This window comes from Ruegeria sp. C12 (genome assembly GCF_056537745.1).
The window spans coordinates 112,795-170,465 of the sequence record NZ_JBQFSA010000008.1 but is presented as its reverse complement, the minus strand read 5'-3'; the positions used below and the strand labels follow the sequence as shown (position 1 = coordinate 170,465).

Annotated in this window: 55 protein-coding genes (2 of these 55 only partly in view); 22 read left to right on the top strand and 33 right to left on the bottom strand. The window is 60.0% G+C overall.

Features of this window, described 5'->3' with window-relative positions; translation table 11 throughout:
- Positions 1-171 carry the 5' end (the start) of a lytic transglycosylase domain-containing protein gene (locus ACR0C9_RS16340; protein WP_480781470.1) on the bottom strand. 696 nt of this gene lie to the left of the window's left edge, so the window shows 171 of its 867 coding nt (coding positions 1-171); it begins with the start codon at positions 169-171; its stop codon lies off the left edge, out of view.
- 353 nt (positions 172-524) lie between these two features.
- On the opposite strand from ACR0C9_RS16340, the gene ACR0C9_RS16335 reads away from it, so the two are divergent.
- The 15 genes from ACR0C9_RS16335 to pdeM all read left to right on the top strand — a co-directional run bounded on the left by ACR0C9_RS16335 (position 525) and on the right by pdeM (position 16,200).
- On the top strand, positions 525-755 hold the full coding sequence (locus ACR0C9_RS16335; protein ID WP_170632898.1) for a hypothetical protein: 231 nt from the start codon (positions 525-527) through the stop codon (positions 753-755).
- A gap of 273 nt (positions 756-1,028) precedes the next feature.
- Positions 1,029-1,370, top strand: coding sequence for a hypothetical protein (locus ACR0C9_RS16330; RefSeq protein WP_170632696.1), 342 nt, complete (start codon positions 1,029-1,031; stop codon positions 1,368-1,370).
- 270 nt (positions 1,371-1,640) lie between these two features.
- Positions 1,641-2,519 (top strand): Flp pilus assembly protein CpaB, encoded by an 879-nt coding sequence (gene cpaB / locus ACR0C9_RS16325; RefSeq protein WP_170454253.1) that lies wholly within the window; start codon positions 1,641-1,643, stop codon positions 2,517-2,519.
- A 193-nt stretch (positions 2,520-2,712) separates the two neighbouring features.
- Positions 2,713-4,086: a type II and III secretion system protein family protein gene (locus tag ACR0C9_RS16320; protein WP_170454255.1), complete on the top strand. Its 1,374-nt coding sequence runs from the start codon at positions 2,713-2,715 to the stop codon at positions 4,084-4,086.
- Positions 4,087-4,102: 16 nt separating this feature from the next.
- Positions 4,103-4,735: an OmpA family protein gene (locus tag ACR0C9_RS16315; RefSeq protein WP_170520576.1), complete on the top strand. Its 633-nt coding sequence runs from the start codon at positions 4,103-4,105 to the stop codon at positions 4,733-4,735.
- A gap of 200 nt (positions 4,736-4,935) precedes the next feature.
- Positions 4,936-6,171: a CpaE/TadZ family protein gene (locus ACR0C9_RS16310; RefSeq protein WP_480781469.1), complete on the top strand. Its 1,236-nt coding sequence runs from the start codon at positions 4,936-4,938 to the stop codon at positions 6,169-6,171.
- A 24-nt stretch (positions 6,172-6,195) separates the two neighbouring features.
- Positions 6,196-7,632, top strand: a complete 1,437-nt coding sequence (locus ACR0C9_RS16305) for a TadA family conjugal transfer-associated ATPase (protein WP_170520574.1) — start codon at positions 6,196-6,198, stop codon at positions 7,630-7,632.
- An 11-nt stretch (positions 7,633-7,643) separates the two neighbouring features.
- Entirely contained in the window at positions 7,644-8,612 is a 969-nt protein-coding gene (locus tag ACR0C9_RS16300; RefSeq protein ID WP_170454263.1) for a type II secretion system F family protein, read from the top strand.
- Between the two features lie 10 nt (positions 8,613-8,622).
- Positions 8,623-9,597, top strand: coding sequence for a type II secretion system F family protein (locus ACR0C9_RS16295; protein ID WP_170454265.1), 975 nt, complete (start codon positions 8,623-8,625; stop codon positions 9,595-9,597).
- A 10-nt stretch (positions 9,598-9,607) separates the two neighbouring features.
- Positions 9,608-10,189, top strand: a complete 582-nt coding sequence (locus ACR0C9_RS16290; RefSeq protein ID WP_480781468.1) for a tetratricopeptide repeat protein — start codon at positions 9,608-9,610, stop codon at positions 10,187-10,189.
- Between the two features lie 29 nt (positions 10,190-10,218).
- Complete coding sequence (locus tag ACR0C9_RS16285) at positions 10,219-11,073, top strand: tetratricopeptide repeat protein (RefSeq protein WP_170454269.1); 855 nt, start codon at positions 10,219-10,221, stop codon at positions 11,071-11,073.
- Positions 11,074-11,619, top strand: coding sequence for a prepilin peptidase (locus tag ACR0C9_RS16280; protein ID WP_170454271.1), 546 nt, complete (start codon positions 11,074-11,076; stop codon positions 11,617-11,619).
- Positions 11,620-11,736: 117 nt separating this feature from the next.
- Positions 11,737-13,044, top strand: a complete 1,308-nt coding sequence (locus ACR0C9_RS16275) for an ATPase (RefSeq protein WP_170454273.1) — start codon at positions 11,737-11,739, stop codon at positions 13,042-13,044.
- A 40-nt stretch (positions 13,045-13,084) separates the two neighbouring features.
- Positions 13,085-15,496, top strand: coding sequence for a ligase-associated DNA damage response DEXH box helicase (locus ACR0C9_RS16270; protein WP_480781467.1), 2,412 nt, complete (start codon positions 13,085-13,087; stop codon positions 15,494-15,496).
- Positions 15,497-15,537: 41 nt separating this feature from the next.
- Positions 15,538-16,200, top strand: a complete 663-nt coding sequence (gene pdeM / locus ACR0C9_RS16265; protein ID WP_480781466.1) for a ligase-associated DNA damage response endonuclease PdeM — start codon at positions 15,538-15,540, stop codon at positions 16,198-16,200.
- Between the two features lie 2 nt (positions 16,201-16,202).
- On the opposite strand, the gene ACR0C9_RS16260 is transcribed toward pdeM, so the two are convergent.
- From ACR0C9_RS16260 to ruvC, 18 genes are all read right to left on the bottom strand, one after another.
- A complete protein-coding gene (locus ACR0C9_RS16260) occupies positions 16,203-16,946 on the bottom strand; it encodes a LytTR family DNA-binding domain-containing protein (protein WP_480781465.1) in 744 nt (247 codons plus the stop codon).
- Between the two features lie 206 nt (positions 16,947-17,152).
- The gene (gene folD, locus ACR0C9_RS16255) at positions 17,153-18,043 is read right to left on the bottom strand and encodes a bifunctional methylenetetrahydrofolate dehydrogenase/methenyltetrahydrofolate cyclohydrolase FolD (protein ID WP_170454281.1); all 891 of its coding nucleotides are present in this window, start codon (positions 18,041-18,043) and stop codon (positions 17,153-17,155) included.
- Positions 18,044-18,094: 51 nt separating this feature from the next.
- On the bottom strand, positions 18,095-18,400 hold the full coding sequence (locus tag ACR0C9_RS16250) for a chorismate mutase (protein ID WP_170454283.1): 306 nt from the start codon (positions 18,398-18,400) through the stop codon (positions 18,095-18,097).
- 57 nt (positions 18,401-18,457) lie between these two features.
- Complete coding sequence (locus ACR0C9_RS16245; protein WP_170623747.1) at positions 18,458-20,134, bottom strand: formate--tetrahydrofolate ligase; 1,677 nt, start codon at positions 20,132-20,134, stop codon at positions 18,458-18,460.
- Positions 20,135-20,299: 165 nt separating this feature from the next.
- Positions 20,300-20,875, bottom strand: a complete 576-nt coding sequence (locus ACR0C9_RS16240; protein WP_170623749.1) for an MOSC domain-containing protein — start codon at positions 20,873-20,875, stop codon at positions 20,300-20,302.
- 95 nt (positions 20,876-20,970) lie between these two features.
- Complete coding sequence (gene ftsH, locus ACR0C9_RS16235; protein WP_170623751.1) at positions 20,971-22,887, bottom strand: ATP-dependent zinc metalloprotease FtsH; 1,917 nt, start codon at positions 22,885-22,887, stop codon at positions 20,971-20,973.
- Between the two features lie 76 nt (positions 22,888-22,963).
- Complete coding sequence (tilS, locus tag ACR0C9_RS16230; protein WP_480781464.1) at positions 22,964-24,223, bottom strand: tRNA lysidine(34) synthetase TilS; 1,260 nt, start codon at positions 24,221-24,223, stop codon at positions 22,964-22,966.
- The gene (gene ybgF, locus ACR0C9_RS16225) at positions 24,214-25,038 is read right to left on the bottom strand and encodes a tol-pal system protein YbgF (RefSeq protein ID WP_170454289.1); all 825 of its coding nucleotides are present in this window, start codon (positions 25,036-25,038) and stop codon (positions 24,214-24,216) included. The genes tilS and ybgF overlap by 10 nt, the downstream gene beginning before the upstream one ends.
- A gap of 4 nt (positions 25,039-25,042) precedes the next feature.
- The gene (pal, locus tag ACR0C9_RS16220; protein ID WP_170454291.1) at positions 25,043-25,552 is read right to left on the bottom strand and encodes a peptidoglycan-associated lipoprotein Pal; all 510 of its coding nucleotides are present in this window, start codon (positions 25,550-25,552) and stop codon (positions 25,043-25,045) included.
- A gap of 84 nt (positions 25,553-25,636) precedes the next feature.
- The gene (gene tolB, locus ACR0C9_RS16215) at positions 25,637-26,956 is read right to left on the bottom strand and encodes a Tol-Pal system beta propeller repeat protein TolB (RefSeq protein WP_170454293.1); all 1,320 of its coding nucleotides are present in this window, start codon (positions 26,954-26,956) and stop codon (positions 25,637-25,639) included.
- Positions 26,953-28,050 carry an energy transducer TonB family protein gene (locus ACR0C9_RS16210; RefSeq protein WP_480781463.1) on the bottom strand — a complete coding sequence of 366 codons (1,098 nt, stop codon included), beginning with the start codon at positions 28,048-28,050 and terminating at the stop codon, positions 26,953-26,955. The genes tolB and ACR0C9_RS16210 overlap by 4 nt, the downstream gene beginning before the upstream one ends.
- 15 nt (positions 28,051-28,065) lie before the next feature.
- On the bottom strand, positions 28,066-28,536 hold the full coding sequence (gene tolR, locus ACR0C9_RS16205; RefSeq protein WP_170520550.1) for a protein TolR: 471 nt from the start codon (positions 28,534-28,536) through the stop codon (positions 28,066-28,068).
- Between the two features lie 3 nt (positions 28,537-28,539).
- Positions 28,540-29,235: a protein TolQ gene (gene tolQ, locus ACR0C9_RS16200; protein WP_170520548.1), complete on the bottom strand. Its 696-nt coding sequence runs from the start codon at positions 29,233-29,235 to the stop codon at positions 28,540-28,542.
- 110 nt (positions 29,236-29,345) lie between these two features.
- Positions 29,346-29,729 carry a tol-pal system-associated acyl-CoA thioesterase gene (gene ybgC, locus ACR0C9_RS16195; RefSeq protein WP_170454300.1) on the bottom strand — a complete coding sequence of 128 codons (384 nt, stop codon included), beginning with the start codon at positions 29,727-29,729 and terminating at the stop codon, positions 29,346-29,348.
- On the bottom strand, positions 29,726-30,349 hold the full coding sequence (locus ACR0C9_RS16190; RefSeq protein WP_480708547.1) for a hypothetical protein: 624 nt from the start codon (positions 30,347-30,349) through the stop codon (positions 29,726-29,728). Before ACR0C9_RS16190 ends, ybgC begins: the two co-directional genes overlap by 4 nt.
- A gap of 63 nt (positions 30,350-30,412) precedes the next feature.
- Positions 30,413-31,432: a Holliday junction branch migration DNA helicase RuvB gene (ruvB, locus tag ACR0C9_RS16185; RefSeq protein WP_480708531.1), complete on the bottom strand. Its 1,020-nt coding sequence runs from the start codon at positions 31,430-31,432 to the stop codon at positions 30,413-30,415.
- Between the two features lie 4 nt (positions 31,433-31,436).
- Positions 31,437-32,114, bottom strand: coding sequence for a Holliday junction branch migration protein RuvA (gene ruvA / locus ACR0C9_RS16180; protein WP_170623759.1), 678 nt, complete (start codon positions 32,112-32,114; stop codon positions 31,437-31,439).
- Entirely contained in the window at positions 32,111-32,608 is a 498-nt protein-coding gene (ruvC, locus tag ACR0C9_RS16175) for a crossover junction endodeoxyribonuclease RuvC (RefSeq protein WP_170623761.1), read from the bottom strand. The genes ruvA and ruvC overlap by 4 nt, the downstream gene beginning before the upstream one ends.
- A 333-nt stretch (positions 32,609-32,941) precedes the next feature.
- On the opposite strand from ruvC, the gene ACR0C9_RS16170 reads away from it, so the two are divergent.
- Positions 32,942-33,157, top strand: a complete 216-nt coding sequence (locus ACR0C9_RS16170) for a DUF1127 domain-containing protein (RefSeq protein ID WP_170520539.1) — start codon at positions 32,942-32,944, stop codon at positions 33,155-33,157.
- A gap of 100 nt (positions 33,158-33,257) precedes the next feature.
- Here ACR0C9_RS16170 and ACR0C9_RS16165 read toward each other — a convergent pair whose 3' ends face one another.
- The 4 genes from ACR0C9_RS16165 to ACR0C9_RS16150 form a co-directional block, all read right to left on the bottom strand.
- A complete protein-coding gene (locus ACR0C9_RS16165) occupies positions 33,258-33,602 on the bottom strand; it encodes a hypothetical protein (protein WP_170454312.1) in 345 nt (114 codons plus the stop codon).
- Positions 33,603-33,709: 107 nt separating this feature from the next.
- Positions 33,710-34,582, bottom strand: coding sequence for a 50S ribosomal protein L11 methyltransferase (locus ACR0C9_RS16160; RefSeq protein WP_170623763.1), 873 nt, complete (start codon positions 34,580-34,582; stop codon positions 33,710-33,712).
- Positions 34,583-34,648: 66 nt separating this feature from the next.
- Entirely contained in the window at positions 34,649-35,881 is a 1,233-nt protein-coding gene (locus ACR0C9_RS16155; RefSeq protein WP_170454316.1) for an MFS transporter, read from the bottom strand.
- A 73-nt stretch (positions 35,882-35,954) separates the two neighbouring features.
- Positions 35,955-38,150, bottom strand: a complete 2,196-nt coding sequence (locus ACR0C9_RS16150; RefSeq protein ID WP_480781462.1) for a primosomal protein N' — start codon at positions 38,148-38,150, stop codon at positions 35,955-35,957.
- 88 nt (positions 38,151-38,238) lie between these two features.
- Here ACR0C9_RS16150 and fsa point away from each other — a divergent pair, with 88 nt between their 5' ends.
- The 4 genes from fsa to ACR0C9_RS16130 all read left to right on the top strand — a co-directional run bounded on the left by fsa (position 38,239) and on the right by ACR0C9_RS16130 (position 41,504).
- Positions 38,239-38,892 (top strand): fructose-6-phosphate aldolase, encoded by a 654-nt coding sequence (fsa, locus tag ACR0C9_RS16145; protein ID WP_170520531.1) that lies wholly within the window; start codon positions 38,239-38,241, stop codon positions 38,890-38,892.
- Between the two features lie 204 nt (positions 38,893-39,096).
- Positions 39,097-39,804 carry a DUF484 family protein gene (locus tag ACR0C9_RS16140; protein ID WP_170454322.1) on the top strand — a complete coding sequence of 236 codons (708 nt, stop codon included), beginning with the start codon at positions 39,097-39,099 and terminating at the stop codon, positions 39,802-39,804.
- Positions 39,801-40,721, top strand: a complete 921-nt coding sequence (locus ACR0C9_RS16135) for a tyrosine recombinase XerC (RefSeq protein WP_480781461.1) — start codon at positions 39,801-39,803, stop codon at positions 40,719-40,721. The genes ACR0C9_RS16140 and ACR0C9_RS16135 overlap by 4 nt, the downstream gene beginning before the upstream one ends.
- An 87-nt stretch (positions 40,722-40,808) precedes the next feature.
- Entirely contained in the window at positions 40,809-41,504 is a 696-nt protein-coding gene (locus tag ACR0C9_RS16130; protein WP_170520525.1) for a CDP-alcohol phosphatidyltransferase family protein, read from the top strand.
- 6 nt (positions 41,505-41,510) lie between these two features.
- Here the strand turns inward: ACR0C9_RS16130 and ACR0C9_RS16125 are convergent, their stop codons facing one another.
- The gene (locus ACR0C9_RS16125; RefSeq protein WP_170454328.1) at positions 41,511-41,975 is read right to left on the bottom strand and encodes a hypothetical protein; all 465 of its coding nucleotides are present in this window, start codon (positions 41,973-41,975) and stop codon (positions 41,511-41,513) included.
- Between the two features lie 79 nt (positions 41,976-42,054).
- Entirely contained in the window at positions 42,055-42,510 is a 456-nt protein-coding gene (locus ACR0C9_RS16120; protein ID WP_480781460.1) for a methylated-DNA--[protein]-cysteine S-methyltransferase, read from the bottom strand.
- 205 nt (positions 42,511-42,715) lie between these two features.
- Between ACR0C9_RS16120 and ACR0C9_RS16115 the strand changes: the two genes are divergently transcribed.
- On the top strand, positions 42,716-44,170 hold the full coding sequence (locus ACR0C9_RS16115) for a di-heme oxidoredictase family protein (RefSeq protein ID WP_480781459.1): 1,455 nt from the start codon (positions 42,716-42,718) through the stop codon (positions 44,168-44,170).
- Between the two features lie 209 nt (positions 44,171-44,379).
- Complete coding sequence (locus ACR0C9_RS16110; protein ID WP_480781458.1) at positions 44,380-46,338, top strand: hypothetical protein; 1,959 nt, start codon at positions 44,380-44,382, stop codon at positions 46,336-46,338.
- 41 nt (positions 46,339-46,379) lie between these two features.
- On the opposite strand, the gene ileS is transcribed toward ACR0C9_RS16110, so the two are convergent.
- From ileS to ACR0C9_RS16070, 8 genes are all read right to left on the bottom strand, one after another.
- Positions 46,380-49,292: an isoleucine--tRNA ligase gene (gene ileS / locus ACR0C9_RS16105; RefSeq protein WP_170454336.1), complete on the bottom strand. Its 2,913-nt coding sequence runs from the start codon at positions 49,290-49,292 to the stop codon at positions 46,380-46,382.
- Positions 49,293-49,455: 163 nt separating this feature from the next.
- Positions 49,456-52,167, bottom strand: coding sequence for a DUF2339 domain-containing protein (locus ACR0C9_RS16100; RefSeq protein WP_480781457.1), 2,712 nt, complete (start codon positions 52,165-52,167; stop codon positions 49,456-49,458).
- Between the two features lie 100 nt (positions 52,168-52,267).
- Positions 52,268-52,747, bottom strand: a complete 480-nt coding sequence (locus ACR0C9_RS16095; protein WP_170623777.1) for a DUF2269 domain-containing protein — start codon at positions 52,745-52,747, stop codon at positions 52,268-52,270.
- Positions 52,747-54,063: an SDR family oxidoreductase gene (locus ACR0C9_RS16090; protein WP_170454341.1), complete on the bottom strand. Its 1,317-nt coding sequence runs from the start codon at positions 54,061-54,063 to the stop codon at positions 52,747-52,749. Before ACR0C9_RS16090 ends, ACR0C9_RS16095 begins: the two co-directional genes overlap by 1 nt.
- A gap of 86 nt (positions 54,064-54,149) precedes the next feature.
- The gene (locus tag ACR0C9_RS16085; protein WP_480781456.1) at positions 54,150-54,860 is read right to left on the bottom strand and encodes a VIT1/CCC1 transporter family protein; all 711 of its coding nucleotides are present in this window, start codon (positions 54,858-54,860) and stop codon (positions 54,150-54,152) included.
- A gap of 59 nt (positions 54,861-54,919) precedes the next feature.
- The gene (locus ACR0C9_RS16080) at positions 54,920-55,909 is read right to left on the bottom strand and encodes a YcjF family protein (RefSeq protein WP_170454345.1); all 990 of its coding nucleotides are present in this window, start codon (positions 55,907-55,909) and stop codon (positions 54,920-54,922) included.
- On the bottom strand, positions 55,902-56,354 hold the full coding sequence (locus ACR0C9_RS16075) for an N-acetyltransferase family protein (RefSeq protein WP_480781549.1): 453 nt from the start codon (positions 56,352-56,354) through the stop codon (positions 55,902-55,904). Before ACR0C9_RS16075 ends, ACR0C9_RS16080 begins: the two co-directional genes overlap by 8 nt.
- Positions 56,354-57,671, bottom strand: the 3' portion of a protein-coding gene (locus ACR0C9_RS16070) for a YcjX family GTP-binding protein (RefSeq protein WP_170623779.1). Its footprint extends 98 nt past the window's final position; only the last 1,318 of its 1,416 coding nucleotides appear in the window; its start codon lies off the right edge, out of view; its stop codon occupies positions 56,354-56,356. Before ACR0C9_RS16070 ends, ACR0C9_RS16075 begins: the two co-directional genes overlap by 1 nt.

The following is a 57,671-nucleotide window of genomic DNA, read 5'->3' as shown; positions in this document are numbered from 1 at the left end:
GTGTTCTTCAGGTGAAATCTGCACGGTCACGCGCCGACGCTCGCCGGGCTGTGGTGCCTTGATCCTTTTGTATACGCCACGGGGTTCGGGCTCGGTCGCGACCGCGGGCGCAACACCAGATGCCAGAAACACCAGTGCACCGGCGCATGTAAGTGCGTCCCGGAGATTCATTTGCCTGCCTCATGTTCTCTTTTTAGGTGATTTGAACCTCAAAACGTCCCGCAAGGCCAGAAAAACAAAGCGAATTGGGGCAATTTCGCCTCATTTGGCGCAATTTTGCACCGCCCACCCCTGTATCACATCGATTGTTTGTATTTTTATCTCTTGTATTTCAATGCTTTACGCAAATCGTATCTAAAAAGTTAAGGTTGACGAAAAAAAATATGCGTTTGGCCCAATTCCTGCCACGCGCAACGGGCAAACATAGATGCATACCGAGACGGACTGGAGCGGACTGAGAGAGAAAGCTCTGAAACACGCCAAGGTTTAACAGACTTATTTTGATCCTTTAGGAGGGACGTAACATGATCAAGTTCTTCAAGAACTTCCGCAAAGACGAAGACGGCGCAGTAACAGTTGACTGGGTTGTTCTGACCGCAGCAGTCATCGGCCTGGCAGCCGTTGCATACAACCAGATCGAAGGCGGCGCGACCGGCCTGGCGACTGACGTGAACACCGCTCTGAACGCAGCGACCATCTCGACCGGCGACAACACCGGCGCAGAAGGCGGCATCACCACGGCTGGCAGCAACTAAGCCAGCGCTTCGCAAAAAAACAAACCGCGCCAGTTTGGCGCGGTTTTTTTGTTGGTGCACAAACATCAATAAGATGCACGCTGGGCTTTGCACGCAAGGGTCTCTTTTTCTGACGGCTCAAAGTGAGAAATCCGGCAATCCTCGGACTAAGGCGTGAAATTCAATCTTTGGCCGCATTTCCGCCACTGACATCACGCTAAAATGAACCCAGGAAACTTGCACCCGGAAATAGGGCTATTGGGCTCTCGGGAACTGAGAGGGCGGAGAGGAAACATGCTCAGATTCGTTAACCGATTTTCGAGAGAAGAAGAAGGTGCCATCACCGTTGATTGGGTTGTGTTGACCGCCATGATCATTGGGCTGGGCTCGGCATTGTTTTTTGCTATCTCCACTGCGACGGACGACTTCGGCGGGAATGTGAACACAGCCCTAACAAGCGCAACCATTAGCACTGGTGACAACGACAATGCCGGCGGTATCACCGTTGCCGGCACCGCTGGCGGAAGCTCAGGGGCTGGATCATCTGGTGGTAGCTCCAGCGGCGGGTCTTCTTCGGGCAGCAGTTCCAGCGGAGGATCGTCTTCAGGTGGCGGAACTGTAGGTGGCGACGGCTAAAGCCTGACACAAATTCCCAGAATATGAACGTGTTAATACGACCGTTGATAGCGTGGCTTTGACGGTCGTTTTTCGCGCACCCCGCCAACCGAAGTTGCGACTGCTCTTCCTCCTAGGTTCGGCTGCAATCCTGTAGACGAATAGTAAAAATCCGCTGTTGCTGGCAATTTTGTCCCACATTTCGACACAATTGCAGTTTAGGAATAATGCTGTTCAAAAGTCGCGATACTGTCGCTAACTTTTTGACCGACGAAATTATGAGGTGCATACATGCGAGCGGTATTCGGACTTGTTCTGATTGTCGGGGTGGCTTTGGCCGGGGGCGCGGTTTACATGGCGCGCAACTATATTGCCGAGTACCAGAATGAACTCGCCCGCCAGAAGCAGGCTGCGGCCGAAGCGCTGGCGAATGCTCAGGTCGAAGTTGTTCCAACGGTGACGGTATACGTTTCGAATCGACCTCTGAAATATGGTGAGCGCCTGACACAGGAAGATGTGCGTGCCGTCGACTGGCCCGAAAACGCGATCCCGGAAGGCACGTTCACTGAAATTGCGGCACTGTTCCCAGAGACCGGCCCTCAAGAGCGCTTTATTCTGAGAACAATGGAAAAAGACGAGGCCATTCTGGCCGTTAAGGTCACCGAACCTGGTGAGAAGGCCGGGCTGACGTCTCGCCTTGAAAAAGGAATGCGCGCTTTTGCCATCAGCGTTGATGTGGCATCCGGCGTTTCGGGTTTTCTGCGCCCTGGCGACAACGTGGACATTTACTGGACCGGCTCCAGCGGTACGACCGAAGGGAACACCGGCGGGATCACGCGCTTGATTCAGACGAGCATTCAGCTTGTTGCCGTGGACCAAAGCACAGGTTCAGATGTGACAGGGACAACGATTGCACGAACTGTCACCGTTGCAGCCACACCGGAACAGGTCGCTGCATTGGCTCAGGCACAAAACACGGGCCGGCTTTCTCTTGCCCTTGTAGGGGTTAGCGATGAATCGGTTGCAACTGCGATCGAAGTCGACCAGCGAAAGCTCTTGGGCATCGAAGAGACGGCGCCTGCACCAGAAGTCGCCAAGGAACAGATTTGCACCACGCGCATCCGCCGTGGCGGCGATACGTTCGAAACCCAGATCCCCTGCACAAACTGACGTCAATTCAGAGCGTTACAGGTTACGAGCCGCGCCATTCGCGCGGCTCATTTTTTTGTTATTGTTGCCTATTGTCCACATAAACAAAATTCCAGAAACCATTGATTATTGCAATAAATTCGGAATTCGCGCAGTCTTTTGAACCATAGGGCATAAGACCCAAAAACGAGGCGTGATCGGAGAGGCAGGTCACATGACAATACGTTCCTGGATCAGCGCAACCCTGCTGGGGTTGACGCTTGTTGTGGGCCCGGTCGGCGATGCCGCCTGGGCTGAAACCCTTCGCGTGGTCAAAAAGGGCACAGTGGAAACACTGGAAGTTCCAATGAACCGCGCGATCGTTGTTGAAAGCGAGCAACCTTTTGCAGAACTCAGCATTGCCAACGCGGGCATTGCTGACATTTCGTCGCTTTCCGATCGTACCATCTATGTTTTGGGTAAAGCACCCGGTCTGACGACACTGACGTTGTTCGATGGCGCCGGTATGCTGCTGGCCAACGTTCGGGTCCGGGTTGCCCCGGATGTGACCGAGTTCAAAGAGCGTTTGCGCCAGATCCTGCCCGCCGAACCGATTGAGGTTCGCACAGCGAATGACGGCATCGTTCTGTCCGGTACGGTTTCAAGCGCAGCCAAACTGGCCCGCGCACTGGAACTGGCGGAACGTTATGCGCCCGAACGCGTTTCGAACCTGATGTCTGTTGGCGGCGTCCAGCAGGTCATGTTGAAAGTGCGGTTTGCGGAAATGAACCGCTCTGTCGCGAAAGAGCTCTCCTCAACGCTTTCCATTGCAACCGATGACTTTGTTGGTGGTTTCAACCCGCAAAACCTCGTGCCGCCTGTCACTGTTGAAAACGGTGTGCTGCTGTTTGGCTTCGGGGTCGGGTCGGCGCAGGTCAATCTGCTGTTGCAAGCCTTGGAAACCAAGGGCCTTGTCCGCAACCTTGCTGAGCCGAACCTGTCGGCTCTGTCCGGTCAGGAAGCGTCCTTCCTTGCGGGCGGCGAGGTTCCAATCCCGGTTCCTCAGGACGATGGTGTCGTGGCCATCGAATTCAAACCATTTGGTGTAGAAATGCTGTTCACGCCACGGGTTGTGGACGGCGATCTGATTAATCTTGAAATGGGCACGTCGGTATCTAGCATCGACACCAGCTCAAGCTTCACGATCAACGGGGACAACGTTCCCAGCTTTATCGTGCGTCAAGCAAAGACCACCGTGGAACTGCGCGACGGTGAGAGCTTTGCCATCGCCGGGCTTCTTCAGGACAACTTTGTCGATCAAGCCAGCCAAGTTCCCTGGCTGGGCGATGTTCCCGTCCTTGGCGCCCTGTTCCGCAGCGCCGATTTCCAGCGGGATCAGAGCGAACTCGTTATCATCGTCACCGCACATCTGGTATCACCGATACGCGGCGAGGCGCTTGCTCTGCCAACCGACCGTGTCAAGCCACCCAGTGAGTTCGACCTGTTTATTAACGGTAAGACAGCACGCACGACCCGCGCAGGTGTAGGTGCCGCTTCTGAAGTCGCCAAACAGGATTTCGGCAGCTCATACGGCTACGTCCTGGATTGATGAGGAGGATAGACCAATGAACAAGTGGATCATCACACTGGGTCTTACGGTCGCCGTCTCGGCCTGTACTCGTGAGGCCGGTTACGAAGCCGACCAAGGGGCCTTTGGCAACGCGACGCTTAACAACGTTCAGGTTATGAATGGTGAACTGTCTTATGCTGAGATCCTGAGCCGTCGCTTTGCGGCTGATGTGCCCAGCCAGATCAACTTTGCCTTCGACAGTTCGCAACTGGATGCATCCGCCCAAAGCATTTTGTTGCAGCAGGCAGACTGGATAAAACAATTCCCCGAGGCACGGTTCCGGGTCTATGGGCACACAGATGCCGTCGGTTCGAACAGCTACAACCAGAGCCTGGGTTTGCGCCGAGCGCAGGCAGCGGTGAATTTCCTGGTCCAACAGGGTATTTCCCGGTCCAGACTGGAAGCCGTCGTATCCTTCGGTAAAACCCAGCCCCTGGTTGCTACTTCGAATCGCGACCGCCGCAATCGTCGCACAGTGACCGAAGTGTCAGGCTTTGTGGACGGTGGCCCGCAGACGCTGGACGGAAAATACGCCCAGGTCATTTACCGCGAATACGTCGAAAGCGCGACGCGACCGAGTTACATTGAAGATTCTTCCAATGTAGCCGACTCGGGGAGCGGTGGATAATACGACAGAAATGGGCGACATCGTCGCCCATTTCCCTACAATTGGTTCTTTTGCGCCAAATTCTCGCCCAACTTCACAGCGACATTGTCAACAATTGGGTGACCTGCGGCCTGAATTGACCGCATAGGGGCGACAGCAAATCAACCGGCACGATATCCGTCCGCAAGAGAAGCTGGCCTCTCTCAACGAGGATATTGTTTATGACCAGCGCGACGCCGCAAGATGACAACACCGGTATCTTGGCTTGCACGATCAGCCGGGATGTCCAGAACTTCGACCTGCTCATCGAAGACATGGAAGCCGCGCTGGGCGAACGATGGGGTGATCTGGGCTTTGCCGAAGCGCTGGCCTTTTTCAGCCAGCCCGAAGCCGAATCACTGCAGTTTGTTGCGCTGGCCATCGATGGCGAGGATGAGGACAACCTGTCTTTGATGGGCGAGATCATCACCCAGGCAAAAGACAAAAAAATCAAAGTGGTCCTGATCGCCGAGGACGTCACACCTGCTGCCCTTCACCAATTGCTGCGCAAGGGCGCGGACGAGTTTGTCCCCTACCCTCTGCCCGAAGGCGAATTGCAGGAAGCCATCGAGCGGATGAACCAACCCGACCCGGTTGCCGTTGCGCAGGCGGCCGCGGTGCCGTTGGCGGGCGGAGATGCCAAGGAAGGTGCCCTGTTCGTTGTGCATGGTCTGGCCGGTGGTGTCGGGTCGACCACGATGGCGGTGAACCTTGCGTGGGAGCTTGCCTGTGTTTCCGACAAGGACGCACCGACTGTTTGCCTGATCGATCTGGACCTTCAATACGGCACCGTTTCCACATATCTGGATCTGCCGCGCCGCGAAACTGTGTTCGAAATGCTGTCGGACACAGCCAATATGGATGATGAGGTTTTCTCGCAAGCACTTCAAAGTTATGAAGAAAATCTGCAGGTGCTGACAGCGCCCTCCGATATGGTGCCGCTGGACCTGATCACGCCGGAAGACATTCAGCGCGTCATCGACATGGCGCGCAAGCATTTTGACTATGTCATCGTGGACATGCCCAAAACGCTGGTTCTGTGGTCTGAAACCGTTTTGCAGGCGGCGCATGTTTATTTTGCCATGATCGAGCTGGACATGAGATCGGCCCAGAACGCGCTGCGCCTGAAACGCGCTTTGCAGGCCGAAGAGCTGCCCTTCAACAAGCTGCGCTTTGCCCTGAACCGTGCACCCAAATTCACCGACCTGAATGGAAAAGGCCGGGTCAAACGTATGGGCGAAAGCCTTGGGATTTCGATCGATCTGCAACTGCCGGATGGCGGTAAACCCGTGATGCAAAGCGGCGATCACGGTCTGCCCTTGGCAAGTTCTGCGGCAAAGAACCCATTGCGCCGCGAATTCGCAAAACTTGCGAAATCACTTCACAGCCTGGGCAGCAGCAGCGCCGAGGCCGCGTAAAACCATCCCAAGGGGGGATAAGCCGTGTTTTCAAGATACAAGAAACAGCCCGAAGCGCAGCCAGTACAAGCGCCGACGAAAGCGCCTGAAGCGGCTGCACCGGCAGCGGCCCCTACCCCAAACGCCGTGGCCCGCAAGCCACTGCAAAAGAAATCGGCCGAGGCGATGGGTTCGGACCGCGACCGCAAACGCAAAGAGCGTCTGGGCGAGATTAAGATCGAACTGCATCGCGAGCTTCTGGAAAATCTGAACCTCGCAGCGTTGGAGAACGCGGGTGAAGCGGAACTGCGCGCGGAAATCAGCGCAATCGCCAGCGAAGTGCTGGAAGCCAAGAACATTGTTCTGAACCGCGACGACCGGACCCAGCTGAACAAAGAGCTTTATGACGAAGTCACCGGACTTGGCCCGCTGGAAACACTGCTGCAGGACGACACGGTCAACGATATTCTGGTCAATGGTCCGCAGCAGATCTTTGTGGAACGCGCCGGTAAGCTGGAACTCAGCGACATCACGTTCAAGGACGAAAAGCACCTGATGCGGATCATCGACAAGATCGTGTCCGCCGTGGGTCGTCGTGTTGATGAATCAAACCCTTATGTTGACGCCCGTCTGGCCGATGGCTCGCGTTTCAACGCGATGGTGCCGCCGATTGCCGTCGATGGTTCGCTGGTTTCCATTCGTAAGTTCAAGAAAGACAAGCTGGGCATTGACGATCTGGTCAATTTCGGCGCGTTCACCGAGGAAATGGCCGCCTATCTGCAAGCTGCGGTATCGACCCGTCTGAACATCATCGTCTCGGGCGGTACGGGTTCGGGTAAAACGACAACGCTGAACGCGCTGTCCAGCTTTATTGATGACGCCGAGCGCATCCTGACCATCGAGGATACGGCGGAACTTCAGCTGCAACAGACACATGTAGGCCGGATGGAAAGCCGCCCGCCCAACGTGGAAGGCAAAGGTGAGGTCAGCCCGCGCGACTGTCTGAAAAACGCCCTGCGTATGCGCCCCGACCGCATCATCGTGGGCGAGACGCGTGGCGCCGAGGTGATCGACATGCTGCAGGCCATGAACACCGGTCACGACGGATCAATGACCACGATCCACGCCAACTCGGCCCGCGATGGTATCTCGCGTCTGGAAAACATGATCGCGATGGCCGGGATTGAAATGCCGATCAAGGCCGTACGCAGCCAGATCTCATCCGCTGTGAACCTGATCGTGCAAGCCAGCCGTCTTCAGGACGGTTCGCGTCGCATGACTTCGATCACCGAAATCACGGGGATGGAAGGCGACGTGATCTCGATGCAGGAAATCTTTAGGTTTCAACGTGTTGGCCTGACACCCGACAACAAAATCATCGGGCATTTCACCGCCACGGGTGTGCGCAGCCACTATTCCGAACGCTTCCGTCTGTGGGGCTTTGATCTACCGGCGTCGATCTACGACCCAACCACAATGTAGGAGAAACTTACATGCAAGTGCCTATGGAGGCGATCATCTATGTCGCCATCTTTGTGGGGGTTCTCGCCTTGGTCGAAGGCATCTATCTTGTCGCCTTCGGCAAGTCGATCAGCCTGAACAGCCGCGTCAACCGTCGCCTCGACATGCTGGAAAAAGGCGCCGGGCGCGAGCAGGTGCTGGAACAGCTGCGCAAGGAAATGCAACAGCATATGAAATCGCAGAGCATCCCTCTGTATTCATTGCTGGCAGACAAGGCGCAGAAGGCGGCCATCGCGTTCTCGCCCCGCCAACTGATCATGATCATGTGCCTTGTGTCAGTTGTGGCATTCATGGGGCTGAGCATCGGAACCGCCACTGAGATGGTTCTGCGCGTCGCCATCTCGATCGCGATTGGCGTTGGTGGCGTCTACGCCTGGGTCAACCACAAGGCCAAAAAGCGCATGGGAATGATCGAAGAGCAATTGCCTGACGCTGTTGAACTGATGGTACGCTCGCTGCGGGTTGGTAACCCGTTTGTATCGACTATTCAGGTGGTTGCGAACGAAGTGCAGGACCCGCTGGGCACCGAATTTGGTGTCATCGCGGATGAATGCGCCTATGGTCGCGACGTGGGTGAAGCGCTGAAGGATATGGCCGAACGTCTGGATATGCAGGACTTGCGGTTCCTGGCGGTTGCCGTGGGTATCCAACAGCAATCCGGTGGCAACCTTGCTGAGATTTTGGCAGGCCTGGCCCAAGTCATTCGCGCCCGGTTCCGCCTATTCCGTCGCGTCAAGGCGATCACGGCCGAAGCGCAATGGTCCGGTAAATTCCTGTCCGGCTTCCCAATCTTCTGTCTGGTTTTCGTTTTGGTAAAAGATCCCGGATACTACGACGAGGTTCTGGACCACCAGTGGTTCATCCCGGCCTGTTTCATCGTTGGTATCATGCTGACGCTGAACCTGATCGTCATGAAGATCATCACAAACATCAAGGTCTGAGGGCGATATCATGGAGTTTCTGACAAAAATCAATGATTTGCTTACGGAGAACTTGGGAGAGTTTGGCCCTCTGATCGTGGTTGGAATTCTTGGCCTTGTCCTGATCGGTGTTGCTGTCTCGCTGATGATGAGCCAGCCCGAGGATCCGCTCAAAAAGCTTCAGCGCGCCAATGCGGCACCAAAGGCAACCAAGAAGGACAAGAAAGACAAGCTGCGGCACGGCAGCCAGAATGAGCAGCTTGAGAAATTCGCAACTTTCCTTGAGCCGAAGGACCAGGAAGAATACTCGGCCGTCCAGCTGAAACTGAGACAAGCAGGTTATCAGTCCAAGGACGCGGTTCGGTTTTTCCACTTTGCGCAGTTCGCCCTGGGGATCATTGGTATTGTTCTGGGCGTTCTGTTGATAACCGTGTTTTCCGGTGACCAGGAATTCACCACTCAGCAAATGGTCATCCGGGTGCTGTTGCCGGGCGGCGTTGGATACATGATCCCGAAATACTGGATCACGCGCCGGGTCGCCGAACGGCAAGAGGCAATTACGTCCGGGTTTCCTGATACACTCGACCTTATGCTGGTCTGTGTCGAAGCAGGGCAGTCCCTTGATCAGGCCATCGTGCGCGTCGCAAGTGAAATGAAATCCTCCTACCCCGACATCGCTCAGGAATTTGAGGTCGTCGCTTATGAGATGAAGGCCGGTAAGGACAAGGACACCGTTCTGCGGGACTTTGGAACCCGTTGCGGTGTGCAGGATGTCAGTTCATTTGTGACCGTGATGATCCAATCGGCAACATTTGGTACATCGATTGCCGAAGCTCTGCGGGTTTATGCCGGTGAAATGCGTGACAAACGGGTCATGCGGGCAGAAGAAGCCGCAAACAAGTTGCCTACGAAAATGACTCTGGTCACAATGATGCTGACGGTGCCGCCGCTGTTGATCATTCTGGTCGGCCCCTCGGCAAACGTGATTTCGAGCTTCGGTCGCTGATGGATCGCTTATGAAAACAAAACTCAGGTGTATCCTGTCCCGGCTACGCCGATTGCTTCAAGCCACTGTGGTTATCGCCACGGTGGCTTCTTGCACTGAAGGCGGTCTGTCCAATGGGCTGGATGCGCCGGGCGTCGATCCCAAAGGCAAGTCGGTCGACCACATCACCGTTGGCAACCGGTTGATGGCAGCGGGTGAATACGAACTTGCGTTGGAGAGCTTTACCCGCGCCGCATTGGATCAGGGGATGACCCCGGAGGTCCTGACCTCGATGGGAACCGCCAATGTTGGGCTGCGTCGATTGGGTCAGGCGGAGCCCTTACTGCGGCAGGCGGTCGAGGATGATACGGACTGGCCCATCGCCTGGAACAATCTGGGTGTTCTGCTGATGGAATTGCAGGAATACCCCGAGGCCGCTCAGGTCTTTCAACGGGCCTTTGCGCTGGACAATGGCGAAAGTGACGCAATTCGCGACAATCTGCGCTTAGCACTCGCAAAAATGGAAAATCCTGTTAATAATACCCCCCAAGAACAAGAATATACGCTGGAGCAGCTTGGCGACGGGCAATTTACGCTACGCAAGATCCAGTAATCGAGGCAAGAGCAGTAAAGGACGCAAAAATGCGCCACCAATTCTTGATTCCATCCCTCATTCTCAGTGGGCTCATTCTAGCCGCTTGCGAAAAGGAAACTGCCGAAGAAAAGGTTGAACGCACGTTTCAGGAAGTGAACGTCATCGACGAAACCAACCTGAACGATGTTCTACTGAACGCGGCCGACCCGAATGAGGCGGTGACCTATTTCCACAACGCAGCCAGCAAAAGCCCCAACCGGATCGACCTTCAACGCGGTCTGGCCATTTCACTTGGGCGCGCCAAACGCACGACCGAAGCGGTATCGGCGTGGAAACGCGTGACGACCATGAAAGGGGCCAACAGCTCGGACAAGGTCGAGTACGCGGATGCGCTGGTCAGAAATGGTGATTGGGCGCAGGCGAAATCGGTTCTGGACACGGTTCCGCCAACCTATGAGACGTTCAAACGTTACCGGCTTGAGGCGGTCGTGGCCGATTCCAGAAAAGAATGGAAACGCGCAGACCATTTCTATGAAACTGCGGTTGGCCTGACCACGCGCCCGGGCAGCGTGATGAACAACTGGGGGTTCTCAAAACTCTCACGCGGGCAATACGCCGAGGCAGAGCGTTTGTTCACCGATGCGATCCGGCAAGACAGTTCGCTGTTTACCGCAAAGAACAATCTGGTTCTGGCCCGCTCTGCACAGGGAAATTACAGCCTGCCGGTTGTTCCCATGTCACAGATCGAACGGGCGCGCCTGTTGAACACTATGGGGATCTCGGCTGTGAAGCAGGGCGACGTGACCACAGCCAAGAACCTGTTCCGCGAGGCGATCTCGACCCATCCGCAGCATTTCGACGAAGCCGTCCGTTCGCTGCGCGCGCTTGAGGAATCCACCTAAATGGACATCCCTGTTCGGGCGGCGGTGTGGTTCCTGCCGTTCATTCTGCCGATCTGTTTCTATGTCGCCTTCACCGATATGCGTGAGATGCGGATCAAGAACCACGCCGTTGTGGCTTTGGCGCTGGTCTATGTGGTTGTCGGGCTGATCGCCCTGCCCCCGTGGGCGACCGGCACACTCAGCGGAAAGCTGGGGCCATTCCCCGTCGCTTTTCCGCCTTATGTCTGGCAATTGCTGCATCTTCCCGTGATCCTGATCGCCGGAATGGTCCTGAATGCCATCGGCGCTGTTGGCGCGGGTGACGCCAAGTTTCTGGCGGCGGCTGCACCGTTTGTCTGGGTTCAGGACTTGGGTGTCGTGCTTGCGATTTTGATGGCAACCGTTTTGGGTGCCGTAGTCACGCATCGGCTGGCCCGCCACACCCGCTTGCGCGCAATCGCGCCGCATTGGGAAAGCTGGGACCGGGGCAAAAAGTTCCCGATGGGCCTTGCCCTTGCCGGAGCTTTGGCGATGTATTTGATTCTGGGCACTGTTTACGGTTCGTAAACTATCATCACCGCGCCATGTCGCTGCCTTGGTCCCGCCATAAAGCTGGGCCAGATTTCCCACAAGTCGCCCGTTTGCGGGCATTTGTGTGATTTTTTGGATGGACGAGCGTCGCTCATGAATATGCAAGCTTCCTCTGTTATGGCCCCTCCTGCCCCCAAAGGTTTGGGGGAGATGCAGCTCCCGCTGGTGATGATGCGGGACATTCTGCTGAAAACGATCTTCCGTAAGAACGCCAGCACTGTGTCCGAAGTTGCCGAGGCGGTCTGCCTGCCCGGTTCGGTCACGCAGGAACTGATCGACATCGCGCGCGAACAGAAACTGATCGAAGCGACAGGCACCCTGAACGCCAATAGCGGCAATGAAATGGGCTATCAGCTGACCGATGCAGGCAAGGCCCGCGCATTGGACGCGCTTAGCCAGTCTGAATATTTTGGCGCGATGCCGGTGCCGCTGGACGTTTATCGCGAGCAGGTCAAGCGCCAGTCGATCCGCAACATTCAGGTCACGCGTGAGCAATTGGTCGGTGCCATGGGCCATCTGGTCCTGCCCGATAGCCTGTTGGACCATCTTGGTCCGGCGGTCAGTGCGGGCCGCTCGATCCTGATGTATGGCCCTCCGGGCAATGGTAAATCCTCGATTTCGAACGGTATCCGCGATGCTTTGGGCGACAATGTTTATGTGCCCTATGCCATCGAATATGCCGGTCAGGTAATCACCGTCTATGACCCGATCGTGCACACCGCGATCGAGCAGGAAGCCGACGACCCCAACAGCCTGCGCCGCCGCAAACGGTTCGACTCGCGCTATGTGCAATGCGAACGCCCCACCGTTGTAACGGGTGGTGAACTGTCGCTGTCCATGCTGGATCTGGTCTACAACCCCACCGCGCGGACCTATCAGGCCCCGTTGCAGTTGAAATCGACCGGCGGCATCTTCATCGTGGACGACCTTGGCCGTCAGGCGGAACCGCCGCAGGCGCTGGTCAACCGCTGGATTGTTCCGCTGGAAGAGAACAAGGATATTCTGGGCTTGCAATCGGGTGAAAAGTTCGAGGTGCCGTTTGACACGCTGGTCATCTTCTCGACCAACTTCCACCCGAACGAGATTTTCGACCAAGCCGCCCTGCGCCGGATCTTTTTCAAGATCAAAATCGACGGCCCGAACCAGGAGAACTTCCTGAAAATCTTTGCCATGGTGGCCCGCAAACGCGGCATGCCGCTGGATGAGGCCGCTCTGGTCCACCTGTTGAAGGTCAAATACCCGACCATCGACAATATCTATGCGAACTATCAGCCGATCTTCCTGATCGATCAGATGATCTCGATCTGCGAATTCGAGGGCATCCCTTATCAGATGAGCCCAGACCTGATCGACCGCGCCTGGGCCAACATGTTCGTCAAGGACGAGAAAATCGTCAAATAACGCCGTGCCATTCCGGCACGAGGGCGGTTAATCTGCGCCTATGACGCAGATTCCCGCCCGGATCACCGATTGGTTTTCGGCCAAAGGCTGGTCCATCCACCCCCATCAGCAAGACATGTTCGACCGGGCGCGTGATCCGGCCACGCTGCTGACCGCCCCCACCGGGGGCGGCAAGACAATGGCCGGGTTTCTGCCGTCTCTGGCTGAACTGGCCGAGGGCGCACATAGCGGGTTACACACGATCTATGTCTCACCGCTGAAAGCCTTGACGGCAGATATCAAACGCAACCTTCGCACGCCGGTGGATGAGATTGGCCTGCCCATCCGCATCGAAGACCGGACCGGCGATACATCCGCGACGCAAAAGAAACGTCAGCGCGCTGACCCTCCGCATATTCTACTGACAACGCCCGAAAGCCTTGCCCTGCTGACCTCTTACGAGGACGCTCCGCGCATGTTTGATGGGGTGCAGAGGGTGATCGTGGATGAAATCCATGCCCTTGCCGAAAGCAAGCGCGGGGATCAGTTGATGCTGGCGCTGGCACGGTTGCAAACCCTCTGCCCCGATCTGCGCCGCGTCGGCCTGTCGGCGACGGTCGAAGACCCCGAAGGGATCGCCCGCTTTCTGGCGCGGCACCCGGACCCTTGCCGGATCATACAGGCCGACCCCGGCCCTGACCCCGACATCGCGATGCTGGCAACCGAGGAAATGCCCCCGTGGTCGGGTGGCGGCGCGGCTTATGCGATCCCGGCAGTGCTGGAGCAGGTCCGGCAGCACAAGACCACGCTGATCTTTCACAATACCCGCGCGCAGGCCGAGATTTTCTTTCACAATCTGTGGCTTGCAAATGACGAAGGCCTGCCCATCGGCATCCATCACGGCAGTCTGGACCGTCAGCAGCGTGAACGGGTCGAGGCCGCCATGGTGCGTGGTGATCTGCGGGCCATCGTCTGCACCGGCTCTTTGGATCTGGGCATCGACTGGGGGGATGTCGATCTGGTCATCCAGATCGGTGCGCCCAAGAACGTCAAGCGATTGGTGCAGCGGATCGGGCGGGCGAACCACCGCTACAACGCGCCGTCCAAGGCCCTTTTGGTGCCTGCCAACCGGTTCGAAGTGGTGGAATGCGTCGCCGCGTTAGAGGCTGCAAAAGCGCATGAACTGGATGGCGAGCCACGCGGCGCAGGCCCCCGAGATGTGCTCTGCCAGCATATCCTGATTGCGGCGGCGGCGGGGCCGTTCGAGGCTGACGCACTGTTCACGGAAATGACCTCAGCCGGGCCATTTGCCGATCTGACCCGTCTGGAATTCGACGCATGTCTGGAGTTCTGCGCAACCGGTGGCTATGCCCTGCGCGCCTATGACCGCTGGCAGCGGCTGCTGCAGCGTCCCGATAGGCTGTGGCAGTTGCGCGACCCCCGTGCCGCCGCGCGCATCCGCATGAACCTTGGGACCATACAGGACACCGACACCCTGAAGGTGCGCCTGAAACGCAACCGCGGCGGCAAGCCACTGGGCGAGGTCGAGGAAGGCTTTGCCGCCTCGCTTACACCCGGAGATACCTTCCTGATCGGCGGCCAGATCGTGCGCTACGAGGGCCTGCGCGAGATGGTGGTCGAGGTCAGCCGCCGGGCCGACAAAAAGCCCAAGATCGCCACTTTCATGGGGACGAAATTTGCCACCTCGACCCAGCTGAGCGACCGTATTCTGCGCATGTTCGCCCAACCCGACTGGCCGCAACTGCCCCGCCACACCGCCGACTGGTTGGCCCTGCAGCGGGACATGTCCCGCCTGCCCCAGCGCGACCGCCTGCTGATCGAAAGCTTTCCCAGCGACGGGCGCGAGCATCTGTGCGTCTACGGCTTTGCCGGGCGCAATGCGCAGCAAACGCTCGGCCTGTTGTTGACCAAACGGATGGAGGAGACGGGTCTGGCCCCCCTTGGCTTTGTCGCCACGGATTATGCCACCCTGATCTGGGGTCTGGACGCGGTCACGGACCCCAGCCCGCTGTTCCGTCTAGACGCGCTGCGGCAGGGGTTGGACACGTGGCTGGCGGGAAATGCCGTCATGAAACGGACCTTCCGCGCCTCGGCCACAATCGCCGGTCTAATCGAGCGCAACACGGGCGGGCAACGCAAAAGCGGGCGGCAGGCGACGTTTTCATCGGACATCCTGTATGACACGCTGCTGAAATACGACCCGGACCACCTGTTGATGCAAATCACCCGCGAAGAAGCCATGCGCGGTCTGGTCGATTTTGGCCGGATCGAAGCGATGATCGCGCGTATCGGCGACCGGATTGATCTGATGCGCCTTGATCAGGTTTCACCGCTGGCGGCACCGCTGTTTCTGGAAGTCGGCAAAATCCCGGTCAAAGGCGCGGCCGAGGAACGCTTGCTGGCAGAGGAAAGTGCCCGCCTGCTGGAAGCCGCCGGGCTGGACAATCTGTAAAATACCTTGCACGAAAACTCGAAACATATAATGAACTTACCATGAACAAACTGGGATTTTCCTTTTGCGGTGCGGATCTTTTTGCCCTGCCCTCCGGCGCGCTCTGGTGGCCGGGGCAGAGCATGCTCTGTGTCTCGGACCTGCATCTGGGCAAGTCCGAGCGGATGGCGCGGCGCAGTGGTTTGACCCTTCCGCCTTATGACAGCCGTGAAACGCTGGATCGGTTGTCGGCGGACCTTGACCGGACAGGGGGTGAGGTCGTGGTTTGTCTGGGTGACAGCTTTGACGATCTCGACGCCTCCAGCGCTTTGGCGACGGATGAAAAGCTGCGAATAGCGGCGCTGCAAGCTGGACGGCGTTGGATTTGGATCGAAGGCAATCACGATCCGGGACCGATCGAGCTGGGCGGCGCACATCTGTCTGAATGGACCTGCGGGCCGCTTGTCTTTCGCCACATCGCACAACCCAATGCAACAGGCGAGGTTTCAGGGCATTTTCACCCCAAAGCGCGTTTGACGCTCAGGGGCAGGTCGATTTCCCGGCCTGCCTTCCTGCTGGACCACGCCCGGCTGATCCTGCCAGCCTACGGCACCTATACCGGCGGGCTGCGCAGCACAGACCATGTTCTGACGACGCTTATGGGGCCTCAGGCCAAGGCCATTCTGACCGGCCCAACCCCTCAGATGGTGCCGATGCCACGTTAGGCTCAGATCAGCCCGTCTTCTTCCAGCATGGGCTTGTACTTGCGGCTGACGGGCACGAGATCGCCATTGACCAGCCGCAGGAAGGTTTTGCCCTCGGCCTTCTCGACACCCATGATCGACGCGTCCGTAACCCAATGCGAGCGATGCGAGCAATGGCCCGGAACAGGCTCCATTTCATCGATGGCGTCTGTCAGTCGGGACCGAATTGTGAACGTCCCCTCAGAGGTGACGACATCCACGTTGTGGTCCTTCACGGTCAGGCGGAAAATCTTTCCTTCGAACCCGGCGGGCAAACGTCGGACAAGTCGCGGCTGGACAGGTTTTTCTTCGACCTCCCGCGTATGCAGATCACCGCGGCGGACCAGCACAAGACCTGCGGCGAACAGGATGCCGTAGACGGCGACCGCATGCGCCTCGGGCGCCATCTTGCCGATACAGGTGAAACACACCCAGGCCAGCAGCCACAACATCGGCGTCAGCAAAGCCAGCATCACGGTGGCAAAGGCCAGATCACGCCACGGCAGTTTGACCAGCACCAATTTGTCACGCAGCAGTTTCCGGGCAGTCCATGTCGCGCTGAGCGCGATGATCATCACACCGACCCAGAACACAAGGCGCAGACCGAACGGCAATTCTCCGTCCATGAAGGGCGGAAACACATAAGCCAGCAATGTAAGAAAAACGAGCGCCGCGACGATGCGCTGAGGGCTTAGAACAGTTCTGATCTCACTGACTTCGATATTCATACGTATTCCGAGCGCAATTTCCCGCGTCACACAAACACTTGCCCGGAAAACTACGGTCTTACTTAGTAACCACTTGGAATATCGGACATATCACGAAATCGAATACAAGCAAACCCATTCAAAGAAATGCCCTGCCCCCGGATATAGGGGACAGGGCATCTTGAGTATTCCGGGTTATGGCACAGGGTGCACCCGCGCCAGCAGGGTCAGGCGGTCAGACCTTCGGGTTCCGGCAGACCGTTGGCACGACAGCACGCGGTCAGTGTGTTGGCCAGGAGGCAGGCAATGGTCATCGGACCGACGCCCCCCGGAACCGGAGTGATCGCGCCTGCGCGCTCAGCCGCGCTGGCATAATCCACGTCACCCACAAGTTTGTTCTTGCCGTCACGTTCGATGCGGTTAATGCCCACGTCGATCACGGTGGCCCCTTCCTTGATCCAGTCGCCCGGCACCATCTCGGGGCGGCCCACCGCGGCCACGACGATGTCGGCGCGGCGGACAACATCGGGCAGATCTTTGGTGCGCGAATGCGCGATGGTCACGGTGCAGCTATCGCCCAGCAGCAGTTGCGCCATCGGTTTGCCCACGATGTTCGACCGCCCGATCACAACCGCATCCATCCCGGACAGCGAGCCATGGTGGTCGCGCAGCATCATCAGACAGCCCAGCGGCGTGCAGGGCACCATCGATTTCTGACCCGTCCCCAGCAGGCCCACATTCGAGATGTGGAAGCCATCCACATCCTTGGCCGGATCGATCGAGTTGATCACCAGGTCTTCGTTCAGATGCCCGGGCAGCGGCAGTTGCACCAGAATACCGTGCACCGCCGGATCATTGTTCAGCCTGTCGATCAGCGCCAGCAGATCCTCTTCCGAAGTGTCGGCCTCCAGCTTGTGCTCGTACGAGTTCATGCCGACCTCGACAGTCATCTTGCCCTTGGACCGCACATAGACCTGGCTTGCCGGGTCCTCGCCCACCAGCACCACCGCTAGACCGGGCGTGATGCCGTTTTCTTCTTTCAGCTTTGCGACCTGATCGGCGACCTGAGCGCGCACCTTGGCGGCAAAAGCCTTCCCGTCGATAACCTGGGCTACCATCCTGTGATCCCTTCTTTCAAAACGGATCGGGCGCAGGAAGCGCCCGGTTTCTCAGTCAGGGCCGAGCACGCGCTCTTCCCGCGCGATCGACCAGTCAATCAAAATGCGCCACAGCTTTTCGGCCAAATCCGGGTCCATGCCCAATTCGTCAGAGCTTGCGCGCACGCGCTGCACCACCTCTTCAACACGATCCGGGATACGGGCCGGCAGGCCCTCGGCCGGTTTCAACTGGGATGCGCGGTCGATATAGCCCGCGCGCGTCACCAGCAATTCGATCAGTTGGCGATCCAGCTTGTCGATCTGAACCCGCAACTCCGGCATCGAGTGACAGTCTTGCGGCAGTGTCAGAATGGACATTTTAATCTCCTGTGGTCCGGGGATACCCCCGAACCACGAGATGTATCATTCAGGCGCTTAGAACAAGCCCTCGATCTGGCCTTCGTCGTTGAGGCGAATCGTCTCAGCCGCGGGTTTGCGGGGCAGGCCGGGCATGGTCATGATCTCACCGCAGACAACCACGATGAAGCCCGCACCGGCGCTTAGCCGCACCTCGCGCACCGGAACCGAGTGGCCGGTAGGCGCGCCCCGCAGGGTCGGGTCGGTCGAGAACGAATACTGGGTTTTCGCCATGCAGACCGGGAGGTTGCCATAGCCCGCGTCTTCCCATTCGCGCAGCTGATTGCGGATCTTGTTGTCGGCCAGAACCTCGTCAGCGCGGTAGATGCGCTTGGCGATGGTTTCGATCTTTTCGAACAGCGGCATCTCGTCAGGATAGATCGGCGCGAAGTTCGCGGTGCCGCCCTCGACGATTTCGACCACTTTCTCGGCCAGCGGAGCCGAGCCTTCGGACCCCAGTTCCCAGTGACGTGACAGAACCGCCTCGACCCCGTGATCGCCGCAATAGTCTTTCACGGCCTTTACTTCGGCATCGGTGTCGGTGACAAAGTGGTTGATGGCGACCACAACCGGAACACCGAACGATTTCACGTTTTCGATGTGACGGCCCAGGTTGGCGCAGCCCGATTTCACGGCATCAACATTCTCGGCACCCAGATCAGCCTTGGCCACGCCGCCGTTCATCTTCATCGCGCGCACGGTGGCAACCAGCACCACAGCCGACGGAGCGATGCCCGCTTTGCGGCACTTGATGTTCATGAACTTCTCGGCACCCAGATCGGCCCCGAAACCCGCTTCGGTCACGACATAGTCTGCGACTTTCAGAGCGGTCTTGGTCGCGATGACCGAGTTACAGCCGTGTGCGATGTTCGCGAACGGGCCACCGTGGACAAAGGCCGGGTTGTTTTCCAGCGTCTGCACCAGGTTCGGCTGCATTGCGTCCTTCAGCAGCACGGTCATTGCGCCCTCGGCCTTGATATCGCGGCAGTAGACCGGGGTCTTGTCGCGGCGGTAGGCGACGATGATGTCACCCAGACGCTTTTCCAGATCCTTCAGGTCGTTTGCCAGACACAGGATCGCCATAACCTCAGAGGCCACGGTAATATCAAAACCGGCCTCACGCGGGAAACCGTTGCTGACGCCGCCCAGAGACGCCGTGATCTGACGCAGGGCACGGTCGTTCATGTCGACCACGCGACGCCATGCAACGCGACGGGTGTCGATCTCGGCCTCGTTACCCCAATAGATGTGGTTGTCGATCATCGCCGACAGCAGGCTGTGCGCGCTGGTGATCGCGTGGAAGTCGCCGGTGAAGTGCAGGTTCATTTCCTCCATCGGAACAACCTGCGCATACCCGCCACCTGCAGCGCCGCCCTTCATGCCGAAGTTCGGGCCGAGCGAGGCCTCACGGATACAGATCATCGCGTTCTTGCCGATGCGGTTCAGACCGTCACCCAGCCCCACAGTGGTCGTGGTCTTACCCTCACCTGCCGGGGTTGGGTTGATCGCGGTTACAAGGATCAGCTTGCCGTCTTCACGGTCCTGCACCGAGTTGATGAAGTCCTGGCTGACTTTCGCCTTGTCGTGGCCATAGGGCAGCAGATCGGCGGAATCGATGCCGATCTTGGCGCCGATTTCCTGAATCGGCTTCTTGTTCGCTTCGCGGGCGATTTCGATGTCGGATTTGTAGCTCATTGGCCAGGGTCCCTGATTGAATGCCTTGCAAAACCGACGCAGCGCGTCGGCGCTGTGCAACCCATACAGTCGTACACAATTCCAATGGCTATGGATTCCGACATATTCATGCCGCGAAACGGCGTCGCCGGATATCGTGAGTTTCAAATCGGAAACGAATGGGCCTTATGGCTGCCAGATTGGCTGATCAGGGACAAACAATCGCAATTTGTCGCCAATTCGCAGGGAACCGGGTCGTTCGACCCAACCCGTCACCCCGCGCCGCCCTTTGGCTGCGGGTTTGAAGGCGGCACCGTGACCGCTGTGATCCTGTTCAATCTCACGCCCCGGCAGAACGCAGGGGGCGTTTTCCATATCCACGGTGATCGTCGCACCGTTGTCGGCCTGCAAACGCGAGGATGGGGGAACATGTGAAAAATCGGGAATACCCTTCACGACAATCGACGCCCCAAGGTACGACGGATCGAGATCATCCACCCCCATCTCAGTCGCGATCCCGGCCAATTCCTCGGCTGACAGGACCGACAGCTGCCTGACGTTCCTGATCTCGGTGCCCTGCGGATACAGGTTCTTGACGCGCACGCAGGACGCCCGGTTAAGCCCTTCATGCCGTTCGCCGCGCACACCTTCGAAATCTAGCTTCAAGGTTTCAACCGGCTCAGCCCGCAACGACTGCCCCGCCGGTACATGGCCCAGCCAGATCACTTCGCCTGCATATTCGGTTTCGCGCAAAAACGGCATGGGCCTTCCCTTCTTATCAGCGTCCTTGCGCGCATAATGCCCAGCACCGACCTGATGAAAAGAAAAAACCCGGAGGCTGGCTCCGGGTTTTTTGTTTATGCGGTTGGCTCAGGTTCCATCCCACCTTCGGGCGGAGATTTCTTCGGCTTGGTCTTGGGAATGGCCGTGACGCTGGGAGCGCTGCCCTCATCCGGCTTGTCGCCTTCGTCGTCGCCTTCGGTGGGCGACTCGCCATTCATGACGCGCTTGATCTCATCGCCGGTCAGGGTTTCGTATTCCAGCAGCCCCTGCGCCAGACGTTCCCAAGCCTCGTTCTTGTCGGTCAGGATTTTATGCGCGCGCTCATAGCCTTGCTGGATCAGGCGCTTCACCTCTTCCTCGATCAGCTCTTTGGTGTGCGCAGAAACCGAGAAACCGGCGGTGTTGCCCTGATAGCCTTCATGCGCTTCGGCATAGTCGATATTGCCGACCTTGTCCGACATGCCCCAGCGCATGACCATCGCGCGGGCCAGTTGGCTGGCCTGCATGATGTCGCCAGCCGGACCGTTCGAGACGTGATCTTCACCGTATTTGATGACCTCGGCAGCCTTACCGGCCATGGTCATGGCCAGCTTCTGCTCACACTCATCGCGGTGATAGTTCAAACGGTCCATTTCCGGCAGAGACACAACCATACCCAGCGCACCACCGCGCGGAATGATCGTCGCCTTATAGACCGGATCGCACAGCGGCAGTTCAAGACCGACCACAGCGTGACCAGCCTCGTGATAGGCCGTCTTTTCCTTCTGGTCCTGGGTCAGCACCATCGAGCGACGCTCGGCCCCCATCATCACCTTGTCTTTCGCGTTCTCGAAATCCTCCATGGTGACAAAGCGGCGACCCACACGTGCGGCCATCAACGCGGCCTCGTTCACGAGGTTTGCCAGATCGGCACCCGAGAACCCCGGCGTCCCGCGCGCGATGATGCGCAGATCGACATCGGGGCCCAAGGGGGTCTTGCGCGCGTGCACGCCCAGAATTTTCTCACGGCCTTTGATATCGGGGTTGCCAACGGTCACGTTCCGGTCAAACCGGCCCGGACGCAGCAGCGCGGGGTCCAACACGTCTTTACGGTTGGTCGCGGCCAGAATGATCACGCCTTCATTGGCCTCGAACCCGTCCATCTCGACCAGCAACTGGTTGAGGGTCTGTTCGCGTTCGTCGTTGCCACCGCCATAGCCTGCGCCACGATGGCGACCCACGGCGTCGATCTCATCGATGAACACGATACAAGGCGCGTTTTTCTTGGCCTGCTCGAACATATCGCGCACGCGCGAGGCACCGACACCCACAAACATTTCAACGAAATCCGAGCCCGAAATGGTGAAGAACGGCACACCCGCCTCACCCGCAATGGCACGGGCCAGCAGCGTCTTACCGGTACCCGGAGGGCCAACCAGCAGCGCGCCCTTGGGGATCTTGCCGCCCAGTCGCGAGAATTTTTGCGGGTTGCGCAGGAATTCAACGATTTCTTCCAGCTCTTCCTTGGCCTCGTCGATACCCGCGACATCATCAAAGGTCACACGGCCATGCTTTTCGGTCAGCATCTTGGCCTTGGACTTGCCAAAGCCCATCGCGCCGCCTTTGCCGCCGCCCTGCATCCGGTTCATGAAATAGACCCAGACACCAATCAGAAGAAGGAAGGGCAACAGCGTGATCAGGAACGACTGAAAACCCGATTGCTGCTGTTTCTCAGCGCGTACGGGGATGTTTTCGTCGATCAGCAGTTTGGTGACCTCGGCATCGCCGGGTTTGATCGTCACGAATGTCCCGCCGGTTTCTGTGGTATAGCGAATCTGTTCGCCATCCAGCGTCACATTCTTGACCTCACCGTTCTGCACGGCGCTGACAAAGTCGGAATAGGTTCGTTCATTGCTCTGAAGTGTTCCGCCTGGTCCGCTGAACAGATTGAACAGTGCAAGGATCAGCAAGAACAGAACGACCCAGAAGGCGATATTGCGAGCGTTGCCCAAGGAAATTCTCCCAAAAGATATCAGCAGATGGGGATCTGCCGTGTTGTCTCTTAAAATAGAGAGGATTGTGGCAGGTTCAATGCGATAAAAACGAAGCGTAGAACTCGGGCCGGTTCGGCGCGGGCTCTGCGGTCCACCCATTCGGGAAACCTGCCAGAGGTGCCGCGCACAGGTCATCCCCGCGCCAGACCGCTGGCGAGGACTGCAACGCAAGGCGCGGGCGACCGGTCGCGCGCCAATCCGGCAGCAACGCCAGACCGACCTCACCTAATGCGCGAATTTCTACGCCTTGGGGTGCAGGACCGGTCAGGACCCAGCGACCGTCCCAACTGTCCGACGGGGTTGATGAGAGGTTGCAGACGGCCTGAAACTCTCTGCAAATCCAAGTATTCCCGCCCCTTGGCACCAGCAGGCAGCCGTTCAACGACCCGGCCTGCCCGCTTTGCAGGGCATCAATGGCCTGATCCACGGCCGTTTGGCGCGGTGGGTAACCGGGTCCGGAAATCCAGGCGACTATGCCAATCAATACGCGCCGCTGGATTTCAGCGGGCAGCGCGGCAAACGCCGACCGATCAAGACACACGTCCCCTTCCACAACTGTGGTGGTCTTGCGTGCGGAATCCTGCGCATAAAGCGCCAGTGCCTCACGCGCTTGTGCAAGATTTTTTGCCACACGCGAAAGGGATTCTGCAGTTACGCCCAAAGGTTCTAGCCCGGCCAAAGCCTCGCGCGCCTTGATCCGGTCGAACCTTTTGTCCTGATTCGATGGGTCCTCGACCCATGTGACGCCCGTTTGGGTCAGGTGGTCACGCAGGCGTTGACGCGTGATCCCCAGCATGGGCCGGATCATTTCGATGGCGTCCCGATGATGCGAGACGGGCATCGCTGCCAAACCGGTGACACCAGCGGCGCGACCCAGTCGCATCAGCACCGTTTCCGCCTGATCATCCGCCGTGTGACCCAAGGCAATCATCGGAATCTCATTCTGCCGCGCCCAGTCCGTCAGCAGGGCATAGCGCGCCTGACGCGCCTGATCCTGCAGATTGCCCTTGCCGTCCCAACCTTGCCATTTCAGAACGTCGTGTCGAAGGCCAAGTTCAGCCGCCTGCCCTGCAACCAGCCGGGCCTCCTGCGCGGCTTCTGGGCGCAGGCCGTGATCCACGGTTGCGATGCGTAGGTTAACACCGTCGTTCGCCGCAATCTCAGCCAGCAGATGCATCAACGCCACCGAGTCACCCCCGCCCGAGACGGCAATGCCCAGCCGTTGCGGCAACCGTTCAGGCAGCCGCGCGCGAATCTCGGATGTCAGGCTGGTGGGGGTCTTGTTCAAGAACACCCCAAGGTGGCCATTTCCTGCGTGGCGCTTGCCGCCGGGCCAGAGGAGGGGAAGCGCACTCCGACCTCGCTGAGTGTTATGCAAGCCTGTTCGGTCTGGCCCAAACGGCCAAGCGCCGCGCCAAGTTCGAACAGAGCATCGGGCGCAACGGCCCCCTCGGAATCCCCGGTGAAGCTGGCCAGAAACGCCCGCGCCGCCTCGCGCGTGTCACCTAGACCTTCAAGCGCCTGTCCACGTTTTAGATGCGCTTCGGGGGCCAAAGGACTACCGGGGTACGAGGTATCAAACTGTGCAAACATCGTCGCGGCGGTCTGGAAATCGCCATCGGCCAGCGCTTGCGAGGCATCGTCGAAATCGGCCCGCTCACCCACCGCCAGTTCACCTTGGTCCGAGGTACTGGGCTGCGTGGGCGCAGGGGTGATCGCGGCGGTCGTCTCAGTTTCTCCGCCCAGCGTTGACGTCTCTCCCAAAGTGGACAGATCGCCACCTTCCAGTTCGACCAATCGGAACTCAAGATCCCCGATCCGGTTGGTTCCATCGGTCACGATATTCTGCACCCGCTGGTTCAACTGCTCGGTCTGGCGTGTCAGCCGCTGCAACTCGGCCTCAATCGCGTCTACGCGCTCAAGGACCGAACTGCCGGACAGGTTTGGCGCGGGCGAGCCGGTGGTCGAAAACTCGCGCTTCAGGCGCTGTATTTCCACATGCAGCACCGTCAGTTCCTGCCGGATATCCGCCAGCGTCTGCTGATCCTGCGCTTGTGCCACGCCCGCCGTTGCAACAACTGCGGCCAAAACCCATCCTGCAAGTCTCATCGTCTTACCCCAAGGTTGAACCGGTCAGCACCGTCACCGCGCGGCGGTTTTTGGAATAGCAATCCTCGGTGCTGCAAATCTCGATCGGGCGTTCTTTGCCGTAGCTGACAGTGGTCAGACGGTTGCCCGCCACCCCGCGCGAAATCAGAAACTCGCGCGCTGCATTCGCGCGCCGTGCGCCCAGTGCCAGGTTGTATTCGCGCGTTCCCTGCTCGTCCGCGTGCCCTTCGATTGTGGCCACGTAGTCCGGGTTGGCCAGCAGCCAATCCGCCTGCCCTTGCAGTACCGTTTGCGCCTGTGGCGACAGGGTCGACTGATCCACCGCAAACAACACCCGATCCCCAACCGTCTGCTGGAAATACGCGGGTGAGCGTGGATCACTTGGCGAACCCGGTACAAGCGCGCCACCAGCACCGCCCGAGCCGAAGCCCCCCAAATCCGAAGGATCATTGCTGGTGCAGGCCGCAACAACGCTCAGCGCGCCCACGGCCAGGATTTTGCCCAATACGTTCATCTCATGTGCCTCGTCGTTTTGTTTATTGCCGCCTGTCTATCACAGAGACGGTTTCTTGTGAACTTTGCCGCGCTTTTGCGGTGATCAATTCTGCAACGGTCCCCAGGACGGGTCGCTGCCCCCGTCCGGCGTGCGCACCGGGCGCAGGTTTCGACCTGATATATCCACCGAATACAGTGTCGCCCGACCGCTGGCACCCTGCGTTTCGCGGGTAAACATGATGACGCGCCCGTTCGGCGACCATGTTGGCCCTTCATCCAGGAAGGAAGAGGTCAATAGCCGTTCCTCATCTCCATTGGTGCGCATCACACCGATATGGAACCGGCCTTTGTTTTGCTTGGTGAACGCAATCAGGTCACCGCGCGGAGACCAGACGGGCGTGCCATAGCGGCCCTGACCAAAGCTGATCCGCGTCGCCTCACCGCCATTAGCGGGCATGACATACAGCTGAGGCGTGCCCGAACGGTCGCTTTCAAAAACGATCTGGCTGCCGTCCGGCGAATAACTGGGGGCAGTTTCAATGGCAGGTGTGTTGGTCAGGCGTGTGCTTTGGCCCGAGGCCAGATCCATTTTCCACAAGTCAGTATTCCCGCCTTGGATCAGCGAATAGACAATCGACCGCCCATCCGGCGAGAAGCGGGGCGAGAAGCTCATGGTGCCGCCCTGCGTGTTCAACTCCTGCCGCCGAACGCTGCCCACGTCCAGCACGTAAATGCGCGGGCTGCCGGTTTCGTAACTGGTATAAAGCAGCCGGTCCCCGGTCGGCGAAAAGCGCGGGGCGAGAACGATGGCGGAACTGTCGGTCAGGTACTGAACATTCGCCCCGTCGTAATCCATGATCGCCAACCGCTTGAGGCGCTGATCCTTGGGGCCGCTTTCCGACACAAACGCAACACGGCTGTCGAAATACCCGCCCTCGCCGGTAATCCGGCTGTAGACCTGATCGGCCACCTTATGCGCCATCCGCCGCCACCCGTCGGTGGTTCCGGCCAGTTGCAGACCGTTGCCCAACTCCTGCCCCGAGAACACATCCCACACCCGGAACCGGACCGTCAGACGCTTGCCCGAGACATTCACCGCCCCGGTCACCAGCGCCTGCGCGTTGATCGCTTTCCAGTCCACGAACTGGACCGGCGCATCAAAGCTGCTGACACGGCTGATGAACGCGTCCGAAGAGATTTCACGGAACAGCCCCGTTCCAGTCAGATCAGCCGCGACGACCCGCGAAATATCAATTGCATATTGCGACGCCGAAGGCCCGTCGGGCACGAAATTCGGAACCGCAAAGGGCAAGGGTTCGATGATCCCTTCGTCAATTTCCAGACGCAACGGCCCGCTTTGCGCGTATACCGGGGCCGACATCAGGGTCAGACCAAGGAAGAGGCTGGTCAGAAGTTTCATCATTTGATCCGCATCCTCTCGGGATTGAATGTAATCTCAATATCCTGCCACTGATCGTATTTGTCAGCAGGCAGATCGTATCCACGCGCGCCACAGCGCAAAATTGCACGCCTTGCCGCCTGATAAGCCTGATTTTCAGCACCCGCAGACCCGCCAGAGCTGTCCAGCAGCCGAACGCTGCCCCCAATAACCGTTCCATCAGGGTTGAGCGAAAAGCCGACGACCACAACCACATTCAGCGCGTCGGTCGACAACGACCCGACATTCCAGCACTGGGACACCGCCACGCGCATGGCGTCTTTCTCGCCACTGGTCAGCGGCGGGCCGGACGGTTCGCTGCCTCCGCCCAAGGCTTCGGCCAAGGCGTCATTGATGGCATCATCATTGGTTTGCGCCGGGGCTTCCGGCTCGGGATCCGGGGATTCGGCGACCTCTGGTTGCGGCGCGGGCGCAGGGCGGTTCGGACGCACACGTGGACGGGGCGAGGTCAGCGGCGATTGCTCCTCGGTTTCCTCGGCCTCGGTCACGATCTCGGGCGCGGCCTCTTCCGGGGCGGTCTGATCCTGCTGTTCCTGCTGCGTCTCGGCTCCCTCGTCCAAGGACACTGGCGGCGTTTCCACCTCGTCCGGCTTGGCTTCGGGCGGCGGTGGCGCGATGGCTTCGGGCGCGACCCGCTCGGACGGGCTGGGCTGCGCCTCGGGGCCCGGCGGCAAGGGCAAGGCTGCCGTTTCCGGCTCGGTCAGGGTTGGCGGTTCTTCCGGCAACTCGGGCTCTGGCGGGATTTCAACCGTTTCCGGGACGGTCTCAGGTTCCGGCTCTGGCGGGGCCACGGGTTCCGGGCGCGGCTGTTCTTCCGGGGTCGCCTCGGGCGTGCTGGCCTCGATCTCGGGCTCCGGGGGTTGTTCCAAAGTGCCAGGCTGTTCCGGCACTTCCGGAGCATCCGTCTGCGCCTGAAGCGCCGCAAACTGCTCAGACGAAATCACGGACACATCCTGCACGGCCATCGGCAACGGCTCGGACCGGAAGGTGCCGCCGAACAGGGCCCAGCCGATCAGGCCGACATGCGCAATCGCCGAGATTTTGGTGCCGGTATCCACCGCGCAACCCCACCTTTACCCATCGTCCAGCGTCGGCCCGCCGGTATCCGTCACCAGACCCACATTCGAAAACCCGCCCGCGTTCAGCGCACCCATAACCTGCATGACCTGCGCGTAGGGGATCGCCCCATCCGCCCGCAGGAATACGCGGTCGCTGCTGCGCTCCGCCGCGATGGCGCGCAACCGTCCGACCAGTTCTTCCCGCAACACATCCGTGGTCTGGATCTGAACGCGCCCATCGGCTGTCAGGGTGACGGTCAGCGGCTCTTCACTGTCGCCGGGCAGCGCACTTGCGGCGGTTTTGGGCAGATCAACCGGCACACCAACTGTCAACAACGGGGCCGCCACCATAAAGATGATCAGCAAAACCAGCATGACATCGACAAAAGGCGTCACATTGATCTCGGCCATCGGCTGCGCGCGCCCACGCCGCCGTCCGCGTCGGCGCCCATTCCCGCCCGCAGGTTGCTGAACCGCCGCCCCCATGTCTCAGCTATCCAACTGACGCGACAGGATCGTCGCGAATTCATCGGCAAAGGCTTCGTAACCGCCTACAATCCGGTCACTATCCGCGCTGAGCTTGTTGTAGAAAATCACCGCCGGTATCGCAGCCAGCAGGCCCAAACCAGTGGCCAACAACGCCTCGGCAATCCCCGGAGCAACCACGGCGAGGTTGGTGTTCTGCTGCTCGGCAATCTCGATAAAGGCATTCATAATGCCCCAAACGGTTCCGAACAGGCCGATAAACGGAGCGGTCGAACCGACGGTGGCCAGAATGGGCAAGCCTTTTTGCAAGGTCTCAGCCTCTTTCGCGATGGCCACATCCATCGACCGGTCGATCCGCGCCGTCGCCCCGGCAATCAGCCCGCCATCGGTACGATGCGACCTGCGCCATTCGATCATCCCCGCTGCAAAAATCTTCTCGGAACTGCCATCGGGTTGCGAGCCGATCTGCTCGAACAACTCGTCCAGAGGGTTCCCGGACCAAAAGCTTTCATCAAACACCTGCGCCTCGCGCCGCGCGGCCCGGTAGTTGATGAGTTTCTGGATTATGATACCCCACGACCAGATCGATGCCCCGATCAGCATCAGCATCACCAGTTTGACGATAAAGGTCGCGCGGGCGTACAGCCCCCACATGGAGAAATCGATCTCCTGCGCCAGCGCCAGCGTTTCAGCTTCCATGAACCTGCTCTTTGTTTTTGCCTGACGGCCGTTCGTTTGGCCTTGTTTTGCCAAACGCTAACGCAGTTGGGGCTGAAAAGCCAACAGAACCACCCTTGCCCTACAAATTGTTACATCAATGCGCGAATCTCTGCCGGAAGGCGGATCGGCTTGCCGTCCTTGTTGATGCACACAGCGGTGACCGAGGCGCGGAATATCTCGGTCTCACCCCGCCGCACAAGCTGCGCCATGGTCAGGCGCACGCCCGATATGTCGGTCACTTCGGTTTCGACAATCAACTCATCATCGAACTTCGCAGGCGAAAGGTAATCGGCCTCGACCCGGCGCACGACCCAGACAATGCCTTCCTCGCGCATGGCGTTCTGGTCGTTGCCAAGATTGCGTACCCAATCCGAACGCGCGCGCTCGATAAACCGCAGGTAATTCGCGTGATAGACGACGCCGCCCATGTCGGTGTCTTCATAAAAAACGCGCACCGGGTAGATGTGTTTCATTGCGACGGCTCCAACCGGGCAAACAGCCTGAGCGCATGTGACACATCCTGCGCCGCCCCCGGCAAAACAGGATCATAAGCAGCCCGGATCAGCCCGGCAATGTCAGGCCGCAGGATCGTCGCCCCGCCCGCCACAGCCAAGGGCGACTGCGCGCGAAACGCGGTGTCGGACCACAGCAGGATGGTCTGCACCACTTGACTCAGCGCAAGGGTTTCCGCAGGCATCTTGGACAATTCCTTATCCATACGCAGGAACACAAAGGCCGCCCGGATCGCGCCATCTTCTTCAAACCTGAAAATCCGGTATTGATTGGCATCCGCGCCAACCAGACGCGCGACCAGAGGCCCAAGGTCGGGAACAAGACGATCCAGATCCGGCACCTCCAGCAGTTCTTGCCAGTCGCGAAAGAAGAACACCATGCAGTTGGCACCCAATTCAGGGTCGGTCTCGGCCATCTTGTGCCCGGCCAGCGTCACGATCGCCTCGAACGCACCCTTCACTGTTGCAAGCGTCTCATCCTCAACCCCAAAAACGATCGGCACGATGGGCCTCCCCCAACGCGCAAACAGAAACTCACCGCTTTCGCGCGTGAACAGCGCCTCGATCTCTTCTGGTGTCACACCCAACCCTTCTTCTTGTTTCAAATACGGCCGCCGGAGGCATAAAATCGAACGCGCGCCGCTTCAACCAAACAGATCGCTTTGACCCTTTGGTGCGGCCATCCCCAAATGCGTCCAGGCCTTCTGCGCCAACATCCGCCCGCGTGGCGTGCGCTGGATCAGGCCCTGCTGCAACAAATAGGGCTCGATCACCTCTTCCAGCGAATCCCGGCTTTCCGACAAAGCCGCTGACATTGTCTCAATCCCCACAGGCCCACCGCCGTAATTCTCGGCGATCAGTTTCAGATACCGCCGGTCCGCACCGTCCAGCCCCAGATGATCCACACCCAGCCGCGTTAGTGCTCCGTCAGCCAGTTCGCGGGTAATCCGCCCATCGCCTTCAACAATGGCGAAATCCACCACCCGCCGCAGCAACCGCCCCGCGATCCGAGGCGTCCCGCGTGACCGCCGCGCAATTTCGCGCGCGCCATCATCATCAGCGGGCGCGCCCAGCTTGCGGGCGTTTCGGGTTACGATCTCGTGCAACTCATCCACCGTATAGAACTGCAACCGCGTCGGGATTCCGAACCGATCCCGCAGCGGCGTCGTCAGCAGCCCCATCCGCGTCGTCGCCCCCACCAGTGTAAACGGCTGCAACTCGATCCGAACCGTCCGCGCAGCGGGGCCTTCGCCGATCACCAGATCCAGCTCAAAATCCTCCATCGCGGGATAAAGCACCTCTTCCACCGCAGGGTTCAGGCGGTGAATCTCATCGATAAACAGCACATCGCGCGCTTCGAGATTGGTCAGGATCGCCGCCAGATCGCCCGCCTTGGCCAAAACCGGGCCGGACGTCATGCGAAAGTTCACCCCCAACTCGCGCGCCATGATCTGCGCCAGAGTCGTTTTCCCAAGCCCCGGAGGCCCATGGAACAGGGTGTGGTCCATCGCCTCGCCGCGTTGCTTGGCGGATTGGATGAAAATGCGCAGGTTGGCCCGCGCCTCGGCCTGACCAATGAACTCATCCAGACCCTGCGGGCGCAGGGCACGGTCGTTATCCTCGGGCAACGGATCGGGGCGCAGGGTGGGATCAGCGTCTACCATTCACTCACCCTTTCGGTGCCAGTAGTTTCAGCGCAGCGCGGATCAGGTCCGCCTCACCCGCCTCCGGCAGGTTGGCCGCCGCTTCGGCCACGGCCGAGGCCGCCTCGGACGGGCCATACCCCAGATTGGACAGCGCAGACAAAGCCCCGGCCGATGCCGCAGCCGAGCCCGAGGCCGCTTTTGCCGCCCGCCTTGGTGCAGGCGCAGGTTCGGACGGCTCAACCACGTCCAGCGCGGGACCATCCAAAGCCTCGGTCACAGTGCCGCCCATGGCCATCACACCCGGCGCCTTGTCTTTCAGGTCCAACACGATCCGCTGCGCCGTTTTAGGGCCCACGCCCTTGGCCGCCTTGACGGCAGCCCAATCACCCAGCGCAATCGCACGGCTCACGCCATCCGGCCCCAACGCCGACAGAATGGCCAGCGAGACCTTAGCCCCCACACCCTGAACCGAGCAAAGCAGCCGATGCCACTCCTTCTCGACCAGCGACAGGAATCCGTAAAGCTGCATCAGATCTTCGCGCACGACCATGTCGGTATAGATCGAGACCGCCTCGCCTACGCCGGGCAACGCCGCCATTGTCCGGTCCGAGCAATAGACGATGTACCCAACCCCGCGCACGTCGATCAGAATGTGATCCGCCGCGCGATAGTCCAAACGCCCCGTCAGCTTTCCGATCATGCCCGTACCTCTTTCACCCGCGATTGCTGCGTCTTGCCGTAATACGCATGACAGATCGCAATCGCCAGCGCATCCGCCGCGTCCGCGCCTTTCGGCGCACAGCCGGGCAGCTGCAGTTTGACCATGTGAAGAACCTGTTCTTTCTCGGCATGGCCGACGCCGACCACGGTCTTTTTGACCCGGTTGGGTGCATATTCCCCCACCGGCAGACCGGCCTGCGCCAGTGTCAGCAGGGCAACCCCTCGCGCCTGACCCAGTTTCAGGGTCCCTGCCCCGTCCTTGTTCACGAATGTCTGTTCGATTGCGGCCTGATCCGGCTGATGATCCGCGATAACCTCGACAATCTGATTGTGCAGGGACAGCAGCCGTTCACCCAGATCATCCCCATCCGACTTACACAAGCCATTGGCAACGTGGCTCAGGCGGCTGCCATTTGATTCGATGACGCCCCATCCCAGGGTTCTCAGCCCCGGATCAATGCCCAGAATTCGCATGTTGTGCCTCGGCCTGCTCGGGTTATGTGATGTTTTTTCAACGCCTAGCACGAAGCGTGAACATTTTCCAAGCGAATTGACCGGAAGTCTGAAAGCGACACCAGTATCCCACCCGCGACCCAAAGGTGTATTTGCGACCTGAAACGGGTCTGAAAGCGGCACCCGGATGAAGGTAAATTCACCAAATATTTAAGGGGATTACAGCCTCGTGAAGCCTTGCAAAAAATGCATAGGACACATGCAAAAAATGATCTTGTGAAGGTTATATGACAACACTAGATGCCGCTCAGATCGACTGATCAAACGTAAACACAAACCAGAAGGAAACAGGATATGGCTGCACTGGACACCACCCGCATCGCCACCACTGGCTCGTTCGGCCTCGCTGGCCGTATCGGCGCGTTTTTCGTATCGGCGTTCAACGTCGCTGCAGAATGGAACGACGCCCGCGCAACCCGCAAGGCGCTGGCTGGCCTGACGGATCGTGAACTGAGCGATATCGGCCTGTGCCGTGGCGATATCGACGACATCATCCAGCGTCGTCGCTAAAAGCGGCGACCGCGTATAGGCCCCTTCCTCCTCCCTGAGGGGCAAAAAAGAACACCGCGTGCCATTCAGCATGCGGTGTTTTTTTCTTCAGGAGGTTCGTTTAGTAGAGAATTTTGTTCAGTTGGACCGCGAGAGTCTCGGACAGAGGGTCAATCTGCATGACCCAGGCACCCGCTTTCTCGACCGAGGTTCCTTCGTTCAGGCTGTCGATCCGGAACTGGTACCCCGTTGGTCCGAGGCTGGAGAGCAGGAACGCCTTGAACCCGAAGAACCCGAGCAGACAGAACAGCAGCACCTTTGCGGGCACCGCAGATCGGACCCGCTGTGGTTTCATGACAACCAGGCCGTCTTTGCGCATCGTGGCGCGGTAGCCCCGGCTCATCTTCTGATGTTTCTTGTTCAGGCGATGAACGCGCTGATCGAAATCCAGTTGCTTTACCGTCATGGCAGCCTCCTCAAAACCGCCCCCCTCGACTTGATTGGAAAACGGTAAGTAGAGATTGCGACAAAAGCGTGGCGAAAATCCACAAAACTCCTGTAAATGGCCTAAATTCAGCCCTGTTTGCTTAAGATTAGCGTCGTCCATTCACCAATCTCGGCTCGATTTGCCAGATTAAATCCATTTTGGGAATAAACGGTTACAACATCATCGGCCTGCTCATTCAGGATTCCCGACAGAATGGCATAGCCTTCGGGCCGCAGATTCGCGGCGATTTCCGGAGACAGGGCCACCAGCGGACCTTTGAGGATATTGGCGAAGATCAGGTCGTAAGGTGCCAGGGCCTGCAACTCGGAATGGTCAAATCCCGCCGCCTCGACACAGCGCACGGCACCGGACATGCCATTGGCGGTCAGGTTTGCTTCGGCTACATCGACGGCAACCTGATCGATGTCGCTGGCGATGATGTCGCCATCCCAAACGCGCGCGGCGGCCATGGCCAGAACGGCGGTTCCGCAGCCGATATCGGCCACTTTCGAGGCGGTGAAGCCTTGATCCAGCAAATGATCCAACGCTTTCAGACAGCCCAGAGTCGTGCCGTGATGTCCGGTGCCAAAGGCCATCGCCGCCTCGATCAGCAGCGGAATGCGGCCTTCGGGCAGTTTGTCGGCATCATGGCTGCCATAGACGAAAAACCGCCCCGCCTCGACCGGGGCCAGTTCACGGCGCACATGGGCGACCCAATCGGTTTCGGGCAGTTCCGAGACGACAAAGGGCTTGGCGTCAAACGCAGCCGCAAGCACGGCCAGCGCGGTCTCATCCGGCGCTTCGGTGAAATAGCCGCCAACCTCCCACAGGCCCGAGCCGTCTTCGACCTCGAACACGCCGACACCGGTTGGTTCCGGGTCCAGACGCTCCATCGCTTCGCCCAGACCTTCGGCGGCGGTCTTGCCGGTCAGAGTGGTAAGCGCGGTGAATGTGGGCATGGGGGCCTCCTGTCTCAGTTGAAACAGCGCCTATGGCGCGGGCCCGCCAAGGTCAAGCACTGGTGCTTATTCAGCGGGGGCCGGGGCGTATTTCGCCAGGATTGTTTCATTGCCCGGTTCCGGGTGGCGCGGGATCAGCAGCGACAGCGCCAACGAGATCAGCGCCATCGCCGCGGCCAGCCCGAACACCGCACCGGGTGAGACGACCCACAGCAAGCCCAGAAGCGCAGGCAGGAACACCGCCGCAATGTGGTTGATGGTAAAGGCCACCGCCGCCGTGGGCGCGATATCCGCCGGGTCGGCGATTTTCTGGAAATAGGTTTTCAGGGCCAGCGCCAGCGCAAACAGCACATGGTCGATCACATAGAGGATCGCCGCCAGCAGCACGCCCCAGCCGAACCAGTAGATGCCGCCATAGGCTGCAAACACAATCGCCAGTCCGGCATATTCGAAAATCAGCGTGCGGCGTTCGCCGAACCTGGCCACCGCCTTGCCCAGCAGCGGCGCGGCCATCATATTGATCATCAGGTTGATCAGATACAGGCTGGTCAGTTCGTGCACTTCGAACCCGAATTTCTCGACCATCATGAAGCCCGCGAACACGACAAAGATCTGCCGCCGCGCGCCAGCCATGAATTGCAGCGCGTAGTACAGCCAGTAGCGGCGACGCAGTATGATCTTTTTGGTCTGCGGCGTCGGCGCGTCGAATTGCGGATAGGCAATCAGGCTGAACAGCGCCAGCAGGACAGTCACGCCGCCCGCCGCCATGAAGACGAAGTTATAGGACAGATCGAACCGGTCCCAGGTCAGCACGATCAGCCCATAGACCACCATCGTCGCTGCCGAGCCCATCGCCACCAGCCAGCCCAGCACCTGCGGTGCGCGGTCCTTGGGCAGCCATTGCAGTTGCAGCGACTGATTGACCGTCTCGTAATAGTGAAACCCGATCGAGCTGAACAGCGTCACGAACAGCAGCCCGCCAAGGCTGGGAAACCACGCCGTGACAGCCGTCGCCACGCCCAGCATGATCAGCGAGATCATCGCCAGAACCTGCTCTCGGATAAAGATGATCACCGCGATGACGCCGACCGCCAGAAAGCCGGGGATCTCGCGCACCGTATGCAGCAGGCCGATATCCGCGCCGTCGAAATTCGCCACCTCGATAACGAAGTTGTTCAGCAGCGCGCTCCACCCGTTGAAGGCAATCGGCATGGTCATCGCCATCACGAACAACAGCGTGATGGGGCGACGCCAGAACGGCAGGCTTTGCGCCTCGGATAGCGGCATGGGTTTCAGCATGAGACCCCTCTACGCCCATTTTCGCAGCTTGGCGAGGGGTATGCTGCACAGCCGCCCTGCGCAGATGCAGAGGTCAGTAGAAACTCTGCGGATCGATATCCACGGTCAGGCGAATATCGCCTTTCAGACGCAAAGGCGCGATCCAGCGGGCGATGGCGTCCTGAATAGGAGCACCCTTGGGGGCCTTGACCAGCAAACGCACGCGGTGGCGCCCCCGAATACGCGCAATCGGCGCAGGCGCGGGGCCAAACACCTGCGCGCCGATCTGGCGCAAAGGCGCATCGTTGCGGGCCATGGCGTTGCCGATGTCGAAAACCGGCCCAACTTCGGGCCCCGACAGGACGATCCCCGCCATGCGCCCGTAAGGAGGCACCCCGGCGGCCTGCCGCCCGGCGGCCTCGGCCTTCCAGAACCCCTCTTCATCCCCCGATAAGATCGCCCGGATCACCGGATGTTCCGGCTGAAAGGTCTGCAACAGCGCCTGCCCCGGCTTGTCCGCCCGCCCTGCGCGCCCGGCCACCTGCCGCATCAACTGGAACGTCCGCTCCGCCGCCCGCAGATCGGCGCCATGCAGGCTGAGGTCGGCGTCAATCACGCCCACCAGCGTCAGCTTGGGGAAATTGTGCCCCTTGGCCACCAGTTGCGTGCCGATGACGATATCCGCATCCCCCTCGGCAATTTCTTCGATCTTGGCCTTCAGCGCCCGGGCCGAGCCGAACAAGTCGGAACTGAGCATCGCAATCTTCGCCTCGGGGAATGTCGCTTCGGCCTCTTCCGCCAGCCTCTCGATCCCCGGCCCTACCGGGGCAAGCTTACCCTCGACCCCGCAGGACGGGCAGGTCTCGGGCATCGGCTTGGTTTCACCACATTGGTGGCACATCAGGCGTTTCAGGAACCGATGCTCGACCATCCGCGCGTCGCAATGGTCGCAGGCGATCTGTTCCCCACAGGCCCGGCACAGCGTCACGGGGGCATAGCCGCGACGGTTGATGAACAGCAACGACTGCTCGCCCCTCTCGATCCGCTGCCGCACCGCCTGCCGCAGTGACGGAGATATCCACGTCCCCGGCTGCATCTGCTCGGCCCGCATGTCGAGGGGTTTCATCTCGGGCAGAACCGCCGCCCCAAAGCGCGAGGTCAGGTCGAGCCGCTCATATTTCCCCGCCTCGGCATTCGCCCAGCTTTCCAGCGACGGCGTCGCGCTGGCCAGAATCACCCGCCCACCGCAGATGGCCGAGCGCAAAACCGCCATGTCACGGGCGCTGTAATGCACGCCGTCTTCCTGTTTGTATGAGGTGTCATGTTCTTCATCGACCACGACCAGCCCCAGATTGCGGAACGGCAAAAACAAAGCCGAGCGCGCGCCGACCACAAGTTGCGCATCCCCCTGCCCGACCATGCGCCAGACCCGGCGGCGTTCGGTCATCGTCGCGCCCGAATGCCATTCCGCCGGGCGCGCCCCAAACCGCGCCTCAACCCGGCTCAGGAACTCGGCTGTCAGAGCGATCTCGGGCAGCAGCACCAAAGCCTGCCGCCCTTGCCGCAACGCCTCGGCCACGGCTTCCAAATACACTTCGGTCTTTCCAGATCCCGTCACGCCTTTCAGCAGCGTAGTGCCATAATCCCCGGTCCGCTGCCCGGCCTGCAACCGCGCCACGGCTGCGGCCTGATCCTCGGTCAGGTCTTTGGCGGGCAAATCCGGGTCCAGATGCGGATAGGGCAGATCGCGGGGGCTGTCCTCTTCGCGCACCGCGCCCTGCTTGACCAACCCTTTGACAACAGACGAGGTCACACCCGCCTGCTCGGCCAGTTCCTTCAGCGTGAAAGCCAGGCCGCCATAGTCGCGCAACACCTCAAGCACCCGCGTCCGGGCATCGGTCATCCGGTCCGGCTCACGGTCGCCCAACCTGTAAATCTTGCGCATCGATGGCGGATCACCCAACCCCGGCGCGCGCGTCGCCAGACGCAGCATCGCAGGCATGGGTGTCAGCGTGTAGTCGGCCACCTTGCCCAGAAACAGGCGCATCTCTTCCCGCATCGGCGCAACGTCCAGAACGCGGATCACCGACCGCGCCTTGGCAAGGTCAAAACCGCCCTGCCCCGGCCCCCAAACCACGCCCAACACCTTGCGCGGCCCCAGCGGCACCTCGACAAACGCGCCCAGAAAGCATCCACCCTCGGGCGCTTTGTAATCCAGCGTCCGGTCCAGCGGCTGCGTTGTCAGCACCGCTACCAGCTCTCCTTCGTCGAAAAATCCGTTAGCGCTCACGGCATATCCTATGCAGGGGGTTCCAGCAGGGGTTTCTTTGAGGTAAAGCCATCCGCGACCAAGGCCAACCCATCAAAGGACTGCCCTCATGAAATTCTTCGTAGACACAGCCGAGATCGACGCCATCGCCGAACTGAACGATCTGGGCATGGTGGACGGTGTGACCACCAACCCCTCGCTGATCCTGAAATCGGGCCGCGACATTCTGGAAGTGACCAAGGAAATCTGTGATCTGGTCGACGGCCCCGTCTCGGCCGAAGTGGTCGCGACCGAGGCCGAGGACATGATCGCCGAAGGCCGCAAGCTGGCCAAGATCGCGCCAAACATCGCGGTCAAAGTGCCGCTGACATGGGCGGGCCTGAAAACCTGCAAAACCCTCAGCGACGAAGGCCAGATGGTTAACGTGACCCTGTGTTTCTCGACCAATCAGGCGATTCTGGCGGCCAAAGCGGGCGCGACCTTCATCTCGCCCTTCATTGGCCGGTTGGACGACATCAACCTCGACGGCATGGACCTGATCGCCGATATCCGTCAGGTCTATGACAATTACGGGTTCGAGACCGAAATCCTGGCCGCCTCGATCCGTACCGTGAACCATGTGACCGACAGCGCCCGCATCGGTGCAGACGTGATTACCGCACCGCCTGCCGTTATCAAGAAACTGGCCGATCACCCGCTGACCGACAAGGGCCTTGAAACCTTCCTGGCCGACTGGGCCAAAACCGGTCAGAAGATCCTCTGACCTCAAAGCCTTAGCGCCCGCGCGGCACCGACAGGTGCCGCGCCCGGCCCAACTGCAAACGCCTGATCCCCGGATCAGGATGTTGCAGGCGGGAGCCGTTCGAGCACAGATCGCACCAAAATCCACCCATACGTGCATTTTTTCCAAGGCAATCCCGACCTGTCATGGTATAAGCCGCCAAAACAAAAACCGACCGGACGGGACATGAGCAGCAACCCAAAACTCGAGGATAACCTCCGCGCCGCGATTCTGGCCAAGCCCGACGCGTTGCTGGACGACAAGGATCTGATGCAGGCGCTTGTGGCCGCCAATGAACAGGCGCGCGGAGACAATGTGATCGACCTGCGCGGTATCGCCATGCAACGGCTCGAGGCGCGGCTGGACCGGCTGGAAGACACGCACCGCTCGGTCATCGCCGCCGCTTACGAGAATCTGGCGGGCACCAATCAAGTGCACCGCGCCATTCTGCGGCTGCTGGAACCGGTCGAGTTCGAGGACTTCCTGAAGGTTCTGGGCAATGACGTGGCCGAGATCCTGCGGGTCGACCGCGTCACGCTGGTCCTGGAAACCACGGTGGTGCAGGACGATCCGGCCATCGACAAGCTGGGCGGTGTTCTGACCGTCGTCGAGCCCGGTTTTGTCGATACCTACCTGACCTATGACCGCGGCGGCCCGGCCCGCGAGGTCACGTTGCGCGAAATTCAACGCGCAAACCCGCGCGTCTATGGAACCGGAGCAACCCATCTGCGGTCCGAGGCCTGCCTTAAGCTGGATCTGGGCGCGGGCCGTTTGCCCGGCATGATCGTGATGGGCGCGTCGGATCCGCGCCACTTTACCCCGCAGCTTGGCACTGATCTTCTGGCCTTTTTTGCAGGCGTTTTCGAACGGTCGATGCGTCACTGGCTGTCGTGAGCCTGATCTCCCCGGCCTGCCGGGACGCCGTCCAACACTGGTTGGAGAGCCTCAGCGCGCTGGCCGGGCGATCGGACAACACACAAACCGCCTATCGCGGTGACGTCACCGATTTCCTGTCCTTCATGACCCTGCACCACGGGGATCGTCAGGGTTTGGCCGCTTTGGAACGCATTACCGTATCGGACATGCGGGCCTGGATGGCGGATCAGCGCGGATCGGGCGTCGGCGCGCGGTCGCTGGCGCGTAAACTCTCCGCTGTCAAAAGCTTCTACCGCTGGCTGGCCGAACGTGAAGGCTTTGAACCCACCGCTGTCCTGTCCACCCGCGCGCCCAAGTTCACAAAGAAACTACCCCGCCCCCTTGCAGAAGACGCCGCCCGCGCGATGATCGACACGGTCGAGCTGCAATCGACCTCGGACTGGGTTTCTGCCCGCGATGTGGCGGTGGTCACTCTGCTTTACGGTTGCGGTTTGCGGATATCCGAAGCCTTGTCCCTGACCGGAGCCGACGCCCCGCTGCCTGCAACCCTGCGCATCATGGGCAAAGGCGGGAAAGAACGCATTGTTCCGGTCATACCCGCCGCCCGTGAGGCCGTGACCCGATACCTGAAACTCTGCCCGCACCCTCAGGCCGACGATGCGCCCTTGTTTCGCGGCGTGCGCGGCGGGCGGCTGAACCCGCGGGCCATTCAGGGCGCGATGGCCAAGGCGCGGATGCAACTGGGCCTGCCGTCAACGGCCACACCTCATGCCATGCGACACAGCTTTGCCACCCACCTGCTTACGGCCGGGGGGGATTTGCGTGCAATTCAGGAACTGCTGGGCCACGCCTCATTATCGACCACTCAGGCTTACACTGCCGTCGATACCGCGCGGTTGATGGAGGTTTACAACCGTGCGCATCCCAAAGCGTGACGCCTGGAACGCTGCGTCCTGAAGACTTCTGCAACTTAAGCGGGCTTTTGATTTGCATCTCGCCAACGCATCGTACATGACAGCCGCATGACACTTAGATTCAAAGCATTAGCCGTCCATCTTTTCACCGCAACGGGCGCCGTTTTCGCCATGCTGGCCATGCTGGCCGCCGTCGAGGAAAAGTGGAGCCTGATGTATCTGTGGCTTGTCGTTTCCTTCATCGTTGATGGCATCGACGGTCCTTTGGCCCGACACTATCACGTCAAGAAAAACGCGCCGGAATTCGATGGCGTCCTGCTGGACCTGATCATCGATTACCTGACCTACGTGTTCATTCCGGCCTATGCCCTATTCAAATCCGGGTTGATGGATGGCTGGACCGGGTGGTTTGCAATCATTGTCATCACCTTTGCAAGCGCGATGTATTTTGCCGATACGCGCATGAAAACCAAGGACAACTCCTTTTCCGGCTTCCCCGGATGCTGGAATATGGTGGTTATCGTGATTTTCGCGCTTGAACCCAACTTCTGGTTCAGCCTGGTGCTGGTGACATTGCTGTCGATTGCAATGTTCCTGCCGCTGAAATTCGTCCATCCCGTACGGACCGAACGCTGGCGCAGCCTGACCTTACCGATGGCCTTGGCCTGGACATTCTTTGCGGGCTGGGCAGCCTGGGTCGATTTCCACCCTGAAAGTTGGGCGCATTGGGGGCTGGTTGTCACCAGCCTGTATCTGACCTTTGCCGGTATCGCGCAGCAGATCATACCGCAGCGCAATGCTTAGGCGGGGTTACAGGACGTCCTGAACCTCGAACTCGGTGCCGTTATGGGTAAAGACATCTCCAGCCTGTAGCCCAACCATGGCCAGATAGATCGGGCTTTGCGTTGAAATGCCCATATAGGTTTTGCCGTCCACGTCAAACCGCGTCGTGGAAACGCAGACAACAAAGCGGCGGTTGTTGAACTTGATGATCGCGCCCGGCTGCACCGTATCGGTCAGGCCGAAATCGGTGTTTTCAATGACGTCGATCTTGGCATGGTGCGCATGGACCGGGGCGTCAAAAGCGGCCGCCAGATCCGCATTCTCACGCGAGGCCGCGATATCGTCCTTGTCGTGGCCCTCGCGGTCATCCAGCTGAGCGTCTTTCAGGAAGGCATCGTAATGCGCCTGAGCGGTCGCCAGTTCCTGCGCCTCTAACGACATCAGCTTGTCAATAATGGCCTTCTTGCGGGCGGCACGGTCTGCGTCGGTCATCATGCAATAGGATCCTTCAAAATCAGCATCAAATATAAGTTGAGCATCCGGATTTCGGATTGCAACTGATTTCCGTCACTCAGATCAACAGGCCCGCTGCCTTTTCATGGCGCAAAAGGGCGACCTTCGTCTCGATCCCGCCATCACCGGAAAACCCGCCCAGACCGTTGGCGGCCAGCACCCGATGACAGGGAATAATGACCGGGATCGGGTTTGCCCCGCAGGCTTGCCCCACCGGCTGCGCAGGTTGGCCCAGCTCTTTTGCGATGTCCCCGTATGTGCGTGTCTCACCCAATGGGATCGCGTACATCAGATCGCAAACCTGCTTTTGAAACGCGGACCCTTCGACGCAGTACGGCAGGTCGAAACGGTCAAGCTGACCCGCATCATAGGCCCGCAACTGGGCCGCGGCCTCGCGCAGCAAAGCCGTCGGTTCACCTTCGTCTGCACCATGCCAAACAAGACGCCTGACAAAGCCGTCCTGCTCTTCCACCCCAAGGCATCCAAAACGCGTTTCAACGGCAATCATCGGCATGTCGCGATGCTGTCAGAGCGGGCTCAGTTTCGCAAGGCTCGGCGCTCATCCACTTAAACAAACACGCATTCACATAAAACGTTGTCGTGATGAATTGTTATCCCTAACGTGAGGGCAGCTGAATTCAACGCCAATGGGGGATGGGATGCGAAATCAGATTCGCGTTATTGTTGTAGGTTCGCTTGTTTTATCAGCTTCAGTTGCTTTGGCCGAAACGCCTCCGCCAGTCGATCAGAAAGACCTGATGTCGCGGTTGGGCAAGGACCGGCTCGAGGCTTTCGTCTATGCCTTTGAGGCCGGCGACGAAATAACCGAAGCGGACTATACGATGGAGCGCGGGGTTGGTGCACGCGTCTCAGATGGCCAGTATTTCTCGCGCCTGCCACGCGCCGATCTGGCCAGCGCCGGGGATTGGGCCGAACATTATCCGACCCGCGAAGGCGGCCCACAGGCGCATTCGTGCATTTCCTGCCACTCGGCCCCGCTGGCCAACGGGGCGGGACCGATGGCGATGAACGTTGTGATCGACCCGACGCATTCGGGTGATCCATCCAGCTTTCTAGAACGCAACACCCTTCATCTGTTCGGCCTTGGGGCAGTGCAGCGGGTCGCCGAGGAAATCACCCAAGACCTGAAGCAACAGGAAGCCGCACTGGCCAAGGAAACCTGCGAGGAGAGCTTCCCGATCAAACACTATCTGGTGTCCAAGGGCATTTCCTTTGGCGCGCTTACAGCCTCGGCCGAGGTGGACGGAACAACCTGCAAGGCCAACATTAACTACGATGAGGTCTACGGAATCGATGAGGACCTGATCGTGCGCCCTTTCGGTTGGAAAGGCTTGCACGCGACCCTGCGCAGCTTTGCAAGAAGTGCGGCCCATAACGAGATGGGAATGCAGGCGGTCGAGTTGGTCGGAAACGAGGACGGGGATTTCGATGGCGTGACCGGCGAACTGACAGTCGGAGACGTCACCGCTGTCACGCTCTATATGGCTGCGTTAGAGCGGCCAACCTCCAAGCTGGAACTTGCGGAACTGGGTTTGGTCGAGTTGACCCAGGATGAGAAATACAAGCTGTTGCGCGGCGAACAGCGGCTGGTGGATGCCGGGTGCACGTCCTGCCACGTGCCAAGCGTCGATCTGAACAATGCAGTGTTTTCCGAACCCAGCGCCGTGCCGGGATATAGCGAGGAAGAACTGCCCAGCGGCGCAATCGCTGCCAAACTGGGTTTGGACGGGAAAAACCCCATGTGGTTTGACCTGACCAAAGATCAGCCCAACAACCGGATCGCAATGGCCGATGGCAGCGAGGTCCATTTGGGCGCGTTCCCAAGCAAGGGCGAGACCGGCGCAACCGTGTTCTGGTACACCGATTTCCGCCGTCACGACATGGGTCCCAAGCTTGCCGATCCGATTGACGCTTATGGCTTCGGTGCCTCGGTTTGGCCCACGCGGTCGCTGGCAGGTGTCGGTTCGACGGGACCGTGGCTGCACCACGGCCATGCCACCACATTGCGAGAGGCGATTATGGCCCATGGCGGCGCGGCGGAGCTTAGCAAGAACGCGTTCATTGCGCTGCCCGAGGAACAGCAGGACGAGTTGATCGCATTCCTCGAAAACCTTGTGATCGCGAATTTCGATCCCGAGGAAGAGGAAGGCTGACCGTCCGCCTGACAACGCCGCAGAAGCCCAAGTTCATCCTGCGCCTGCCTGCTGAAACAGCGCGGGCGCAGTTGGTCTTGGCCGGGCCCAGTTGGCCAATTCCCGCGTCGCAAATTTAGACAAATCGCCAGATAAGCGCGTCCTTTTGGGAAAACCCTCGGCCCGTGCTATGCTGATGGCATTGTTTTATGCGTTGGAGTTTTGGGGGAATGGGACGGCATCTTGTCCTCACAGTTCATGGTATCGGCGAACAGAAACCCGGTGAAACGGTAGATCAGGTCGTTGGCGCGGCCACGACCTGGCTGGACGGGCGACCCAAACCCCCGATCGAGGTCGAACGCGGCATGATCGAGCTGGCCGAGACAACGTTCAACGGCACCCCGCGCAATGCCAAGCTCTATAAGGTTAATCTGCGGAAAGTAACCAAACCCTCGGTCCCCAGCGACGAGGCCCTGTTTGCCGAGGTTTACTGGGCAGATCGCTCGCCCGCGCCAAAGGGGGCCATCAAGACAATTCTGGATCTGATCTGGGTGGTTCTGGCGCTTGGCTATCTGGCCATGGACAATGTCGAACAGACCCATCAGCGCAAGAATATCGCCCCGGACGCCTCCAATGGCAGGAACACTTTCGCTGCACAGTTGGTTCATCTGTTCACCTGGATCTTTTTTGGCGCGGTCGCGACCCTGAACGCCTATCTGTTGCTGGGCGCGGCGGTGATAATGATCGACAGAATCCCGGTCGGGTTTTTTCAAAGCCCGACATTGCTATTCTGGCTGCTTCTCGCGCTTTACGCGGGCGGAGCTGTTGTTGGTCTGCTGCGTGGTTTTTCCGCCCCGACCTATCTGCGGCGGGTATTTTGGCGTGGCATGTTCGGAATGGGCGTCGTTCTGGCGCTTGGTCTGGCCCTCGGGCCGGTTGGCGCTGAATTTCGCAACTGCATCCCGTCAGAGACAACTTTCTGTCCTTTGATCCTGGAACCCTTTGTGGGCTTTCAGATCTACATATTGTCGGTCTTTTGGGCCACGCTGATCTTCCTGACCCTATTTCTGTATTTGATGTCCGCCGCCCCCATTCAGATCAACGACAATCTGACAGAACACAGGCGGCTTTATCCAAGCATTTGCGCCGGCATGATGATCTTCTGGATGTTCTTCATTTCGGGCCTGTGGCTAACCATCGAACAGATGTTGAAAACCGTTGATTTCTTGTCGGACGGTCAGCTCCAGACCTTGTTCGACGCCAACCTGCGCGACTCGATCGAAACGCTAAGCGCCGTGTTCATCGCCATCGTTCTGCTGCTTTTGGTCGGTGGCGGGCTGTTTGCCGGTCGCCGGAAATTCAAGGCGAACCTGCATGCCCGCAACGGGCTGATCAGCCGCGCGATTGTCAATCGGTTTGCGCAATGGGTCTTTTTGTTTGGGGCGATTGTGCTGGTTCTGGTAACGATCCGCGAGATTGTCACGAACCCGCACCATGGCTCTGTCTGCAAAACCACCCTGAACGACGCCTATGTCATTGCCTGGGCTTTGGATCGGCTTGCTTGTTTTCACGGTGAGATCGGCCTGATCGTGCTGGGCGCGACGGCTTTGATGTACCGGTTTTCAGATTTTGTTGCTGCCGGGCTGGGCGTGGCGCGGGACATTGTGACTTATGCCATTCGCGACAGATGTTTCATCAGCGCAGATCTGAACAGCAGAATCCACAACTACCCGGACCGTACCGCCATTGACGAGCGGTTCTATCGCACAATGCACTATGTGCTGGACGTCTTTCCGGCGGACCATATCACCGTGATCTCGCACTCTCAGGGCACTGTGATTGCGACCCAGATGTTGGCCGACCCGCGGGTGCAACGGCTGATAAACGGGCGGAACCTGACATTGATCACGATGGGCTGCCCGGTCACGCATATCTACCAGCGCTATTTCCCCGAGATGTTTACGGTCGTTGCCGGTAAACTGAATGCCGCGTGGTTCAACATATTCCGGCAGGATGATTTCGTCGGCACTGAGATCGAAGGCGGCCTGATATTCTCGGATCGCAACATACCGGTCAATCCCGGAGGGCATTCCGGGTACTTTACCGATTATGAGGTCTGGAAAGCTTTGACAGATCCGAAAATCGGGTTCGACCTGTTCAACCCGACACCTCAGACCAAGCAGCCCTGAACTGAAATCGCCCCCTCAGATGCCCGAGGGGGCGGTTCGCTTTAGCCCAGTGCTTCGTTGCAGCGTCCGCACACGCCTTCATGCGCGTGCAACCCGACATCCGGCAGGATCTTCCAGCAGCGCTGGCATTTTTTGCCCTCGGCTTTCTCGAAAATCACCGCAACACCTTCGATTTCCGGTACGCGGAACGCCTCGGCCGGGGCCGGATCGCCCGTGACGGTCAGGCCGGAGGTGATGCACATGTCATCCACGTCAAACGTCGCCAGCAAGTCGCGGGTTTCGCCATCCTCGACATTTACAATCGGCGCGGCCTCAAGGCTCGATCCGATCACCTTGTCCTGGCGCTGCACCTCAAGCGCGGCAGTCACGGCGCGTCGCACGCGACGAACCTTGGCCATGTTGGTTTCCAACTCGACGTCGCGCCAATCGGCGGGCGTTTCGGGGAAATCCACCAGATGGACCGAGCTGTCGTCGCCCGGGAACCGCTCCAGCCAAACCTCTTCCATGGTGAAAACCAGTACAGGGGCCAGCCATGTGGTCAGGCGGTGGAACAGGATGTCCAGCACCGTACGGGCTGATCGGCGGCGCAGGGTATCACCGTCGCAATAGAGAGCATCTTTGCGGACGTCGAAATAGAAAGACGACAGATCGACCGTGGCAAAGGTAAACACGGCGCTGAACACACCTTGGAAGTCGAAGGACGCATAGCCCTTGCGCACCTGTTCATCCAGTTCCGCCAAACGGCTGAGCACCCAGCGTTCCAGACGCGGCATGTCCTGCGGATCGACCCGGTCAGCTTCGGTGAAGTCGGCCAGAGAACCCAGCATGAACCGCATCGTGTTGCGCAAACGGCGATAGCTGTCAGCGGTGCCCTTCAGGATTTCCGGCCCGATCCGCTGGTCAGCGGTATAGTCGGTCTGAGCAACCCACAGGCGCAGGATATCCGCGCCGTATTGCTTGACGATCTCCTCCGGGACAATGGTGTTGCCCAGCGACTTGGACATCTTGTTGCCCTTGGCGTCCAGCGTGAAGCCGTGGGTCACCACGTTCCGATATGGCGCGCGTCCCTTGGTGCCGCAGGCCTGCAGCATGGACGAATGGAACCAACCACGATGCTGGTCGGTGCCTTCCATGTAGACATCGGCGATGCCGTCCTCGGTCCCGTCCTCACGGTCGCGCAAAACGAAGGCGTGGGTCGAACCCGAGTCGAACCACACGTCCAGCACATCGAACACCTGGTCGTAGTCGTCCGGGTTGGCAATGCCGTCCAGCACTTGCTCTTTGAAGCCTTCGGTATACCAGATATCCGCGCCGTCCTTCTCGAACGCCGCCTTGATGCGGGCGTTCAGGTCTGCGTTGCGCAGCAGGTAATCCGCGTCGGTGGGCAGAGCACCTTTCTTGGTGAAGCAGGTCAACGGCACACCCCAGGCGCGCTGGCGCGACAGAACCCAGTCCGGGCGCGCCTCGATCATCGAATACAGACGGTTGCGGCCGGTCTGCGGCGTCCATTTCACCAGCTCGTCGATGGACCGCAGCGCACGTTCGCGGATGGTGTCGCCCATCTCACCCATGCCGTCATCCAGCTTGCGGTCGACCGAGGCAAACCACTGCGGCGTGTTGCGGTAGATGATCGGCGCTTTCGAGCGCCACGAATGCGGATAGCTGTGCTTGATCTTGCCGCGTGCCAGCAGCCCACCAACCTCGACCAGCTTGTCGATCACGGCTTTGTTCGCATCACCCTCACCGCCCTTGCGGGACAGGATGTATTTGCCGCCGAAGAACGGCAGATCAGCGCGGAACGAGCCATCGTCCATCACGTTATAAGTGATGACCTGCTCGAGCATCCCCAGATCGCGGTACAACTCGAATTCTTCCATCCCGTGTGACGGCGCACAGTGGACGAAGCCGGTGCCTTCGGTGTCGGTCACAAACTCAGCGGCGCGGAAATCGCGAAGATCATCCCACTCGCCATTGCCGCCCTCGGCCCCGGCCAGCGGGTGGGTCAGTTGCACGCCTTCCAGTTCATCGGTGGTTACATCGCGGACACGGGTCCACTGGTCGTCGTTCAGACGGGCACGGCCCAGCACATCCGCGGCCAGATTGTCGGCCAGCAGGAACTTGTCGCCAACACTGGCCCAGCATTCGTCCGGCGTGTCGGTGACTTCGTACAGGCCGTAGGAGATATCCTTGCCGTAAACGACCGCCTTGTTCGACGGCATGGTCCACGGAGTCGTCGTCCAGATCACCACATAGGCATCATCCAGATCGCCTGCATTCACGACCCTGAACTTCACCCAGATGGTAAAGCTTTCCTTGTCGTGATACTCGACCTCGGCCTCGGCCAGCGCGGTCTTTTCAACAGGCGACCACATTACGGGTTTCGAGCCCTGATAGAGCGTGCCGTTCATCAGGAACTTCATGAACTCGTCGGCGATCACTGCCTCGGCGTGGTAGTCCATGGTGATATAGGGATCGGCCCAGTTGCCGGTGATGCCCAGACGCTTGAACTCTTCGCGCTGGATATCGATCCAGCCCTCGGCGAACTTGCGGCATTCCTGACGGAAGTCGACGACGTTCACCTCGTCCTTGTTCTTGCCTTTCTTGCGGTACTGCTCCTCGATCTTCCATTCGATGGGCAGACCGTGGCAGTCCCAGCCGGGCACATAGCGCGCGTCAAACCCCATCATCTGATGGGACCGCACGATCATGTCTTTGATGGTCTTGTTCAGCGCGTGGCCGATATGCAGGTGGCCGTTCGCGTAGGGTGGGCCGTCATGCAGGGTAAAGGGCGTGCGGCCCTCTTTCTCGCGCAGGCGGTCATAGACGCCGATCTTTGCCCAACGGTCCAGCCATGCGGGCTCGCGCTTGGGCAGGCCGGCGCGCATGGGGAAATCGGTCTTGGGCAGGTTCAGCGTGTCTTTGTAGTCAGGTGTTTGGGTCGTGTCGGCGCACATTGGGGGCGTCCTTTGGGTGATCTGGTCGTACTAGGATCGAAGCGGTCGGTGCGAAGTCTCAAACACCTTTGCCCGGCGTCTCGAGGATCAGAGCGCCGGGGATATAATTCGAATAATGATGGCCAAACGGTCAAACATGGCCGCGCTTATATGACGCCCGCTCTCAATGGTCCAGAGGTTCCGAGCCTTGCGGCAAATGGCGCAGCTTGGCCCAACGATTGAGCCATGCAAGCCCCGCCAGCGCGAGGCCCAGCGCCAGCAGCGAGAAGACGCGGATCAGACCGCCAAGGCCCGCGATGTCGATCAGGAACACCTTGGCCACGGCCAGCCCGATCACCGCCAGCCCCGCCTTGCGCATCAGGTCGGACCGCCGCGCGAGCGATTGGTAGAACAACGCCGCACCGACAATCAAAAGGGTCAGGGTATAGGTATAAAGCTCGGGCTGGGTTACGCCGTTGCCCTCGTACATGCCCTCGGCACCCTGCCAGACATGGCGGATGGTCAGGCCCAGCCAGACGGTCACTAAACCCGCAGCCACACCATAGCTGACCTGCCGCAAATGCTTGGGCATGGACGTAATCCTCCAGGCCGAAAACCCGATGGCCAGTGCGGGGATCAGATAGGCCACCGCCAGTGTGTTCAACAGCGGAGGGCCCAGAACCGGCTCGGCCAAGGGGTTCAGCAACGGATTGCGATCTACCAGAGCTTCGACCAGACGCAGCACCCCGTGACCAGCGAAGAAGATCGCCAGAGCATAGCGCGCATAGGTCAGCTTGCCGCCCAGTTCGAAGCGTTGCACCTGCGCATAGGCCAGCAGCAGCCAGATGACGGACAGCAGGCCCAGACCCCAATGGCTGTTCTCGGCCCCGCCCTCACCAAACGCCTCCAGCCAGCGCAGCAGAAGCAGCGATAGCAAAATGCCTCCGGTCGCCCAGGCCGCGCTTTCGAGCAGCAGCTTGGCAATCGGGCGATCCAGCGGTTTGATCAGCACCCAGCCGACAAAGAACCCAAGCGTCGCCGAAGCGTAGACCAGCGCCATCTCGGCAAGTGGTGCGCTTTCGGCCCAGCGCAGACCGGGGTCCAGAACCAGCCGTACGGTTACCGTGAACACACCTGCCCAGATAAACCAGCTCATCGGCGGCAAAGTGAACCGGCGATCCAACGCCGCAGCGACCACGATGGTCACGACCAGCGCAATCGTTAGCGCTGCGGAACTGAGGACGATCACGCAGGCAAAGGCCAGACAGGACAGCGCTGAAAGCGTGGCCAGCGCGGGCCGCATCCGGTTCTCGCCATCAACGCGGGCGAAGCGTTCCGCTATACCAACCATCACCGCACCCAGAACGATGGCGTGCAGCGCCCAGGGGTACGGGCCGATCACCTTGGCCGGATGCCAGCCGACCTCCAGCGCGATGGCCATGGCGGGCGCGAACACGGCGGCCGCCCCGGCCCATATGGCGGCGTATCGGTCTGCGTTGCAGGATCGCCAAGCCGCAAGAACTGAGACCAGCACGCCCAATGCGACCAGTATCGTGACAACTAACGGGGCGTCTGCTTCGGGCGTCTCGGCATAGGTGGCCGCGAAGGTGCGCGCGACGGTGCCGTTTTCGAGGCCATGCGCGACGACAAAGCCGATCAACCCAACAGCCGGGAACACCGTGGCATCCTGCAAGGCAGGCGCGTCCTTGGCCCACAAAAGCAGTGCCAGAGCCAACCCGAGCAGCAAGCATGTGGTCAGCCAGAACTCACCCGCTGAATCCGCCCAGTGCAGGGACAGGATGGCCGAGCTGACGGCCACTGCGGCAAATGCCACGCGGGTCGGGAAAGCAGGCCACGGATCACCCTTCTTGCGCCGGATGATCTCGGCCACCATGGGGCCCGCGTGATCGGGCCAGATGCGCCGGTTGGGGATCGCAATGGCCAGAAGTGCCAGCACGGTAACGCTGGTCAGATAACCGGGCTCGGTCAACGGGGAAGACAGAACCAGCAGCAGGCAGGCAATATAGGCGGCAAAGAGCGTAAGCACCGAAATCCAGGCCCAGCGCCGCACCGTATCGATGCCCAGACCCAGCAAGGTCAGGATGACAAAATACCCATACAGCCATGTCGGATCATCGGATGAGCCTCCAACCATAAAGGGGGCCGAGAAGGCTCCGATCAGTCCCACAGCAGCCAGCAGCGGCCCGTGGAACCAGCCCAGCACCAGACCCACCAGCGCGACAAGAACCATGCCAACCAACGCCGTTTCGGGAGAGATCAGGTCATAGAGTTGCCGGGCGGCCAGAATGCCGCCGAACAATGTTACCAAGCCCGCACCGGAAAAGACCGATGGCAGATACGCGGTCGAGGCTGTTTCGTCATCGCCGAACCTGCGGCGAATGACTTCGCCCACCACGATCAGCGCGACCCCAAAGGCCAAAGATGCCGCGACCCGCGCAGCCGGTGGCAGCAGCCCATTTTCAACCCCGTACTGAACCAGAAAGATACCGGCCAAGGCCAAGGACAGGGCCGAAACCGCATAAAACCAGTTCTCGCGCAGCCACAGCCCGAGGGCCGCAAAGCGATCCTGCCGGAAAACAACGGCCCCTGATGGCTCGGTCTCTTCGGCAACCGGAGGATCCTGCTTTTGGTCAGGTGGCGACCATGGGCCGGGCGCGGCCTCTGATGCGGGCAAATCCACCTCGGCTTTTGGCTCTGGCGCCGATGCCACGGCCTCTGGCAGTTCGACCTCAGCCTGACCCGGCGACAGCGCCTGTACTTGCCGCTCAAGGTGCTCAACCCGGCGGCGCAAGCGCGCTTGGCCAACCAAAAGCACGACAATCGTTACCGGAATGGCCAGTACAATCAGGCCAAGAAGAACAAGCAGCGATTCCAATTCAGGCTCCGTTCAATATCGTCCGGGCAAGCTATACCGCGCGAGCTATCGGGCGACAGTACGGAAATCCCGGTACCGTCGCGGTGTTGCGGGAAACACGCTAAAGGACCGAGATCGCCGGGCGCGCGATCATGAGCCAAAGGATCACCAGCACCGACAGAAAAGCCGGAATTCCGCATATAAACCAGATACGGAACAGGCGGGTGTAGTCTGCGGGCATTGGGCTTCCTGCATCCGCAGCAACCCGCGCATAGGCCCGCAGCCTGATCTGTATCCACACCACCGGCAACCAGAACAACCCGGTCAGCACATACAGCACCAGCGACAAGGCGATCCAACCCTCGCTCAGCGACCAGCCCAACCGCCAGGCCAGCGCGGTCCCGGTGATCGGCTGCAGGATGACGGCGGTTGTTGTGAAGATCAGATCAGCCAGCACCACGATGCCTGCGGTATGCGCAATCAGATGTGCGTCCCGGCTACGGTGTGCCATCAGCATGAAAAACGCGATGCCAGCGCCGGTTCCCAACAACACGCACGCTCCAATGACATGCAGCCAGAGCAGGATCAGATCGGGGTCCATCAGCGGCTCTCCAACATCGGAATGGCAATCAGGGACAAGGTCATTGCAGGAAGCACTTTGACCAACGGACCCAGCGGATCGGCCCACAAGCCGGGCACCAGAACCGAGGCTGAAATCAGGTAAATCAGCGCCACCCCGATCTGCGCCAAACATGCGCGGGTGGCCCAGGGCCGCCACAGAATGGCCAGCCCAAGCGCAATGTCGACCACCGACCAGAACGCCACGCCAAGCATCGCGACGGGCACCGCCCATCCTGCCCCGATCAGGACCTGCGCCGCATTGGACAGCCCCAAAAGCCCGAAAAGACCTGAGAGCAGCCAAAACAGGCTCAGCACCCCAACGACCAGTGGCATCAGAAGGGTCATGCGCGCGGTCAGCCTGTGTTCGCGACCGCAGGGCAATCCGGCGTAGATCTGCGGCAAGGACGCCAGCGCCTGCCCCGAGGCCTGCCGAAATGGTGCAGGATCACCGATCACGCCTTGCGCCATGACCGTCATTGCCGTGCTGCGCAGCGGGGATCGCCACCCCAACCGACCCAGCAGATCAGCCCCGGCAGCGATGGGTTTGATCAATGCGGACGGAATCCTCAAATGGGTCGAGGCTGGGCGAAACCCAAGCCAACGACGCGTGGCCGCAACCACCTCTGCCAGCGGATGGGGCGTATCCTCGACCAGATCATAAGTGCCTTGCGGCAGCCGATCCATGGCGGCAGACAGAACGACGCGACACAGATCCGGCATTCCGATGCACTGCACAGGGGTGTCCGGATAAGCCAGCGGCTGTACCCACGGGATCGCGGCCAGCATGCGCAGCAGCGCGGTACCACCGTAGTCGCTCTGCCCAATCACCAGCCCTGGCTTCAGCACCCAAAGCGGCATGCCCGAGGCCCGCAAAGCGGCGTCCCCGGCGGCTTTGGTGTTCAGGAATGGCGTCGGCGCATCCGGCTCGGCCCCAATGGCCGAGATTTGGATCACCGCGATTTCCCGTGCAGCGCAAGCCTGACCCAAGGCCGCGATTGCAGTGTGGTGGACCACTTCAAGATCGTCCTGCCCGCCATCCTGCAGGGCACCTGCGCAATTGACCACGATATCGACCGATTGCAGCAGGTCCTGCCAGTCCTTCGATCGGTTCAGATTGCGCAGATCGCCCTGTATGAGTTGTGTCCCCGGAAGAACCTTGTTCCCCATCGGCAAGTTGCGCACCAGCCCGCGCACGCTTGCACCTTCAGCCGTCAGCGCACGCGCAACAGCGGCGCCGATAAACCCGTAGGCGCCCAGAATCAGTATGTTTTTCCCACACAGATCGTCAGAATGCATTGGTTGTCAAATCCGTTTTGCCTCAGCCTAACGGAAACCTCGGAACACGCCAGACAGGTCAGGCGATCTGCGACAAAGCCGCAGGGTCAGGGGTGAAACAAGGACCCCACCAGATAGGCAATAAGTGCCGCCACGCCGCCGATCAGCAGCGTCTCCAAGCCCGAACGCCACCACGGGGCCAGCGACCAGCGGCTTTTCAGCGCTCCGATGGCGAAAAAGACGCCCATCGTCATCCACGCCGAAACAGCGAAGGCGTTGTTCAGCGACACCAGAAACGGCAACAAAGGGATCATCCCGGCCACCAGAAAGGCAAAGAACGTGGCAAGAGCGGCCTTCATCGGGTGCGGATCGACACTGCCCAGCCCATATTCGCCTTCGATCATCAGGTCTATCCAGCTTTCGTGGTTCGAGGTTATGGCCGCGGTCGCATCCTCCAGCACGGGCCCCGATAGACCCTTCTGCGCCAGAATCGCGCGCACCTCGTCGCGTTCGCCTTGTGGGTAAAGGGCGATGTGGCGTTCCTCGATGGCGCGGATCCGCTTGATGTTGTCCAGTTCCGCCTTGGTGCCCGAGTAGTTGCCCGCCGCCATGGAAAACCCATCGGCCAGAACATTCGCCAACCCTAGCGCCACGATGACAAAGGACGACAACCCTGCCCCCGCAACACCTGCCACGATGGCGAAGGTGGTGACCGAACCGTCGATACCGCCATAGACCACATCGCGCAGAACGCCGCGCCCGGGCGGGGTATTGATCCGCTGGGCGATCTCCTGCTGGCTGTGACCGTGATCTGTCATGGCTGGCCCTCCGTCACATTCAGTGTGACGAATGGCTGGCAGGTGCGCTTTGCGTCAGATCAACCCTTGGAAAACAGACCCTTCAAGGCGCGTTTGATCACGGCCCTGGTCGACGGTTTGTGACGATCCGAGAACGGCAAGGGTCTGCACACCTCCATCGCGGCAACGCCAACCCGGGCGCTGAGTGCGCCGTTCACCAGCCCCTCACCAAACCGGCGGGACAGTTTGCTGAGGACCGAGCCGCCCAAAACCGGCTCCAACAAATCGTCGCCCACTGCGACTGCGCCGGTTGCGACCAGATGAACAAAAACGGCGCGGGTCAGACGCCAACTGCCCAGAAACCCGGCCCGCCCGCCATAGATTTCCGCTATCCGCCGGATCATCCGCAGCGAGGCGGCCAAAGCCGTCACCACATCCGCCAGCGCCAGCGGCACCAAAGCGGTCACAGTCGCCACCTGCCGGGCAGCCGCCTCAACCTCGCGGCTGGCGGCAGCGTCCAGAGGGGCCAGAATTTCATCTTCGGCTAAACCCAGAAGGCCTGAGGCGTCAAATTGCTCGGGCATTCGTTCGGACAGGCGGTCGCGGCCCCATTGGGTCTCATGCCGACCTTTGTAGAAGGCGATCAGGCGAGACGTAACAGCACGGGCCTTGGCAAGATCGGCGTCGGCCAGCGCTTCATCCGCAGCGCGGCGCAGCCCGTCGACACGGGACAGACGGCCAATCGCCGCCAACTCCCGGATTGCGATGATCAGCGCGACAAAAACCAGCGCCGCGATCAATCCGGTGACGATCCACCCCAGCACAGGCGCGCGGGCGACCAGCGAGGTGGCGAAATCCCATGCGGCGACCGAGATCGCAGCGCCAACAACCGCCAGCGCCAAGCCCCAGAACCACCGCGACAGGGCCGAGGGCTTGCGGGCAGCAATTCGGGCCGCGCTTTGCATCGCCTGACCCTGAGGCTGCGCAAGGTCCGGCACCGGCGGGGCCATGGCCACGTCGGCGGCGGGCGCATCTTCCTCGAGATCGATCAGTACCGGGCCTTTAGCCATGTGCTGCACTTTCGATACGCCAGACATATTTGATGTCCGGCAGGTTTTCATCATTGTCGGCCCCGTCGCTGCGGGCAACCTCGGCAAAGCCATGACGTTCGTAGAACCTGCACGCGTCGGTATTGGCCTGAAAGGCAAAGAGGCTGAGTTGCGGGTGTCGCGCCTTGGCATGGTCGAGCAACTGCGCCCCGATCCCCTGCCCGCGCGCAGAGGCCGTCAGGTACAGCGAATGAATATCCGATCCATTCAACGCCAGAAACCCAACCACCCCATCCGAGGTTTCAGCCACCGTGACCCAGCCCTGATCAATCATGCGACCGCAAAAGGCGATGGTTTCGGCGCAGCTATGCAGTTCCGGCATCCAGTCGTTTTCGCGGGCAAACCCGTGCAGGATTTCCCCGGTCGTTCCGGCATCGGTGCTGCGGGCCGGGCGCAAAGTGACCATCACAACCGGTCTCCGATCAGGAACTGCGCGGCCCGGTCCAGCCGGATATGCGGTGGGCCATCGCCGGGGCGTAGGGTCAGATGCGCCGGAGCGAACCTCATGAAGCCAAAATCATCGCCCAGCCAAGTCTCGGCCCCGTTCCGGGCCGGGCCCAGCAAGTGGGCCGGATCGTCCGGCAGCTCACCGGGGTAAAACGCCGCCTGCTTGCCACTGTCCTGCAACGTGCCGCGCACGCAGGGCAATTCGACCCCGTCATGGCTGCGCATCTCTTCGGTTGTGGCCCGCAGCGAGGCCAGCGACAGCGCCGCTGTTTCGGCCCCCGCAAAGCTTGCCCGGTCGCGCGCCTCACGTGTCAGCGCCTCCATGATCGCGGTCAGGCGGGGGTGCTGCGTGTGATGCAGGTGATCGGCCTTGGTGGCGGCGAACAGGATGCGTTCGACCCGTTTGCCCAGCAGCAACTGGCTGAGCCACGCGTTACGGCCCGGACGGAAAGCCGACAGGATATCGCCCATGGCCCGGCGCATATCCTCGACCGCTTGCGGGCCTTTGTGGATCGCGCCCAGCGCATCGACCAGAACCAACTGCCGATCAATGCGCGAGAAGTGGTCGCGGAAGAACGGCTTTACTACCTGCGCCTTGTAGGCCTCATACCGCCGCTCCATCTCGCGCTGGAGGGTACGGCGGCGCGAGGGCTCGGACACCGGCAATGGCGCGAAGGTCAGAACCGGAGAGCCTGCCAGATCGCCCGGCAGCAGGAACCGCCCCGGCGTACAGTCGTAGAACCCGACCTCGCGTGCCTGATTCAGATAGGTGGTAAATGCGGAAGACAGGGCCTGCGCGGTCGGTTCGTCATGAATGGCTGTCAGATCGGTTGCGCGGGCTTGTTTCAGAAACTCTGCCGCGTCAGGTCGGTTTTCGATGCGCGAGAGGGTCTCGCGCGACCAATCCTCATAGGATTTGTCCAACAGCGCGAGGTCCAGTAGCCATTCACCCGGATAGTCCACGATGTCCAGATGCACGGTGCGCGGCCCCTGTAGACCGGCCAGCAACCCGGCAGGACGTGCCTTGAAAGACAAGCGCAACTCGGACACGGCGCGGGTGCTGTCGGGCCAGTGTGGTTGAGGGCCAGTCAGGTCGGAGAGGTGCGATTCATAGTCAAATCGGGGGACGATGTCGTCAGGTTGCGGTTGCAGATAAGCGGCGTTGATCCGGCCTTCCTGCTGCGCGACAAGGCCGCTCATGCGGCCCCGGTCAAGCAGGTTTGCCACCAGCGAGGTGATGAAAACCGTCTTGCCAGATCGCGCCAGACCGGTGACG

Bases quoted from the DNA above. Each gene is read 5' to 3' on its own strand.
- ACR0C9_RS16335 (WP_170632898.1), top strand. From the start codon at position 525: ATGATCAAGTTCTTCAAGAACTTCCGCAAAGACGAAGACGGCGCAGTA.
- ACR0C9_RS16330 (WP_170632696.1), top strand. From the start codon at position 1,029: ATGCTCAGATTCGTTAACCGATTTTCGAGAGAAGAAGAAGGTGCCATC.
- cpaB (WP_170454253.1), top strand. From the start codon at position 1,641: ATGCGAGCGGTATTCGGACTTGTTCTGATTGTCGGGGTGGCTTTGGCC.
- ACR0C9_RS16320 (WP_170454255.1), top strand. From the start codon at position 2,713: ATGACAATACGTTCCTGGATCAGCGCAACCCTGCTGGGGTTGACGCTT.
- ACR0C9_RS16315 (WP_170520576.1), top strand. From the start codon at position 4,103: ATGAACAAGTGGATCATCACACTGGGTCTTACGGTCGCCGTCTCGGCC.
- ACR0C9_RS16310 (WP_480781469.1), top strand. From the start codon at position 4,936: ATGACCAGCGCGACGCCGCAAGATGACAACACCGGTATCTTGGCTTGC.
- ACR0C9_RS16300 (WP_170454263.1), top strand. From the start codon at position 7,644: ATGCAAGTGCCTATGGAGGCGATCATCTATGTCGCCATCTTTGTGGGG.
- ACR0C9_RS16295 (WP_170454265.1), top strand. From the start codon at position 8,623: ATGGAGTTTCTGACAAAAATCAATGATTTGCTTACGGAGAACTTGGGA.
- ACR0C9_RS16290 (WP_480781468.1), top strand. From the start codon at position 9,608: ATGAAAACAAAACTCAGGTGTATCCTGTCCCGGCTACGCCGATTGCTT.
- ACR0C9_RS16285 (WP_170454269.1), top strand. From the start codon at position 10,219: ATGCGCCACCAATTCTTGATTCCATCCCTCATTCTCAGTGGGCTCATT.
- ACR0C9_RS16280 (WP_170454271.1), top strand. From the start codon at position 11,074: ATGGACATCCCTGTTCGGGCGGCGGTGTGGTTCCTGCCGTTCATTCTG.
- ACR0C9_RS16275 (WP_170454273.1), top strand. From the start codon at position 11,737: ATGAATATGCAAGCTTCCTCTGTTATGGCCCCTCCTGCCCCCAAAGGT.
- ACR0C9_RS16270 (WP_480781467.1), top strand. From the start codon at position 13,085: ATGACGCAGATTCCCGCCCGGATCACCGATTGGTTTTCGGCCAAAGGC.
- pdeM (WP_480781466.1), top strand. From the start codon at position 15,538: ATGAACAAACTGGGATTTTCCTTTTGCGGTGCGGATCTTTTTGCCCTG.
- ACR0C9_RS16260 (WP_480781465.1), bottom strand. From the start codon at position 16,946: ATGAATATCGAAGTCAGTGAGATCAGAACTGTTCTAAGCCCTCAGCGC.
- folD (WP_170454281.1), bottom strand. From the start codon at position 18,043: ATGGTAGCCCAGGTTATCGACGGGAAGGCTTTTGCCGCCAAGGTGCGC.
- ACR0C9_RS16250 (WP_170454283.1), bottom strand. From the start codon at position 18,400: ATGTCCATTCTGACACTGCCGCAAGACTGTCACTCGATGCCGGAGTTG.
- ACR0C9_RS16245 (WP_170623747.1), bottom strand. From the start codon at position 20,134: ATGAGCTACAAATCCGACATCGAAATCGCCCGCGAAGCGAACAAGAAG.
- ACR0C9_RS16240 (WP_170623749.1), bottom strand. From the start codon at position 20,875: ATGCCGTTTTTGCGCGAAACCGAATATGCAGGCGAAGTGATCTGGCTG.
- ybgF (WP_170454289.1), bottom strand. From the start codon at position 25,038: ATGAGACTTGCAGGATGGGTTTTGGCCGCAGTTGTTGCAACGGCGGGC.
- pal (WP_170454291.1), bottom strand. From the start codon at position 25,552: ATGAACGTATTGGGCAAAATCCTGGCCGTGGGCGCGCTGAGCGTTGTT.
- tolB (WP_170454293.1), bottom strand. From the start codon at position 26,956: ATGATGAAACTTCTGACCAGCCTCTTCCTTGGTCTGACCCTGATGTCG.
- tolR (WP_170520550.1), bottom strand. From the start codon at position 28,536: ATGGGGGCGGCGGTTCAGCAACCTGCGGGCGGGAATGGGCGCCGACGC.
- tolQ (WP_170520548.1), bottom strand. From the start codon at position 29,235: ATGGAAGCTGAAACGCTGGCGCTGGCGCAGGAGATCGATTTCTCCATG.
- ybgC (WP_170454300.1), bottom strand. From the start codon at position 29,729: ATGAAACACATCTACCCGGTGCGCGTTTTTTATGAAGACACCGACATG.
- ruvB (WP_480708531.1), bottom strand. From the start codon at position 31,432: ATGGTAGACGCTGATCCCACCCTGCGCCCCGATCCGTTGCCCGAGGAT.
- ruvA (WP_170623759.1), bottom strand. From the start codon at position 32,114: ATGATCGGAAAGCTGACGGGGCGTTTGGACTATCGCGCGGCGGATCAC.
- ruvC (WP_170623761.1), bottom strand. From the start codon at position 32,608: ATGCGAATTCTGGGCATTGATCCGGGGCTGAGAACCCTGGGATGGGGC.
- ACR0C9_RS16170 (WP_170520539.1), top strand. From the start codon at position 32,942: ATGGCTGCACTGGACACCACCCGCATCGCCACCACTGGCTCGTTCGGC.
- ACR0C9_RS16165 (WP_170454312.1), bottom strand. From the start codon at position 33,602: ATGACGGTAAAGCAACTGGATTTCGATCAGCGCGTTCATCGCCTGAAC.
- ACR0C9_RS16160 (WP_170623763.1), bottom strand. From the start codon at position 34,582: ATGCCCACATTCACCGCGCTTACCACTCTGACCGGCAAGACCGCCGCC.
- ACR0C9_RS16155 (WP_170454316.1), bottom strand. From the start codon at position 35,881: ATGCTGAAACCCATGCCGCTATCCGAGGCGCAAAGCCTGCCGTTCTGG.
- fsa (WP_170520531.1), top strand. From the start codon at position 38,239: ATGAAATTCTTCGTAGACACAGCCGAGATCGACGCCATCGCCGAACTG.
- ACR0C9_RS16140 (WP_170454322.1), top strand. From the start codon at position 39,097: ATGAGCAGCAACCCAAAACTCGAGGATAACCTCCGCGCCGCGATTCTG.
- ACR0C9_RS16130 (WP_170520525.1), top strand. From the start codon at position 40,809: ATGACACTTAGATTCAAAGCATTAGCCGTCCATCTTTTCACCGCAACG.
- ACR0C9_RS16125 (WP_170454328.1), bottom strand. From the start codon at position 41,975: ATGACCGACGCAGACCGTGCCGCCCGCAAGAAGGCCATTATTGACAAG.
- ACR0C9_RS16120 (WP_480781460.1), bottom strand. From the start codon at position 42,510: ATGCCGATGATTGCCGTTGAAACGCGTTTTGGATGCCTTGGGGTGGAA.
- ACR0C9_RS16110 (WP_480781458.1), top strand. From the start codon at position 44,380: ATGGGACGGCATCTTGTCCTCACAGTTCATGGTATCGGCGAACAGAAA.
- ileS (WP_170454336.1), bottom strand. From the start codon at position 49,292: ATGTGCGCCGACACGACCCAAACACCTGACTACAAAGACACGCTGAAC.
- ACR0C9_RS16095 (WP_170623777.1), bottom strand. From the start codon at position 52,747: ATGGACCCCGATCTGATCCTGCTCTGGCTGCATGTCATTGGAGCGTGC.
- ACR0C9_RS16090 (WP_170454341.1), bottom strand. From the start codon at position 54,063: ATGCATTCTGACGATCTGTGTGGGAAAAACATACTGATTCTGGGCGCC.
- ACR0C9_RS16085 (WP_480781456.1), bottom strand. From the start codon at position 54,860: ATGACAGATCACGGTCACAGCCAGCAGGAGATCGCCCAGCGGATCAAT.
- ACR0C9_RS16080 (WP_170454345.1), bottom strand. From the start codon at position 55,909: ATGGCTAAAGGCCCGGTACTGATCGATCTCGAGGAAGATGCGCCCGCC.
- ACR0C9_RS16075 (WP_480781549.1), bottom strand. From the start codon at position 56,354: ATGGTCACTTTGCGCCCGGCCCGCAGCACCGATGCCGGAACGACCGGG.